Genomic DNA, 53,536 nt, shown 5'->3' with positions numbered 1-53,536 from the left:
GGCCAGGATGCGGGCGCTGGAGGTCTTGCCGCACCCACGAGGACCGCTGAACAGGTAGGCGTGGTTGATCCGGCCCGTACGCAGGGCCTGTCGCAGCGGATCTGTGACGTGTTCCTGACCCTTGACCTCGGCGAAGGTCCCGGGTCGGTACTTGCGGTAAAGCGCAAGGCTCATGCGACCATCCCGCCTGCGAGGGGCTCTCAACGAAGAGACCCCCCGCACACCCGCCAGAGCCCGCTTATCCTTGCTGCCTTCCGGCCCTGGGGAGGTTCACAGGATGACGCCGCGCGAGGGGTCCGTTGACAGTCTAGCCGCATGCCGCAGTGCTCGCTCCATCCCCGCAGGCTCGGAGAGAAACGTGGTCTCCGTACCCCTCGGAGTCAGGTAAGCTCGTCCGCGGAGGATTCGCCTAGTGGCCGAGGGCGCACGCTTGGAAAGCGTGTAAAGGGCAACCTTTCGGGGGTTCAAATCCCCCATCCTCCGCGCCTGGTTGAGGCAGTAAACGCGAAGGGGCCGACCCCATCCAAGTCGGCCCCTTCGTCGTGTCCTGTCTCAGTTGGCCTCTTCGGAGAGCTCGTCCCCCTCCTCCCAGAGGAGGTCACCAACCTGCTTGGCCACTGTGCTGCATCCCCTCCGGTGTGAACTCGCCGGCGCACTCGCCAGTGCCGTTCTTGCGCTCCAGCCCCGGCAACAGTCCCTCGATGCACGCGCGAGCCCGCCACCGTGCTTCGCGACGCTTGAACGACCAGCCACCAGCGCGAACGCACGATCCAGACATGCAGACGAGCGGCATCGAGATGTTCTACCCTGCGCCGGCCGGGACTGGCGACTTCACTGATTCGGCGACCACCTGGGCTTTCTAGCGTGAGTGACGAACATCGTCGACCCCCGCGGCCATCGCCGCCGTCGTGGCGCTCCGCCACCTGTGTCAGGTTCCTCCCACCGGCTGAGAAAGGAACTCACCATGGTGTCCATCCGTCGTGCGACCGCCGCTGACGCGGCGACCGTCCATGGCATGATCTGCGAGATCGCCGAGCATCAGAGCCAGCGCTCCGCGATCACTTTGACCGTCGAACGGCTGAGAGAGCTGCTCACCCGACCCGAGATCACCTATCTGATCGCGGAGACGGACGGGCGAGCGGTCGGCTACGTGTCCTGGCTCCAAAGGATCAGCCTGTGGGCGGGCACGGACTATCTCGCGCTGGACGACCTCTACGTACGTGCCGGCCAGCGTGGCGACGGGGTCGGGGAGCAGCTGATGCGCGCCGCCGCGGAGGCCGCGGACGGCATGGTCATCCGCTGGGAGGTCGCCACGGCCAACGTGGGGGCACAGCGGTTCTACCAGCGCATCGGAGCCGACCTGTTCACCAAGGTGATCTGCCGGTGGCAGGTGGCGGAGCCGGTGACTTCGAGGGCCGAGAGCCCGCACTCGGCCGGCGAGGAGTGAAGTTGTGGAGCTGCGTCGGGCGAGAGATGAAGACGCGCCGGCGGTCGCCCGCATCTGGCACGAAGGGTGGGGCGACGGGCACCGGGGAAACGTGCCCGACGAACTCGCCGCGGTCCGGACCCCGGAGTCGTTCGGGGAACGCGCCGCGCGACGCGTCGGGGACACGGTCGTCGCGACCGTCGAGGGTGCCGTGGCCGGGTTCGTGATGGTGGCCGAGGAAGAGGTGGAGCAGGTCTACGTGGCCAGGCGACACCGGGGCACCGACGTGGCGACCGCGCTGCTGGCCGAGGCGGAACGCCGTGTCGCGGCGAACGGTCACTGGCGGGCCTGGCTCGCGGTGGTCGCCGGCAATGTCCGGGCCCGGAGGTTCTACGAGCGCAAGGGGTGGGTCGACGAGGGTCCGTTCGACCACCTCGCACCGAGCGCGGACGGGCTCATCACCGTCCCGGCGCATCGCTACGTGAAAGTCCTCGGCGGTCCGGGGGACGACCGGGCCGAGGGCTGAGTTCCGCAGCAGGGGCGCCCGTACCGGGCGGTGAGCGACCATGGGTCGGCCCGTGCAGCATCCGGCTCTCGGTCCACGGCATGCCGGCCCTGCTGCGCCTGTCCGACATTCGCAGCACGACCCACCGGCCTGCGGCAGCAGCGCGACCTCGCCCACCGGCTCAAAACCCGCGTCCACCACGGCGGCGCGCGCCCTCCTGCCGGGGCCGGGGCTGGTGCAGAGACACCTCCGTCGCCGACGACCAGTGCCTACGCCCTGTCGACGCGGCAGGGCGAACGCCGTCTGATCGGCGCTATACGCCGGTGGTGCCGTCGATGCGCTCCCGGAGCAGGTCGGCGTGGCCATTGTGGCGGGCGTACTCCTCGATCATGTGAACGTAGATCCAGCGGAGGCTGACGTCCTGTTCCATGAAACGACCGGTGTCGGCCAGAGCGCGCTCGGCGCAGTGCTCGCGGGCATGGGCGATCTCCGCGCGCCAGGTGGCCAGAGCGTCGGACAAGGTGGCGCCCTTCGCCAGCTCAAAGCCGCCGTCGGGGCCACGGGGGTCAGCTTGCGGGTCGTAGATGGGCGGGGCTTGTTCTCCGGCGAACACGCGGCGGAACCAGCTCCGCTCCACCTCTGCCATGTGCTGGACCAGGCCGGTTACCGTCAAGCCGGACGGTGGCACGGATGCTACGGAGGCCTGCTCGTCGTCCAGGCCCTCGCACTTCATGGCGAGTGTTGTGCGGTGAAAGTCAAGCCAGCTTTCGAGCGTGGTGCGCTCGTCGGCGTTCAGGGGCGGCATGGGACGTTCGCTGGGACTCATCGGTAGATTATCGCCAGCGGCCACAACGTTCGGTACGCAGGGCTCGCGTAAGGGCGAACGTCGCCTGATGCGGCACTTCGGTGAACCGGTGGCGGGCGGACAACGTCATCAGTGGTGTGAGACCCATCCACTGGACTGGCGTGGTCGCAGCGGCGGTCCTGCTTCTCGCGGCGGTCGTCCTGAGTCGGGGCAGGGTCGGCGAGCCTGTGCCACCGGTGCCGGCTTCGTGTCCGCAGCGGTGGGAAAGCAGCGAGATCGGCCACTGGGTTCCAGCGGCCGCCGATCTCGACGGGGTTGAGGACTCGCTCGTGCCCGGTAGACCGACAAGCGCGTTGATCTGCTCCTACCCCGGTCAGAACTCGAGACCGGGCAGGGGGTCGCTCGCCGGATCACGGATCTTGACCGACCAGGCCAAGTCGATGGCCCACGACCTGGGATATCTTCCTGTCACCACCGATCGTGTCGGAAAGATGTGCACGCTGGTGGGCGGCCAGATGACCAACTACCTCATCCGGTTCGCCTACGCCGATGGCCAGGCGCTGTGGGTGGGCAGCGCCGAAGAGGTCAACTCCTGCGTCACGACCACCAACGGCACAGTCGTCAGCAATTCATACATCGGGCCCAGCATCACCGCCGCCTACCACACCGGGACCTGGACACTCCTCCCGCCCAAGGACCCCTGCGACCCGGCGACCGGGCGGCGGGGACAGGATGAGCAGATGGTGCCCGATGGGGCGATCAAGGTGCTGGTCTGCCGGGATAAGCAGAGCGGGAGCGCTACACCGCACCCATCTGACGGGCTGGAGCATGGGCAGCAGCAGGCGCGCGAGTTGGCGGCGGAGCTGAACTCGCTGAAGGCCGAGCCGGGCGGGAACACGTGCAGGGAAACCGGCGATGGACGACGGGAAATGTTCCTTCTGCACTTCGGCTACGCGGAGGGACCGCCGGCCTGGGTGCGGATCCTTTCCCGTTGCAGGCCCTCGGTGAACAACGGGGTGCTCGTGGGAGATCTGAACGATGCGCTTCTTGATCGAGTAAGCCGGCTGGCGCCGCCTGCCTGAGGCCCGGCCGAGACCTGCTCGGCTTGCACTGCCGGGCGGCGCCCCTTTCTGCGCCTTGTTGTCCCGATCGCTACGGTCCGGGCTCCGGAGTCGGTCTATGGTCCCATCCGTGGAGGACCTGTTCGGCGGCGCCGCTCCGTACTACGCCAGATACCGCCCGGGCTACGGCGAGGCGGTGATCGCGCACCTGGCGGAAACGCTCGGCTCGGACAGCCGAGTGCTGGATCTCGGCTGTGGCCCTGGGACGATCGCGATCCCGCTGGCCCCAGGAGTGAAGGCGGTATTCGCTGTGGACCCGGCGCAGGAGATGCTCGCCGAGGGCAGGCGCCTGGCGTGATGGAACTGGACGAACTGCTGCCGCCCGGCGGCGCAGTGGCGCTGGTCAGCCCGACGAGGCAGCAGGGAGAGCCGTGGCAGCCGGACGCGCAACCGTGGCAGGGGGTCGAGAGGCGGGTATGCGAGGAGTTCGGGCTCGACATCCACACCGCCGCCAACTCCTTCCACGCCACCGGCGAGCACCACCACGAGATGTTGGCCGCCTCGCCTTTCAGCAGCATGCAAGCCCGCGAATTCAGCCGCCTTCTGACCTGGGACGTAGACGGGTTGATCGGGCTCCAGCTTTCCTACTCCTACAGCTCACCCTCCCGGCTCGGCGACAACCTGCCTGCCTTCGTCAGGACCCTGCGACAAGCGCTGCTCGACGACAACCCAGCAGGCCGGTGGGAACAGATACTTGCCATCGAGGTGCTGGTCGCCAGACGGCCCCGGCGCTGACCCAGCCCGGTGCTACCCCGAGACCTGGAAGCCGTCATCCGCTGGGCCGCCATCAACGGCGTCCTCCGTCGGATCACTGGCGGACAACCTGCCCGCCGGCAGCTCCGCCGCACCTTCACCTGGACCTGATCAACATCGCACACTGACCAAGGTGTCGTTTCTGTCCAAGACGGCTACCGCGGCCGTGATCTAGCGTGGAGCCGGCAGTACGCCCGAGCATGAGGAGACAGCACAGTGCGTAACTTGGTCTACACCGGTTTCATGTCACTCGACGGCGTCGTGGACTCGCCTGGCGGCGGGCCAGGGGAAGAACACCGTAGCGGCGGGTGGGTGTTCAAGGACCTCGAGTTCGTCCCCGAAGCCTGGTCGCTGAAGGGTGAGGAGCTCACCGACACGACGGCGCTGATGTTCGGCCGTCGCAGCTATGAGGCGTTCGCGGCGGTCTGGCCCGGCTCGGAGGACCACGCCAGCTACAAGGAGCTGCCCAAGTATGTGGTGTCGACCACGCTGTCTGACGACGCCATCGTCAACGGGTGGGGGCTGACCACGATCCTGCGCTCGACCGAGGACGTCGCCGCGCTCAAGGAGGGTGAGGGCGGCGCGATCTTCATCCACGGGAGCGCGGAGCTGGCTCGGCGGCTGTCGGACGCGGGTCTGATCGACCAGTACAACCTGCTCGTCTTTCCCGTGCTGCTCGGCGCCGGGAAGAGCCTGTTCGGCCGGGCCGACCGAGACAAGCACATGCTGACGCTGCGAGAATCGGAGAGCTACTCGAACGGGATCCTGAAGCTGGTTTACGACGTCAGGCGTTGATCCAGGTCGAGGGCGATCGCGCCGCCGGAGCCCTCGCGCAGCTGCCTGACGGTGCGTCCGACGTGGGAGCGCAGTGCCCGGGCCAGGTGCGGCTCGTCGAAGTAGTCGAGCTCGGCAACGACGTCGGCGGCCGGGTCGCCGGCAGCCAGCAGCTGCGCCGCCGTGCGGGCGCGCTCGATCTGCCGGACGGTGCCCTGCGTCAGCCCAGTCGCGGCGCGGAACCGGCGTTCGACCGTGCGCCCCGAGACGGCCGGACGGTGACCCCGCAGCACCTCGACGAGGAGCAGGTCACGGACCACGATCCCGGCCCGGACGAGGCTTTCGACCAGAGCCTCGGCGTCGTCGAAACTGGGCGTCTCCCAGCGCGCGCCATCCAGCCGGAACGTCCGGCGCGTGGTGTCGGGGAGCCCGATGCCGCCGTCGACCAGCGCCAGCGTGGGCACGGCCCGCAACGAGGTGCCCACGGCGAACTCGATGCCCGTGAAGGTCGCGCCCTCCGGCACCGGCGCCGTGCCGGTCCGGGTCTCGGGACCGGTGGTGCCCGCGTACGCCCGGCCGGCGTGTTGCCAGAACACCAGGCCCCAACGCACCCCTGCGACGGACGTCATTGCAGTGACCTGCTCGCTCGTGCATGCCCACACGGTGTCGACCCACGCCGAGTCCGACTCGCGCGTCTTGAACCGCAGTTCCACGGGGGAAGAATACGTGGCTTCGCGTTCTCCGTGGCTTGCCCGGCTATGCGGCTTTGCGCTACGGCAAGCTGTGCACTTCACGTCTGCACCCGAGAATCGTCACGCCGGTAGGTGTAGAGGATGAGCCCCTTGTGGAACTTGCCCACCTTGTCGTAGAGCGCGCGAGCCGGGGCGTCTTCCAACGTGTTCCAGTAGAGGCCTGGGAAGCCGTGCTCCCTGGCGTCCCGTGCCACCCACTCGATCACTGCCGTCGCGATACCCCGCCGCCGGACTTCCTCGTCCACGAACAGGTCCGCCAGATAGCATCTCCCGGCGTACCAGACACTGGCGTGGAACAGGTAGTGCGCGATGCCGACCATCCTGCCGTCCAGCTTGGCGGCGATCCCGCGTGCCTGCTCGTCGTCGAGCAGGCGTCGCCAGGCCGTTCGTAGTCGTCGTCGCCACGTTGGACCTGGAAGTACGTGTCTTTGCCGCGGGCCAGCGACTCCCAGCAGGCGCGGTCGGATTCGGTCAGGAAGTCGATCTCCATCACCAACGCGTGAAACCCCTCACGCGAGGCCTGGGCAGCGCCACGACGATCGCCGCCGCGACCACGCCCATCCATCCGGCCGATTCCTGAAACCCTCGCTCGACGTAGGTACTCTCCCCATCACCCAGCCGCCGGTCGATCCGGTCCTGCTCGACCTCCGTCGTTCCGTCTGTTGCGGTCTAGCGTCAGGGCAGGTGAGACGAGAAATGAAAGGCAGCAGTCACTGTTTCGTAGCGTCCGGTGTACTGAACGTAGTTATGGAGCGCGAGCCGCGAGCCGGGGGTGGCAGCGCTGACAGTGGACAGGGTAAGCGGCGCAGGCGGCCGGAGCATGGTTCGGCGTCGTGGCGGGGTGAGCCAGCGGCGTAGTAATTGGCAAGCCACTTAGGGTAATATAGCCTGCTAATCTGTACCGAATGAAGATCATGAAGCGAATCGGGGTCATCGCGGCGGTCGGGGCGCTCGCCTGGGCTGCCACGGTATCCACGGCCAGCGCGGACACGTGGGCCTGGCATGGGTCAGACTATGCCGTTACGTCATACTATGACCACAATCTCACGGCGTGCGACAAGGAGACGGACGGTCACGGTGTGACCGCGTATGGCATCTTCTGGCACCCGCAGAACGGTAATATGACGCTGACGGTCACCGACGGCGGTGACGAGGGCTGCGGCGGCGCCAACACCGGCGGCTATAAGATTAACCAGATCAAAATATGCGAGAACACCGTCGGCTGCAGCAGTTGGAAAGACGTAACCTGATCAGTGCGCATGCCACCGGTGTGGCCGATGCATCTGCGGAAGCTGTGAACGGCGACATACGCCGAATGTGACATGTGACGGGTCATCGGACGGTCCGCGCAGCGAACCACATTCGCCCGGCCCATCCGGCCTGGTGACAGGTCGCGCGACACACTCTCACAACCAACGTTCCCGCAGCTCAAACCTGCAAGTAGCCCGTCACACATGATATGACGGGCTACTTGCCTTGTGACGGCCTGTCGGCATGCGCGTGTACAGCCTGCTTGTCGAGCAAGGGCTCAGCCAGGAGACGTGACGAAGTGGAAAGGGTACGCGGGCATGGGTCTCAGGCCGGATAAGATCCGCCACTCGTTTCAGAGCATGTTCTTGATCGGCTGAGGCGTTTCCGGCACCTCCTGGGCGAGGATCCCGGTCGCTTCCCTGGGCGTGAGCAGTCGGGCCTCGCACAGGAGGCGGACGGACTCCTCCCACTGTTCCCGGGCCTCGCCGTGGCGTTCGAGATCGTGCAGCGTGGTGCCGAACCACCATCGCGTGACTGCTTCTTTCAGGCGGTATCCCGACTCCCCGAGCAGCCGCACGGCCGTCGCATAACTTTCGGCCGCCTCGGTCGGCCGGCCGGCGTGACGGTAGACGTCGCCCAGCGAACCGTGCGCCACGCCCGCATCGGCGAGCGGGTTTCCTCCCTCCCGCGGCTCCACCAGCCGGCGTGCTTCCGCGATCGCCTCGTCGAAGCGCCCCTGTCGGTAGTAGACGTGCACCTGGTTGTTGCGGATCGTGGCCGCGGCCCCAGGGCGTCCGGCGTCGTCGTTGAGCTCCAACGCGGACTCCAGATAGCCGAGGGCCTCGTCAAGACGGCCCACGATCGTGTTGATGACCCCGAGGTTGTTGAGCGCCCCCGCCTTGCGCCGAGGCAGGCCGGCGCGGTCCCAGTCGAGGAGAGCCGTCTCCAGGTGTGCGATGGCGGCGTCGTAGCGGCCCTGGTCTCGGTAGACCCAGCCGAGAAAGCTGCGGAGCTGAGCCTTGTCCTCCCAAGCCCCGACACGATCGGCCACCTCGATGGCGTGCAGGTAGAGATCGGCCAGTTGGGTGTGCCACCCCTGGAAGCAGAACGGCCAGTGGAGTCCGACGGCCAGGCCGATGGCGGTGGCCGGGTCAGGGCCGGCCAGCGCCTGCTGCGCGGCGGCGACCAGGTTGTCCCGCTCGCTCTGGACCCATCGTCCCGCCTCGGCCAGGTCCTTGAAGATGTTGTCGGGCAACTCGACGGGGCATCGCAGTACGGGATCGCTGTTGATCACGGTGCTCGCCATCCACAGGGTGGTCAGGTAGTGGTGAAGCACACGCCGTACGGCGGTGGTGCGTTCCTCCTCGGACGGGTCCTGGTGCGCCCGCTCGCGGGCATAGAGACCGACCAGGTCGTGGAACCGGTAGCGGTCGGCGCCGGGCTCAAGGAGGCGGGCGTCCTGTAAGCGTTCCAGGGCGGCTTCGGCGCGGTGGTGGGGCCAGCCGGTCAGGGCGGCGGTGGCGGCGGAGGTGTAGGTGGGCAGGTCGAGCAGGCCGAGCAGGGGCAGCAGGTGGGCGGCGTCGCGGCCGGCGGGTTCTTCTCGCAGGTGGTGATGGCTGACCGCGATGCCGGCTCGGATGGCCAGGTCGTCGTACTCCAGCATGTCCAGGCGGCGGGTGGCGTCGGCCAGCCGCTTCTCCAGGTCGGCCAGGGTCCAGTCGGGGCGGGCGGCCAGGCGGGCGCCGACGATCCGCAGGGCGAGCGGGAAGCCGCCGCACAGGTGGACGATCCGTTCGGCGGCGTGTGGTTCGGCGTGTACCCGGTCGGGTCCGGCCAGACGGGACAGCAGGGCGACGGCGTCGGCGGCGTTCAGCGTGCCCAGGTGGAGGTGGCGAGCGTTGTCCAGGGTGGCCAGCCCGTCCCGGCACGTGATCAGGACCCGGCAATCGGGGCCGGCGGGGATGAGCGGGCGGATCTGGCGGACGTCGCGGGCGTTGTCCAGGATCACCAGCAGATTGCACGTCGAGGTCAGGGAGCGGTAGCGGGCGGCTGCCTCGTCGGGATCGGTGGAGGTCGCGGCGCCGTCCAGGCCCAGGGAGCTCAGCAGATGGCGCAGGGCTTGGGCCGTGGTCAGCGGATCGAGTCCGGGAGTGGATCCGTGCAGGTTGACGTAGATGACGCCGTCGGTGAACCGGGCAGCCGTGGCGTGGGCGACGTGGACGGCCAGGGCGGACTTGCCGATGCCGCCGGGGCCGTCGATCACGGTGACGGACGGTCCGTGGTCCAGGCTCCCGTCCGGGCCGAGTGCGGTGCGCAGCTGGTGGATCTCGGCGGCACGGGCGGTGAAGGTGTGGGTGTCGGCGGGCAGTTCGGCAGGGATGTACCGTCCGCTGACCGTGACCTGCTGGGCCGGGGTGGTCAGGTCGAGGACGGGGTCCTTGGCCAGGACGGCCTGGTGCAGGCGGCGGAGTTCGGTGCCGGGTTCGAGACCGAGTTCGGTGATCATGACCCGGCGGGTGTCCTGGTAGACGGCGAGCGCTTCGGATGAGCGCCCGGCGCGGTGCAGCGCGAGCATGAGCTGGGCCGCGGGGCGTTCGCGCAGGGGGTGAGCACGCACGTGCACGGCCAGCTCGGCGGCCACCGCGTGATGGTCCCCCGCGGCGAGGCGGAGATCGGCGTGGTCCTCCAGGACGGTGAGGTGCTCTTGCTCCAGGCGGGTGGCTTCGATGCGTGCCCAGGGAGCGGTCAGTTCGGCCAGGGGTTCGCCCCGCCACAACTGCAGAGCTTCGCGGAACAGGGCGTCCGCGGTGGCCGATGCGCCCTGCGACTGGCCGGTGCGGGCGCGTTTGGCCAGGCGCAGGAACAGGTGAGCGTCGATGTGGACGGGTTCGAGCGCGAGCCGGTAGCCGCCGGGCACGGTGTGGATGATCTCTTCGGCGGTGTGGGGTCCGAGCGTTTGGCGTAGTTTGGAGATCACGATGTGGAGCTGTTTGGCCGCGGTCGCCGCGGAGCTGTCTCCCCATATGTCGGAGAGGATGCGCTCGGCGTTCACGGCCTGCCCCGGGTTCAGGGCGAGTCTGGCCAGCACACCGATACGTCGATGCCCGGCGAGCTGCACCGGTCCGTCAGCGGCCAGGACCTGCCACGGGCCGAGGAATCGGATCTCCAGCGTCACGAGGAGCGGCACTCTCCTTCGAGCAAGTCGGCAATGGGACGGACGAGGCCGATCGCGCCGCTGGAACGGCGGTGTCGTGCTTCGCCTGTGCAGGTATAAACGTGCGCACTTACAGGTGTCTTTCACACCGCCAGGCCACCGATCACTCTGGCAGGATGTCCCGCGTTTGTCGGGTGTTCACCTGACGCAGTCGCCTTCCTCCCGTGCAATAGGGTCGGTACCCCAGCCTTACATGGAGGAGCGTGTCGTGATTTCTGCGTCCAAGACCATCACCCCTGGTGCGCATCGCGTGGGAGGCCTCGTGAAGCACGCCAGGCTGCTCAAGAAGCTCGCCGTCGTGGCCGCGGCGGGTCTTCTCGCGCTCGGCATCGGCGTTGCGACCGCGTCTTCCGCCTCCGCAGGCGGACCCTCCGGCGAGATCTCCGCCATGCCCGCCTTCAAGTAGTCCCACGGCAGCGCCGGCACTGAGCCCGGCGTGCATGTCATTGGGGACTGAACCGGCCACCCGGGAGTCAGCGGATCTGTTCAGGGGGCGGAGGTCCGGAACAGCGCGACCGCCCGGGTGCCGATCTTGAAGGACGTCCGGGACCGTGTCCCGTGGTCCACGGGAACCTTGCGGCCTCGTACGGTCACCGCGATCACGCTGCCAGGCGGGAGCACCGCCGTCAGGGCGGCGACCATGCCGGTGACTCCTGCCGTCGCCCCGGAGCCGTGCCAGCGGGTCTGTTCGCCGTAGGGGACGTCGGTGATCACGATGTCGGGCACAGGGTGCCCGAGTGCCCGCCGAAGCTGGTCGGGGTCGAACACGTCGGCCTGGCGCACCGCGTGCGGCACGTCCCCTCCGGCGGCGTCGAGCTCGGCGGCGAGCCGGTGGGCGGCATGCGCCGCCGCGCCGTAGGCCGGCTTGCCGAAGCGGACGGAGCGTGCCTCGAGGTCGGCGGCGCGGGCGGCCAGGCCGGCCCGGCTCAGCAGGGCGAGATTGCGACCGGCGAGGCTCAGCGCTTCGGGGTCGAGGTCGGAGGCCAGCACGGAGGCGATCCGGCTCCGGTGCGACAACGCCAGAACGGTCAGGAGGTAACCGCTGCCGCAGCATGGATCCCAGACCACGGCGGGCCGGTCGCCGCCACGCAGGGCCAGCGCGCGCTGGAGGATCTCGCTGGCCAGCCGGACGGGGAAAGCGGGAAACCCCGCGGCGGAGTGCAGCACCGAGCCGCTGGACAGGTCGCGGTAGTCGGTCCGTACGGTCGCGTGGCGGTAGCTCATCGGGGGCGGCTCGCCCCGCGCTGGCGGGCGGCCTCGTACAACGCCACGGTCGCCGCGCTGGCGGCGTTCAGCGAACTGGCCGAGCCGGACATCGGGATGCGCGCCATCGTGTCGCACGCCTGCCGCCATCCCGCGCTCAGCCCGGTGGTCTCGTTACCGAAGACCAGCAGGGTGGGGCCGGTCAGGTCCAGGTCGGCGAGGTCGGGAGTGCCGTTCTCGTCGGTGCCCACCACCGTCAGTGGCAGCCCCTGGTCGCGTAGCTCCGCGACCCACGCCAGCACCTCCCGGTGCGAATGGCAGCGCACCACCGGCAGCGCGAGCAGCGACCCGGTGGATGCACGCACGGATCGGGGGTCGTAGGGGTCGGCGGCGTGGCCGGTGATGATCAGCCCTTTTCCGCCGAACGCGTCCAGCGAGCGTGCCATCGTCCCGATGTTGCCGGGGTTGTTCGGCCGGTCGAACACCGCACCCAGGAAGGACGGCCCCGCCTGGACGCGGGACAGCTCGTCGTCCGGCAGCTCGGCCACCGCCACCAGCTCGGGTGTGTCCTCGTCCTTGCCGCCCAGCTCCCGCAGCAGCTCGGCGGACATGGCCACCCGCCCGCCGCCGGCCACCTTCAACATCTGCTTCGCCCAGGTGGACAGCGGCCGCTCGGCGTCATAGATGAGCGCACGCACCGGCCAGCCGAACTCGACCGCCAGGCTGATCGGGCGCACCCCCTGGATCAGGAACTCTCCGGCCCGCTGCCGCTTGGCCCGGTTGCCCAGCAGCGCCTGCCACTGCTGGAACCGTGCGTTGGCACGCGTGATGTGCAGCTCCCCCGACACCGATCGTCCCCGGTTCATCACGCTCTCCAGAATAGGACCCCAGGCGACGGCCAACCGTCGACGGCGTGGGCCATGCGCTACGACGTGCGCGGGGCGCCGCCGCTCCTAAAACAAACCGAAATCGCTCTTGTCTACGCTGCGCCCCATGTTCACGAAATCCCTATGGGCGGGAGCGGCCGTGGTGCTGGCCGTGCCGCTTCTGTCCCTGCCCGCCGCCGCGGCGCCGGAGCTCCGCGTCATCTCATGGAACATCTGCGGCGAGGCGGGCGGCGAACGCGGCGACGCCGGCTACTGCCCGTACCGCAATGAACCGGACAAGAAGGTGCAGCAGATCGCCGGTCTCGTGTCCGAGCACAAGGCGAACGTGGTGCTGCTCCAGGAGGTCTGCGGTGTCGCCGCCGACAGCCACATGGAGCTGTTGAAGGCGGCCCTCGGCCCCGGCTGGTCCTTCGCCCGAGCCGACGGCGCTCGCCCCGACGGCCGCGTCGACTGCCGTGGCTCCCTGTCGGGCAACCTCGGCCTCGGCATCGCGGTCAGGTCGCGGATCATCGATACCAAGGTCACGCAGACGCTGCCCCCCGACACCACGGGAAAGAGCAAGCAGACCCTGCCGACGCTGTGCGTGCGTACGGCGAACTGGACCGGCACCCGGATCTGCACCACCCACGTGCTCGCCGACCCCGCGGACCCACGCCGTCCGCAGCAGGTCAGGAACATCAAGACCGCGGTGTCCGCAGGCGGCCTCGACGTGGTGCTCGGCGGCGACTTCAACCTGTTCCCCGGCTCGGCGGAGCTGCGGCCGCTGTCCAGCGCGTACGAGGAGTGCGACGCCGGCGGCGCGAAGCGCAACGAGGTCACCCACCACGCCTGGACCAACGGCAAGCACGTCTACCGCAAGCGCGACCACGTCTTCGCCACTAAGGCCGGCACGAGCAGGCGCTTCACCTCCTGCGACGCCGACCAGTCGCTCATGGACCGCACCGCGAACGAGCCGGACAGCGGCCCGCCGAACGGATACTCCGACCACGCGCCCCTGATCGGCTACCTGCCGGGAGCGTGAGTGCGGCGCCGGCCGTGGCCGCCCCATTGGGTACGGCTAAGGTGTGCGGATGGGAGAAAGTCGCCCAAAACCGGCACGGTCCAGGATGTCCTGGATCTATCCGGCGATGCTCGTGCTGGTGCTCGCCGACCTGTTCCTGATCGGCGTCCTGCCCGGCGGCCTGAGCATCCACAGCGTGGTCGGGCTGGCGGTGGCCTCGGCGGTCGGCCTGCACCTGGTCGACCAGCGTGGCTGGATCAAGCGTACGGCCCGCCGGCTGCTGTCACGGCGAGGGCTGCGGGGGACGATGCGGCGCGTCGGGATACGGGACGGCCTGCTGCTGGCCGCAGGCATCGCGCTGACCGTCACCGGGCTCGTGCAGTGGAACGGCGTACCGGCCGCCAGGCCGTGGCACAGCACGGCGACCGTGGCCTTTCTGGTCACCGCGGGCGTGCACCTCTGGGGTAACCGGCACAGGCTGGCCCACCGCGTGAGAGAGGCCGGCCGCCTGCTCCGGCCGGGCCGCTGAACTCCCCCGAACGCTCAGCCCAGGCCCGCCTCCCCGGACGCGCTTCGCGGAGCCGGGGGCGCCGCCCGGACGAGATCCGCCCAGGGCGACGGCGGATCGGACGCGAAGAAGCGCAGAAGGCCCAGGAGCCGGCTGGCCGGCGGCGCGGTCCAGTGGCGCTCTCCTGGCTTCGGTACGGGATCCGCCAGGCGGCCGAGGGCCCAGGCGAGGTGGACCCACAACACCCGCCCCTCCCAGGAGCGCACCGAGGTGCCCTCGCCGGCCTCCTGGGAGTATCCGTCGAGCATGGCGGGCACGGCGCTCAGCGGTGTCTTGGCGAACTCGATCGCCGGGTCGGCCCACTGCGCGTCGCCCCAGTCCACGATGCCGGTCAGTACGGCCCTTCGTTCCGCGGCAAGCAGGTTCTGCGGGGCGATGTCGCCGTGCACCAGCACCATGGGCGGTTCGGCGGGAACGTACGGGCTGAGCGCGTCGAACCACCCGGTGAGCCAGCGGGCGGCGTCGGCGTCGATCCAGCCGTCGGCGCGGAGCCGGTCCACGAGCACCCGCGGATCCCCGGGGCTCCCGTCCCGGGGGACGGCGGACAGGCCGGCGTCTGAGGGCAGGCGGTGCAGCCTGGCGAGTTCCCGGCCCACCTGCCGGTAGACCTGCTCCGCCCGGTCCGCGGGCAGGTCGAGCCGCTCGAGGTCGGCTCCCCGCACCCGCTCAAGGACCATGTAGGGCACGTCCACCTCGGTGCAGGTGTCGTCGAAGGTCACCACGTCGGGAGTCCGTACGCCGAGGCGCCGGGCGGCGGGGATGACCGCCGCCTCCTTCGCGAGGTCGGCCAGGAACCGCTCGGTGCGCGGGATCCGCAACACCAGGTCGTCGCCGAGCAGGTAGGCCCGGTTGGCCACGCCGGAGTGCGTCGGGCGCACGGTCTCGACAGGGCTCCCGTGCCGGGCGGCGATGGCGGCCAGGGTCGCGCGGGTCGGCTCGAAGTCGTCCATGAGCGTGCATGCTGACAGACCGCCGCTCCGAGGTCTCATCCTTTTCCCGCGCTCCGCGACCGCGTGGCTCAGGCGGGGGCGAGCGCCTTGGAGCGGTCGGTCGCCATGAGTACGGCGAAGCCGCCGAGCAGGCTGCCCATGATGTAGCGCTGCACGCGCAGCCAGGCCGGGCGGCCGGCCAGGAACGCGGCCAGCGCCCCCGCCGAGATCGCGATCAGGCCGTTGACCGTGGTGGCGACCACGATCTGCGCGGAGCCCAGCGCGAGGCTCTGCAGCAGCACGTGGCCCATCGACGGGTCGATGAACTGCGGGAGCAGCGACAGGTACAGGATGGCGATCTTGGGGTTGAGCAGGCACGTCAGCAGGCCCATGCCGAACAGCCTGGCCGGCCGCTCCGCCGGGAGGTCGCGCGGCTGGAAGGCCGACGTGCCGCCGGGCTTGACGGCGTTCCAGGCCAGCCAGAGCAGGTAGGCGGCGCCGGCCAGCTTGAGCGCGGTGTACGCGGCCGGCACGTACGCGAAGACGGCCGTCAACCCGAGGCACGTCGCCGCCAGATAGACGGTGAAGCCGAGGACGACTCCGGCGAGGGAGATCAGGCCGGCCCTGCGGCCTTGGGCGATCGAGCGTGAGATCAAATAGACCATGTTGGGGCCGGGTGTGAGAACCATGCCCAGGGAGACCAGCGCAATCCCGATTATTCCTACCGTCATGTCGGTAGATTATCCGGTATATCCAGAAAAAACACCTTCGATGGCCACCCTGCGTATTCGCCAAACTACTGGGGATGACCCTTGCGGAGGTGACATGCAATTCGATGACGACGCGCCGCTCGACCCGTCGCAGGTCGAGGACGCACGCGCCACGCGCCCCCGACCACGCGGTGGCGGCATGCCAGGCGGCTGCATGGTGCCCCTCGGCCGGCGCGGCGGCTGCCTGACGCTGGCCCTGGCGGTGGCGGGGCTGCTCCTGTTCGGGATCGTCCCCTCGCCGTTCGAGGGCGACGAGAGCGGCCGGCAGGATGGCGAGCAGCGTGACGGGCAGACGCCGAGCGGCCCTCCGGCCCTCTCACCGAGCCGCAGCGGCAACCTGGCCGAACGCTGCCGGACCGGCGCCGACGCCGACCAGTCCGAGGACTGCCGCATCGTCGGCACGGTCAACAGCATCCAGTCGTACTGGCGGGACGAGTTCGGGCGGCAGGGCCAGATGGTGTACCGGCCGGCCAGGACCGTGCTGTTCTCCCGGACGGTCAGCACCGGTTGCGGCACGGCGAACTCCGCCGTCGGGCCCTTCTACTGCCCTCCCGACCGCAAGGTCTACCTGGATCTGACGTTCTTCGACGCCCTCCAGCGGGACTACGGCGCCGAAGGCGGACCTTTCGCGCAGGCGTACGTCGTCGCCCACGAGTACGGCCACCACGTACAGAACCTGCTCGGCACCATGGAACGGCTGGGCGGCGCCGGCCTGCCCGGCGCCGGCAGCGCGTCCGTACGCCTGGAACTCCAGGCCGACTGCTACGCGGGCGTCTGGGCGCGCAACGCGGTCAGGACCGGCTTCTACCAGGAGCCCTTCTCCAAGGCCGACATCCACCAGGCACTCAGCGCGGCCGCGGCGGTCGGCGACGACAGCATCCAGCGGCGCTCCCAGGGCCGGGTGAACCCCGACGCCTTCACGCACGGCACCTCGCGGCAGCGCGCGAAATGGTTCAGCAGAGGATATGAGAGCGGCCGGCCCCGTCAGTGCGACACCTTCTCCGGGGACATCTGAGCCGAAAAGCCGATCAAGAAGCGCGGGAAACCCCTTTTCCCACAGGGCCGGGAAAACTCGTATGCGCGTGCTCAGCTGGGCCGACGCACCGCGGATAACGCGAGGATTCGGATTCTCTCCTAAAATCAGGGGGGTGATCTTCAAGCTTGTCGGCGACGGACGCCCTTATCCCGAACACGGTTTGACGCCCCGAGAGTGGGCGCAGATCCCGCCACGGCAGGTCCGGCTCGACTCGTTGATCACCACGAAGGCCATGCTGGACCTGCATTCGCTGCTCGCCGCCGACTCCACGTTCTATGGTGATCTCTTCCCGCACGTGGTGCAGTGGCAAGGCGAGCTCTATCTGGAGGACGGCCTGCACCGCGCGTTGCGCGCCGCGCTCCACCAACGATCGATCCTGCACGCCAGGGTCCTGGAGTTGCCCGAATGAGCGCTGCCCGCGCCCCGGTGCGCGGGCACGCGAAAGGGCCCCCGAGATCTCGGAGGCCCTTGGGCGGATGGCGGTGGTGGTGGGATTTGAACCCACGGATGAGTTGCCCCATCACACGCTTTCGAGGCGTGCGCCCTCGGCCACTAGGCGACACCACCGCGAACGAGCTTACCGGATCCTGCGAGTAGCGAAGAACCGCTTTAGTACGGCGGAGCACTCGGCGGCCAGGACCCCCATGACGACCTCGGGCCGGTGGTTGAGCCGGCGATCGCGTACGACGTCCCAGAGCGAGCCCACGGCGCCGCCCTTCTCGTCGACGGCGCCGTACACGATCCTGTCGACCCGCGCCAGCACCGCGGCGCCCGCGCACATCGTGCAGGGCTCGAGGGTCACCACGAGCGTGCAGCCGGTCAGCCGCCACTGGCCGCGACGGGCGGCGGCCCGGCGGAGCGCGAGCACCTCGGCGTGGGCGGTCGGGTCGGCGGACGACTCGCGGTCGTTGCCCGCCGCGGCCAGGACCTCGCCGAACTGGTCGAGCACGACGGCTCCCACGGGGATCTCTCCCCTGTCGCCGGCCGTGGCGGCCTCCGCCAGGGCCAGGCGCATGGCCTCCTCGTGGGTCACCGCAACCGGTCGAGCTCGTCGGCGAACGACAGCCGCTCGGCGATCACCGACAGGATGTCGGCGGGCAGCATGCCCTCTTCCACGCTCAGCTCCAGCAGCTCTTCCGAGCTCAGCCCGAGGTCGCTGAGCAGCTCGAAGTCGCCGGCAGGGCGCACCCCGAGGCCGTTGCCCTCCTTTTCCGGGACCACTCCGGCGAACTCGGCGAAGAGCTCGCCCAGGCTGTGGGAGACGACCGCGTGCACGTCGGACAGGAAGACGCGCGGCTCGTCGTCGCCGCGGTAGCGGACGAGGGCGAACCACTCGTCCTCCACCTCGACGCAGAGCAGAGCCAGCTCGTCGCCCGCGAGCCCCAGCGTCTCCATGACGGCGTCACCGAAGTCGTCGACGATCTCGGCGTCATCCAGATCGACCTCGGCGCCGCTCCAACCATCAGAAGTCCTGACAAAAGCCGCAGAGAAGGTGTTGGCCGCCATGTCCGCGCTCCAGGGGGTCAGCCGAAGACCGATTCGATGGCCCGCTCGAACGGCTCGGAGAAGCCGAGCCGGGCAGCGATGCTGGACAACACGTCTTCGGGCAGCAGGTCAATGTCGCCGGAAAGGATGCCCAGCTCCATCTCGTCCAACCCGAGATCGGCGAAGATCGACAGATCTCCGGCGGGAAGCACGGTCTCCTCGTCCTGGAGGATCTCGTCGAGCTCCTCCTCGTCGGGGACGGGCACGTCGAGGTAGTCGAGCACCTGCTCCGCCAGCGGGAAGTCCCACGAGGCGGCGATGTCGGACAGGAACACCTCGACCCGCTCGCCCAGGACCCGCAGCGCCACGAAGAACTCGTCGCCCACGGCGACCAGGCCGATCGTGCTGCTCTCACTGGGCTGCTGCCTGAGGGCGTGGATCAGCCCCTTCAAGTCGGACGTGAGCGTGCTGGGCAACAGCCCGGCATCCCAGCGATCGTCCTCGCGATAAACCACGATGGCGAAGTCGAGAGCGTCTTCGTCTGTCATCGCCATCTCCACCCGACCTCTGACACGACAGATATCACCAACACCTCATGGTTCCAGAGTCGGCCACCGGCCGTGTGCCTCTCCGACCAAATTGTGATCAAAACCGATGAGGTGAGCGGCCCTACGCAGCACCATCTGCGTCCCCAGCCGTCACGAGATAGCGTGGTCCTCTATGGAAACCCTCGTCGTCGACCATCCGCTCGTGGCACACAAGCTGACCGCGCTGCGGGATGTCCGCACCGACTCGCCGACGTTCCGCAGGCTCGCCGACGAGCTGGTGACGCTGCTCGCGTACGAGGCAACCCGTGACGTGCGCGTCACCGACGTCACGGTCGACACGCCTGTCTCCCCCGCCCACGGCGTCCGGCTGGCCAAGCCGCACCCGCTGGTCGTGCCCATCCTGCGCGCGGGGCTCGGCATGCTCGACGGCATGACCCGGCTGCTGCCGACGGCCGAGGTCGGGTTCCTCGGCATGATCCGCAACGAGTCGACGCTGCAGGCGGAGACCTATGCCACGCGGTTGCCCGACGACCTGTCCGGGCGCCAGTGCTTCGTGGTCGACCCCATGCTCGCCACCGGCGGCACGCTGGCGGCGGCCGTGCAGTTCCTCTTCGACAGGGGAGCCGTCGACGTCACGGCCATCTGCCTGCTGGCCGCGCCCGAGGGCCTGGCCCACATGGACAAGGTGTTCGCCAGCTCCGGCAAGCCGATCCGCGTGGTGACCGCCGCGCTCGACGAACGGCTCAACGACAACGGCTACATCGTGCCGGGGCTCGGCGACGCCGGCGACCGGCTCTACGGCGTGGTCTGAGCGGTGTGAGCAGAAGCACTGTCGCGAAAAGTCCTTTTTCCGTCACGCGGAGTCGTCACTTCGTTACATACTGTGGTTGAGTGGGTACGAAGAGACAGGAAGGCAACTTCCGCATTGCGCGTGGGGGAGCACGATGAGCGACATGCCCGGTGCCGAGGTGTTCTCGTGAACGATCACACCAAGGCCGATCCGATGCCGTACGCGGAGGTAGAGGCGCTGCTGCGCGACGAGTTCGCCGGCATCCATTCCTCGACCACCGTAACGCGCTGTGTCGAAGCAGCGCACTACGGCGCGCTGGAGGTCACTGGCTACGCCCATCCCAGCCTCGTGGAGCGCATCGCGCGTAAGCACCTACACGTGCTGGCTCTGGTGGCCAGCGAACGTGGTTAGCAAGATCCGAACATACCCGCCAAGTTACCTTTACCCGGGCACCCGGGTGGGTAATGTAGACGGTGGGTGGAGTGGGTAAGTGGCACGGAGGCGACAGTGCAGGTCAAAAAAGTCCTCACATACGGTGGTATCGCATTTGTCGCGTACTACCTGTTCGCGCGACCAGCTGACGCCGCGGATGCGGTGAGGGGAGCGTTCGACACGGTGTTCAACGCGGCCGACTCGCTGGCCCAATTCGTGAACAGCCTCGCATGAGACTTGTGACCCACGGGGACTCCGCTCCGTCGTCGGTCAACCGCTACCTCCTCCCCCACGAACAACAGGTCCTCATGGTGCGGCGGCACCCTGCCATCCTGCTCCGTCCGGTCGCCGAGGTCTTCGGCGGCCTCGTCGTCGCCGGGTTGCTCAGCAGCTTCTTCGGCGGCGCCGAGGCGGGTGGCACGGCGCTCGTCGTCGTCTGGTGGCTGTGGCTCCTGCTACTGATCCGTTTCGTATGGAAAGTGGCGGAGTGGTCGGTCGATTACTTTGTGGTGACGTCCACACGAATGTTGCTGACCACCGGGCTCATCACCCGCAAGGTCGCGATGATGCCCTTGGGCAAGGTCACCGACATGAGCTTCCAAAGATCTCTGCTTGGGCGCATGCTCGGTTACGGTGAGTTCATCCTGGAGTCGGCAGGTCAGGACCAGGCACTGTCAACGGTCGAGTACATTCCGTATCCGGAGACCCTGTACCTCGAGGTCTGCCAGATGCTTTTCCCCGGCAAGGACGACGGCGACGATTAATCTCCCTGCGGGGAATTCTTCACGCGGGGATACCCGATTCGGCTACTTCATGCAATCATTGCGTGTTGTTGACCCTTCCCCGCCTTGAGAGATGAGATGCCGAGTCAGGGAACCATCGGTGACCGCGTCCGAGGACTGCGGCTGAACAGGCGGATGTCCCAGGCCCAACTGGCCGGACCCGACCTGTCTGACAGTTATGTCTCGCTCATAGAGTCGGGCAAGCGCACGCCGACTCCTGTCGTGGCCCGGCTGCTCGCCGAGCGACTCGGCTGCACGACCGAGTTCCTGCTGCACGGGATCGAGCCCCGCCAGCGGATCGACACCGAGCTGGGGCTGCGCCATGCCGAGCTGGAGTTGCAGCACGGCGACCCGTCCACAGCCGCCGACCGTTTCACGGAGATCGTGAAGGCGGCCGACGAGGAAAACGCCATGCTGACCGCGCACGCCCGCTTCGGCAGGGCGCGCGCTCTGGAGGCGCAGGGCCGGCTCGGCCAGGCCGTGGAGGCCTTCGAGCGCCTGCGCAGGGAGGCGTCGGCCCACCCCGAGCGGCTGGCCGACCTGCCGCTCGCCATCTCGCTGAGCCGCTGCTACCAGCGGGCGGGCGACCGGCTGCGCGCCCACGATCTCGCGGTCTCCGCGCTGCGGCAGGCCGAGCGGCTGTCCATCACCCAGGGTGAGGTCGCCATCGACCTGGCCACCGCGCTGGTGGAGTCGCGCAGCGGGCGCGAAGACGACTCCCCCGAGCTCGACTACGTCAAGAGCGTGCTCGACGCGACCGGTGTCCCACAGGTTGTGGACCGTTCCGGAGAGATCAGGGCGCTGTGGGAGGCGAGCTCGGCCGCCGCCGCGGGCGAGGACTCCGCGCTGGCCGTCAGCCTGGCCGACGACGCGATCATGGCCGGGCGCGAGACGCGGCTGGCGCTGCAGCTCGCGCGGGCCGCCATGCACTGGTCGCGGCTGCCCACGGCGGACATCGACGAGGCCGAGCGGCTCGTCACGGCCGCCTCCGAGGCATTCGCCGCCTTCCCCGGCACCGTCCGCGAGCACGGCGAGAGCCTCGTGGTGCACGCGCGGGTCCGGCTGCGGGCCGGCGACCCGGCGCGCGCCGGCGAGCTCGCCACGGTGGCCCTCGGGCTGTCGCACGACCGGTTGGGCACGACTGCCGCCGAGGCGCACCTCGTGCTGGCCACCGTCGCGCTCGACCTGGGCGGCGACGCCGCGGCCCACGTGCGCGACGCGCAGGGCCTGCTCGCCGGGCTCGACCGGCCGGTGTTCGGCTCCGATCGGCAGGCCGCACGCTGCTGGCGCGAGCTGGGCGACCTCTACGGCAGGATGGGATCCGTGACCCAGCAGACCGCGGCCTACCACAAGGCGCTCGAGTCGGCCGGAGTCCGCTCCGCCATGGCGGGGGTGACGGTCGACGCCACAGTTTCTCGCTGAACCTCCGGGAGCTCCAGATTTGGCTTTTCGAGTCTGGAATAATTAGGGTCTACCAGTCATTCACTCATAGGATGATTGGTTTCCCGGAGGAGGCGGACTGTGAGTCTGCGTACGGCGCAGCGAGCTTCGCTCGTCGACCAGGTGATCGATCAGCTCAAGGAGCAGATCACCTCAGGGACGTGGCCGATGAACGGCAAGATCCCTACCGAGACGGTGCTTGCTGAGCAGCTCGGTGTTGGCCGCAACACCGTTCGGGAGGCCGTACGCGCGCTCACGCACGCCGGACTGCTCGAATGCCGCCAGGGCGACGGCACCTACGTCCGGGCCACCAGCGAGCTGTCCGGCGCGATGTTGCGGCGGTTGCGCCAGGCCGAGCAGCTCGAGATCTTCGAGGTGCGCCGCGCGCTCGAGGTCGAATCGGCGCGCCTTGCCGCCACCCGGCGCACTGACGAGGACATCGAGCGCATCGAGGCGGCGCTGGCCGAGCGCGACCGGGCCTGGGAGCTGGACGACCCCGATCTCTTCGTGGAGGCCGACCTGGCCTTCCACATGGCGGTCGCGCACGCCACGCACAACCTGGTGCTGATCGACCTCTACGAGGACTTCTCCGCGGCGCTGCGGGCCAGCATCACGGCCGCGGGCACGTCGCTGAACAAGAGCTACATCCCCCACGACGCGATCGCCAGGGCCATCGCCGCCGGCGACGCCTCCGCCGCCGAGCGGGCCGGGCACGCCTGCATGGAGCACATCCTCATCGCCCTGACCGAAGCCGAAGCCTGAACGTCAGGCAGGAGTCATGACTGGCGCAGCGACATGACGAGGTAGCGGAAGGCGGGCTCGGCGTCGCCGGGCACGTCCTGGATGAGGGCGGGCCTGGTGGGCGACTCCATGTTGATGCGCGCCAGCTCGCTCTCGATGCCGGTCAGCCCGTCGAGCAGGAACTGTGACTGGAAGGCGATCTGGATGTCGTCGCCGCGCAGCTCGCACTCGACCACCTCGGTGCCGCGCCCGATGTCGCCGCCACCGGCCTGGATGAGCACCTGGCCCTGGCTGAACGACAGCCGGATCGCGGTGTTGCGCTCGGCCACCAGCGCCACCCGCTTGATCGCGTTGACGAACGGCGCCACGGCCACGTCGGCCCTGATCGACCAGTCGTCGGTCAGCCTCGCGCGATAGTCGATGAACTGCTCGTCGAGCAGGCGCACGGTCGTGCTGCGGCCGACGCTCTCGAACCCGGCGACCCCGTCGCCCATCGAGATCGACACCTCGCCGCCGCGCAGCGACCTGGCCACCTCGACCAGCACCCGCGCCGGCACCATCGCGGAGACGGCGACGTCGGAGGCGACCGGGCGCCAGGTGAAGTCGCGGGCGGCGATGCGATAGCGGTCGGTCGCCGCCATCGCCACCGACTCGCCCTCGATGTCGACCCTGATGCCGGTGAGCATGGGCAGCGTGTCGTCGCGGCTGGCCGCCGGCGCGACCTGCCCGACGGCGGAGGCGAACACGCCGCCGCCGATCGCTCCGACGCTCGGCGGCATGGCCGGCATGGTCGGGAAATCCTCGACCGGCATCGTGATCAGCCCGAACTCGGCGCTGCCGCAGGTCAACACCGCCTCGGCGCCCTCGGTGACGATCTCGACGTCGTCGGCGGGCAGACTCCGGCTGATCTCGGCCAGCAACCGGCCGGGGATCAGCACGCTGCCCGTCTCCGCCACGTCGGCGTCGACCGCGGCCCGCGCGGAGACGTCGTAGTCGAACGCGGACAGGGTGAGCTCGTCACCCGCCTCCAGCAGCAACCCGGACAGGACAGGCACCACAGGGCGGCTGGGCAGGACACGGGCGGCCCACGCCACCGCATCTGCCAAAACATCGCGGTTAACCCGGATCTTCACCTGTTACCACCTCTTCGTCGCCGTGCCCCTACGAAAATAGCCGCTACGACCGACAACTCGGGGCGGGCGGCGAGGCTAGCGGCTGTTGAGGTAGGCGAGCACGGCCAGCACCCGCCGGTTGTCGTCGTCGGACGGCGCCAGGCCGAGCTTGCCGAAGATGGAGGCCGTGTGCTTGGCCACGGCGCTCTCGCTGAGGTAGAGGCGCTGGGAGATGGCCGCGTTGGACCGGCCCTCGGCCATGGCCTCCAGCACCTCGCGCTCGCGGGGCGTCAGCGCGGCCAGCGGCTCGTCCCTGGCGTTGCTGGCCAGCAGCTTGGCGATCACCTCGGGGTCCATGGCCGTGCCGCCCTCGGCGACCCGGCGTACGGCGTCGACGAACTGCTCGGCGTTGAAGACGCGGTCCTTCAGCAGGTAGCCGATCCCGCCCGAGCCGTCGGCCAGCAGCTCGCGGGCGTAGAGCTGCTCGACGTGCTGGGACAGCACGAGGACCGGCAGGCCGGGCACCTTCTCCCTGGCCGCCAGCGCCGCCTTCAGCCCTTCGTCGGTGAACGTGGGCGGCAGGCGTACGTCGACGATCGAGACGTCGGGGCGCAGCTCCACCAGGCCCTTGAGCAGCTCGGGCCCGCTCTCCACGGCCGCGACGACCATGAAGCCGTGGGCCTGGAGCAGGTGGACCAGCCCATCTCTGAGCAGGTAGAGGTCTTCGGCGACGAGCACGCGGTTCTTCATCAGCAGAACACCTTGGCCGCTTGCTCGCCGGCGAGCAAGCGCTCGCGGTTGTGGGCGGCCGGGATCCTGATGGCCAGGACGTGCATGACGAGACCCACCGTGATCATGCCGATGATCGTAGGCCACTGCCAGAACTCCGGCATGTACAGCGCGAGGAACCAGGTCTTCTGCTCGACGCCCAAGGCCTTGAAGACGCCCGCCACGACCCCCTGCGGCATCGTCGGGCACCAGGCCGTCGCCCACAACATGACGACCGCCACCGTCTTCCAGCGCGGCATCTTGTGCAGGTCGCCCGCCCAGTGCTCGGGCAGCACCCGGGGCATCTCCATCGTCACGGTGGTGGGCCCGCCCGGCGGGCTGGAAAGGGCGAGCACGCCGTCGAAGGCGGCCAGCCGCCGTTCGATGCCGGAAAGACCGGTGCCCTTCGACGGGTCGGCGCCGCCCATGCCGTCGTCGGTGACTGAGATGCGCAGGTGAGGGCCGTTGGCGCTGACGTCGACCAGCACCTTGCGGGCGTTGCCGTGCCGCGCCGCGTTGGAGAGCAGCTCGCTGACCGCGAAGTAGACCGCCGCCTCCACCGGCGCGTCGGGCCGGTGGGGCAGGTCGACGTCCACGGTGACGTCCATCGGGCTGTCCATGGCGAGCGCGCGGATGGCGTCGGCCAGCCCGCGCTCGGCCAGCACCGGCGGGTGGATGCCCCGGATGACCTGGCGCAGCTCCGTCAGCGTCTCGGAGGAGGCGTCCCTGGCCTTGGCCAGCAGCGCCTTGGCCGCCGTGGGGTCCTTGTCGACGAGTTGCTCGACAGCGCCCAGCGTCATGCCGATGGCCACCAGCCTGGCCTGCGTGCCGTCGTGCAGGTCGCGCTCGATCCTGCGCATCTCGGCCGCCTGGGAGTCGTTGGCCAGGTTGCGGGTGCGCTTGAGATGGCTCACCTGGCCCGCCAGGCGGCTGGCGGTGGTCGCGCCGAGCAGCAGCTCGCTCCACTGCGCGTAGAGGCGCAGCCCGCGCGCGGGAAGCACGATGAACAGCGGCACCAGCAGCGGCTTCACCACCACGTCGAGCACCAGCCAGAGCAGGTCCCGCCACGAGCCCGGGTCGGACAGCAGCCACTTCCACCGGTTGTTCCACTCCGGGATCCGTGGCGTCTTGTAGAGGGTGCGGTCGGAGCGGTACATGCCGTCGGCCTGCGGCACCGGGGGCGGCGGTGCCGGCAGGTACGGGGGCTCGATCTCGATGTCCGTCCACCTGCGCATCAGCCGCCGGTTCAGCTCCGCCAGGCGCCGGACCATCATCACCTGCCACGGGAACAGGAAGACCATGCCCAGGCCGAACGTCAGCAACATCATGAGCCCGGCCAGCGGGATCGCGGGCACCTCGAGGACAAGAAGCGCGAGGAGCACCAGAATCCGGCCGAAGCTTCGAAGCATGCCTCCAGTCTGGGGCAACGCCGCGCCAGGGTCACTGCATCTAAGTACACCCTTGGCGGGCATCCACCCGGATTCCCCGGAAGAGCACGGCTTCCTAGCGTCGATGGCATGAAAATCATCGAGGTCAGGAACCTGCGCAAGCAGTATCCGAACCACGTGGCGGTCGAGGACGTGTCCTTCGAGGTGGCGGAGGGCGAGATCTTCGGCATTCTCGGCCCGAACGGCGCGGGAAAGACCACGACGGTGGAGTGCGTCGCGGGCCTGCGGGCGCCGGACGGCGGCACCGTACAGGTGGCGGGGCTCGACCCCCAGCGTGACCGGATCGAGCTGCGGCGGGTGCTGGGCATGCAGCTGCAGAGCGCCGAGCTGCCGGAGAAGATCAAGGTGCGGGAGGCCATGGACCTGTACGCCTCCTACTACCCCCACCCCGCGGACTGGTCCGAGCTGATCGAGCAGGTCGGGCTCGGCGGCAAGCGCGACACCCTGTTCAGGGAGCTCTCCGGCGGGCAGCGCCAGCGGTTGTCGGTCGCGCTCGCGCTGGTGGGCAGGCCGCGCGTGGCGGTGCTCGACGAGCTGACGACGGGGCTCGACCCGCAGGCCCGCAGGGACACCTGGGAGCTCGTCGAGCAGGTACGCGATTCCGGGGTGACGATCGTGCTCGTCACGCACTTCATGGAGGAGGCCGAACGACTCTGCGACCGGCTCGCGCTCATCGACGCCGGCAGGGTCGCCGCCACCGACACGCCGTCGGGGCTCATCGCGCAGGTGGGCGATGAGCAGCGGGTGAAGTTCCGGCCGTCCGCGCCCGTCGACGACGCCGTGCTGCTCGCCCTGCCCGAAGTGCGCGGGGTCGCCAGGAGCGGCGACCAGATCGTGGTGACCGGCTCCGGCAACCTCGCCCCCACCGTCACCCTGGCGCTCGCCCAGCAGCAGATCGTGCCCGGAGACCTGCGTATCGAGCAGGCCACACTCGACGACGCGTTCCTCGCGCTCACCGGAAGGAAGCTCACGTGAAGAAGATGCTGATCGTGGAGACCAGGCTCTACCTGCGTGACTGGCCGTCGTTGTTGTTCACCGTCGGGCTGCCGGTCGGCCTCCTGCTCGTACTCGGCCTCAGCATCCCGTTCATGACCGAGGCGAACGCGTCGGGCGAGCGGCCGATGGACACGCAGATGCCCAGCATGATGACGCTGCTCGCACTGCTCACGCTCGCCTGCAACATCCTGCCCGCGGTGCTCACCACCTACCGCGAGCGGGGCGTGCTCAGGCGGATGTCCACCACGCCCGTGCATCCGGTGCGGCTGCTCGGCGTGCAACTGCTGATCAACCTGGTCGTCGGCGTGGTGTCCGCGGCCATCCTCATCTCGGCCGCGGCCGCGGTGTTCGGCTCGCCGCTGCCGGGGCAGCCGGTGGTCTTCGTCCTCGTGCTCCTGCTCGGCAGCGCCGCGCTGCTGGCCATCGGGCTGGTGATCGCCGCCCTCGCGCCGAACGGCAAGACCGCTCCCGGCATCGGCGCCGTGGTGATGTTCCCGCTGATGTTCCTGGGCGGGATGTGGGTGCCGCGCGACATCATGCCGGACGCGCTGCGCACCGTCAGCGACTTCTCCGTGGCGGGGCCGTTCGCCCAGGCGCTCAAGGACGCCTGGGCCGGACAGTCTCCCGAGCTCGGGCACCTCGCGGTGGTGGCCGCCGGACTGGTGATCTTCGGTGGGCTGGCCGTACGGCTCTTCCGGTGGGAGTGAGGCTAGCGCGCGGCCCAGACAGGCGGCGCGCCGGTCACGTTGCTCATCAGCGAGTAGAGCGAGGTCGAGGCCGTGATGAACATGCGGTTGCGCTTGGGCCCGCCGAACACCAGGTTGGCGGTGAACTCGGGCAGCCTGAGGCGGCCGATCAGCGTGCCGTCGGGGTCGTAGCAGAGCACCGCCTTGCCCGCCGCGGTCCAGACGCGGCCGGTGTTGTCGAGCCGGATCCCGTCGAAGTTGTCGCTCTCGGTGCCCTCGGCGAACACCTCGCCGCCCGCGAGGGAGCCGTCGTCGCGCACGTCGAACACGCGTACGTGCCTGGCCCGCGTGTCGGCGACGTAGAGCCGGCTCTCGTCCAGCGAGAAGGCCAGGCCGTTGGGCCGGACGAAGTCGTCGGCCACGATGCGGACCTCGCCCGTGGCCGGATCCGCGCGATAGACGTGGCAGCCGTCGATCTCCTGCTCGGCCGCGTGGCCCTCGTAGTCGCTGAGGATGCCGTACGGCGGGTCGGTGAACCAGACGGAGCCGTCGGAGCGCACGACCGCGTCGTTGGGGCTGTTGAACCGCCTGCCCTGCCAGCGGTCGGCGATCACCGTGATCGAGCCGTCGTGCTCGGTGCGGGTGACCCGGCGGTTGCCGTGCTCGCAGGTGATCAACCGGCCCTCGCGGTCGAGGGTGTTGCCGTTGGAGTAGCCGGACGGTTGCCGGAAGACCCCGACCGCGCCGGTCGTCTCGTCCCAGCGGAGCATGCGTTCGTTGGGGATGTCGCTCCAGACGAGGAACCGGCCGGCCGGGAAGTAGACCGGGCCCTCCGCCCAGCGGGTGCCGGTGTGGAGGCGTTCGACCCTGTCGTCTCCTCCGATGGCGGCGAACCGCTCGTCGAGCACCTCGAACTCAGTGGGGATCGTGTCCGTCATGTCATCCACCATACGTAGTTCGGATCTTCCGACGAACTACGATATATCATCTTGCCGTGGACGATATCGACAGAATGCTGATCGGCCTGCTCCAGGACGACGCGACGCGGTCGTACGCGATGCTCGGCAAGGCGGTGGGGCTGTCCAGCGGCGCCGCGCACGAACGCGTACGCAAGCTGCGCGAGCGCGGCGTCATCAGGCGCACGACGATCGAGGTCGACCAGGAGGCGCTCGGGCGCACGGTGACCGCGTACGTGCTGGTCGACGGCAACACGTGGATGGGTGACAGCGGGGACAGGCTGGCCGCGATCCCGGAGATCGAGGAGGCGCACGTCATCGCCGGGCCCGCGTCGGTGCTGCTCAAGGTGCGTACGAGCGGGCCCAAGGAACTGCAGGACCTGCTGCGCCAGGTCTTCCAGGTGGACGGGGTGACGGGCACGCAGACGGTCGTCGTCCTGCAGACCCTCTTCGAACGGACCCTCAAGTAAACTCCAGGTATGACGAAGGTCGCCTGGAACACACGAGAGCTCACCGTAGGCCAGCTCGCCGAGCGCAGTGGCGTCGCCGTCTCCGCCCTGCACTTCTACGAGTCCAAGGGCCTCATCACGAGCCGCCGTACGTCCGGAAACCAGCGCCGCTACACCCGCGACAGCCTGCGCAGGGTCGCCTTCATCAGGCTGGCGCAGCGCATCGGCATCCCCCTGAAGACCATCAAGGACGCCCTCAGCCGGCTGCCCGACGAGCGCACCCCCACCCGCGACGACTGGGCCAGGCTGTCGGCCGCCTGGCGCGGCGAGCTCGACGACCGCATCGAGCAGCTGCAGCGGCTGCGCGACGACCTCACCGAGTGCATCGGGTGCGGCTGCCTGTCGCTGGACCGGTGCCCGGTGGCCAACCCGTACGATCGGCTGGGCGACGAGGGGCCGGGCGCGCGGCGCATCGACACCCGGTTGTGCCCGCCTCAGACGCGTTGCTGTGACACAGGTGCCGCTACGACGGCTCCTTCCGCGGGGGGACGATGAGCGTGGGCCGGCCCGCGTGGTGCAGCACATGGTTGGAGACGCTGCCGAGCAGCACCGATCTGACCCCCGCCAGGCCGCGCGAGCCGATGACGACGAGGGAGGCGTCGATCTCGTCCGCCACGTCCACGATCTTCTTCCAGATCGACTCGTTGTCGGCCACCGCCCGATAGGTGACGTCGGCCATCCCTCCCGCGATCGCCAGCTCGGCCCCCTCCTTGGCGTGCTGCTCGGCCTGCGCGTGGGCCGCGTCCTCGGCACCCGCGTCGAACGCCGCCGCGGCCAGCGGATATCTCTTGATCTGAACGAGCAGCGGCTCCCACACCGTGACCACGACGGTGGGCTGGGCGGTCAGGTGCTTGGCCGCGAACTCGATGGCGGCGCGCGAGTCGGCCGAGCCGTCGTAGGCGACAAGGATGGTCATGGCGTTCTTCCCTTCGCTTCGCTCTTTCAGCAGAGCACCGAAGCTCCACCGGTGAAGCACCGAAGCGATCGGGCGCCATTCCGGGGCCCGCTGTCTGCTTGGTCACACCGTCACGGGCGGACGGGATCGGCGTCCCCGCCATCGCGTGCCGCGATGTCGGCGGGGTAGCGAAGGCCGTCGAAGAGGAGCGCGGTGATCCGGGTGGCGTTCTCACGCCAGCCCTCCGTGGCGCGCAGGTTGCAGACGCCGCCCATGGCACGCAGGAGAGTCTTGCCGTTGATGTCGGTACGGATCGTGCCTGCCGCAGATCCGGCGGCGAGCAGGCGGTCGAGACTGGCGGCCATCTGTGAGCGCGCGTCGTCGAAGACCGGGGAGTCCGTCGCCATGATGCTCGCCAGCGCGGCGCCCATTCCCTTGCCGATCGCGGCGTGCTCCACCAGCAGGAGCAGGAATCGCCGCAGGGCCTCGCCAGGGGCGTGCTGCTCCAGGAGTCTCGGCGGCGCCGCGCAGAGTTCGGCGACCTCCTGCCGGTAGACCTCCTCGACAAGGGCTTCGCGCGTCTCGAAGTGGCGGTAGAGCGTGCCGACGGCGACGCCCGCCCGACGGGCGATGTCCTCGACGTGGGCACCTTCCTCGCCGGCGAGGAAGGCGGCACGTGCCGCGGCGAGCAGAGCGGCCCGGTTCCGCTGGGCGTCGGCACGCAGTGACCGTGACGATGACAACAGTCCCTCCATAAGGTGAATCGGGTTCAGTATAGTTTCCGGAGTCCGGTTCACTTTAGCGAAGGAGCAGGAGTCATGACAGTGCCAGAAGAAGGCCTCAGGGGCCTGCGTGTGCTGGTCACCGGCGCGAGCCGCGGCCTGGGGGCGGCCACCGCCCGCCGCTTCGCCGAAGCCGGAGCGAACGTGCTGACCGCCTCGCGAAGCGTGCCCCCGGAGGGGTCTCCCGGCATCTTCATCCGCGCGGACCTCGCGAGCGCGCAGGGCGTGGCGGAACTCGCCCAGAGGGTGATCGACGCCGTCGGCGGCGTCGACGTGCTGGTCAACAACGCGGGCGCGACGACCGGAGCCATACCGACGTTGGAGCGTTCCGACGAGGCATGGCGCTCCGACCTCGACATGAACCTGCTCAGCGCCGTCCGTCTCGACCGGGCCCTGGTGCCGGGGATGGCGGAGCGGGGCTCGGAGCACCTCCAGCGGATCGCCGACAGCCAGGGCACCGGCCTGGAGGAGCTCAAGCAGCGGATCGTCGACCACCTCGACGTGCCGATGGGGCGGCCGGGCGAGCCCGAGGACGTCGCGGAGATGATCGCCTTCCTCGCCTCCCCCGGGCGAAGTGGCTCACCGGCGCCCAGTTCCGGGTGGACGGAGGAATCATCCCGGCGGTGTGACCGCCCGCCTCCGGGTCGGCCGTTGCCTAAAGCTATTAGGCAAATGCCTTATAGTTGTCGGCAGACAGGAGGAAGCTTATGGTGAGAGCAGGGCTGACCCCCGAACGGCTGACCCGGGCGGGAGCGGAACTGGCCGACGAGGTCGGCTTCGACCAGGTGACCGTTTCTGAGCTCGCCCGGCGGTTCGACGTCAAGGTCGCGAGCCTCTACTCGCACGTCAAGAACTCCCAGGAGCTCAAGACCAGGATCGCCCTGTTCGCCCTGGAAGAACTCGCCGACCGGGTGGCCGCCGCCCTGGCCGGGCGTGCCGGCAAGGACGCCCTTTCCGCATTCGCGGACGCCTACCGCGACTACGCACGCGAACACCCCGGCCGCTACGCCGCCGCCCGGCTCCGGCTCGACCCCGAGACGGCGGCCGCCAGCGCCGGCATACGGCACTCGCAGATGACGCGGGCGATCCTGCGCGGCTACGACCTGACCGAGCCGGACCAGACGCACGCGGTCCGGATGCTGGGCAGCGTCTTCCACGGCTACGTCAGCCTGGAGACGGCCGGAGGCTTCAGCCACACTCCCGTCGGCACGCAGGAGTCCTGGGCCTGGATCCTGGACTCCCTCGACGCCCTGCTCCGCGACCGGGCCACGTCCTGACCCGCACCGCCGCGACGGCGGATGAACGCTTCGAAGAACGGCAGAGATAATGATCACCGATTGGATCACGACGCCCGTCACCGCGGACCTGCTGCGCGGTTTCCTCGACGTGGAGACGACCGCGCACGGCCTGCTGCCGCACCGGCTGCCCGCCCGGGCGCGCCGGCAGATCCCTGACGACCGGCTGGCCATGGCCGAGGCGCAGCCCTCCGGCGTACGGTTGGCCCTCCGCACCCGCGCCACCACGATCGAACTGGACACCCTGCCCACCAAGCGGGTCTACCAGGGGTTCCCGCCCCCGGCCGACGGCGTGTACGACCTGCTGGTCGAGGGAACCCTCGCCGCCCAGGCCACGGTGGCCGGCGGCCGAGTCCACACGATCAACGACATGGTCACCCAGTCCGCAGAGGTGCGTGAGGGACCCGCCGGCACCGCCCGGTTCACCGGCCTGCCGGCAGGTGACAAGGACGTCGAGATCTGGCTCCCGCACACGGAGATCACCGAGCTGATCGCCTTGCGCACCGACGCCCCGGTCGAGCCGGCACGAGACAGCGGGCGCAGGGTGTGGCTGCACCACGGCAGCTCCATCAGCCACGGCTCGAACGCCGCCCACCCGACCGCGACCTGGCCGGCCCTGGCAGCCGCCGGAGGCGAAGCGGAACTGGTCAACCTGGGATTCGGTGGCAGCGCGCTGCTGGACCCGTTCACCGCCCGCGCGATGCGCGACACCCCCGCCGACCTGATCAGCGTCAAGCTCGGCATCAATGTCGTCAACGGCGACGTGATGCGGCTGCGTGCCTTCACCCCCGCGGTCCACGGCTTCCTGGACACCATCCGCGAGGGGCATCCGACCACTCCGCTGCTGGTCGTCTCCCCCATCCTGTGCCCGGTCCAGGAGGACACCCCCGGCCCGCTCGCGCCCGACTACGACGGCGTGACCCTGCGGTTCAAGGCCACGGGCGACCCGGCAGAGCGCGCCGCCGGGCGCCTGACACTGAACGTCGTCCGCGACGAGCTCGCGCGGATCGTCGACCAGCGTAGGGCCGACGACCCGAACCTGCACTACCTCGACGGCCGTGCCCTGTACGGCGAGAGCGACTACGCCGAATTCCCGCTGCCCGACGCGATCCACCCCGATCCCGCAGGGCACCGCCGGATCGGCGCGAACTTCGCGCGGCTGGTCTTCGGCGACGGCGGCCCTTTCGCCGCGAAGACCGGCTGACGGCACCGGCCCGGCCGCGCGGCCCTTGGCGAGCCGCTAGTGCTGGGCCATGTCGACGAACCGGCTGTAGTGGCCCTGGAACGCCACCGTCACGGTGGCGGTGGGGCCGTTACGGTGCTTGGCCACGATCAGGTCGGCCTCGCCCGCCCTGGGCGACTCACGCTCGTACGCGTCCTCCCGGTGCAGAAGGATCACCATGTCGGCATCCTGCTCGATGCTGTTGTGGACAGATATGCCATTCGCGACGAAGTTGTGGGTGCCTGGCACCGTGGCATCGTAGACCGGCTGCTCACCCAGGTGTTCGATTGAGGCGATCTCGTCCCAGAACACATTGTTCGTCGCCAACATCTCGAGATCGGAATCGCCGAGAATCGCAGCCACCCTGCCAAGCCGTCCCCGGCTCGGTGCATGCTTCCACAGCGTGCTACCGCAGAACTGGGTGCCGAGCTCGGCCGCGAACTGGCGATGACTCACGCCTCGTTCTGCCAGAACGCCTCGAACGCGGTCCCAGACCTCCCGCGGAACCGTGTCGACATTGGCATTACCCTTGACCTCCTGGAGGAGAGTGATGCATCGTTCGGCCTGCTTCGAACGCTCGCCATGCGCCCCCACCTCCTTCAAGAACCGGAGTTGGTTCTCCGCACCGTAGACGAACAACTGATAGCACGGCCGGTGGTTGCCCTTTCTCGCCTCTTTGACGCGAGTCGTCACGTTGCACCGCAGAAGCAGTCGTGCGACGTCATCGACCAGCCGTCGGCTCGTCGAGGCATAGTAGATCCTTGCCTGCCCCACCTTGTCGTCCCACCAGATGCACCCATCAGTTGCCCAAAGGTGCCGGAGGAACAGGGCGAGCTGCCGTGTTGGAAGTGAGAAAACTCCGTCAGGGACAAATTTCTCGTGGCTGCGAAGACCGAACAACCCCATCCTGTCCAGCCAAGCGGCGATCGGATTGCGTTTGCCATGTGTGAGCCGGTATGGGGCAGGGAGCCGCAAGGTCGTAACCCGGGCGGCGGCATAGTCGTCCCGGACAGCGCTGATACCAAAGCTCTTGACGGCTTCTGTCACGGTCGCCAGGCACGCCTCATCCTGACTCGCATAGCGGATCGGCTGCCGCTTGACGAAGGATCCGTCGCCGATCATGTGGGCGAGCAGGACGACCTCGTCCTCCCGCCACTCCTGAAGCTTCTGAGGTGCTGAGACGTGTCGTGGAACAGCAAGCCGCACTCCAGGCCGAAGCTCGCCAAGGGGCCGCCACCCGTCGTAGGTCAGGAAAGGGTGGTTTGCCGTCGCTTTGATCTCCAAGCCGGACTTCAACCGCAGCCGGAAGACGTCCTTCACACCGCTGGAGAACACGTGGGTCATGGTCCGCGGGACAAGCCGGAGCCTCTCGTCAAGGGACCACACCGGAATGTCACGCGCCCCCGACTCCAGCAGGTCGCCCAGCGACACCTCCGAGCCGGTGTCGGCCCGAAGAATCCGAGTATCTGCGGTCAAACAGCCCGACTCCCTCAGGTCGGACACCTGCGGGCGTTTGTCGGTGCGTTGTTCGGGGCCTCGGTTGAGCTGGGAGATCGCGATGACGGGGACCTCAAGCTCCTTGGCCAGCAGCTTGATGGCACGGGAGATCTCGGAGACTTCGTTCTGGCGGCTCTCGACCCTCTTCGGCGAGCTCATCAGCTGGAGGTAGTCGATGACCACGAATCTCAGGTCGTTACGCTGCTTGAGCCGCCGGCACTTGGCCCGGATCTCCATCATCGACATGTTGGGCGAGTCGTCGATGAACAGCGGCGCCTCCGCCACCTCGCTCATCCGGCGGGCCAGGCGGGTCCAGTCGTCGTCGCCCATCATGCCGGAGCGCATGGCGTGCAGCGCGACCCGCGCCTCGGCGGACAGCAGGCGCATGGTGATCTCGTTACGGGACATCTCCAGCGAGAAGATGACCGTGGTCATCCCATGCTTAATAGCCGCAGACCGGGCGAAATCCAGCCCGAGCGTGCTGTTGTGCGTCGGTATACAAGATCTGCTCACAAGGTACATGTGGTCGGCGTTGTCCACTTCAACGCATCGGACGGGGCGCGATGGGACAGGGCGGACGTCGACGATGTAGCGGACCAGCGTGGTCGGGTGTGCGGCGCCGACCTGCCTGGACGCCTTGCGGGACAGCCGGAAGACCTTGTCAGGAGCGGTGAAGTTGATCATGTAGCAGGTGGAGGAGTCCTCGGTCCTGCCCTTGACCGGCTTCGTCCGCATGGTGGCCTTATAGCCGAGGCTCAGGATGAGCTCGAGGGCGTCATGGGCGAGTCTTCGGTTCGTCAGCGCGAGCTGGATCTGCCCGGCTGCGCTGACATAACCGTCAGTGTCGAGCAGGCCGGCCAGCAGTTCACGCCTCTGCTGCTCCGACCCACGCAGGTAGACCTGCGGGATGTGCTTGTCACGGAGGACTCCGAGCGTACGCAGAATGCCCTGAACGGTGCCATGACTCCTGTGGCACTCCTGACAACGTCGCAGGCCGCTCGTAGGCCTACCACAATCAGGACACGTCGGTGCCGCGACGAATCGCGCCTCGCCTCCACAGGTGCGGCCGCACGTGCGCACCTCGGCAGTCCGCGGGACGAACGTGGAACCGCACACCACGCAGGCACGGACGCCGGCGGGCTCCGGCTCGGGAAGACTCATGCGATAGGTGATGGCGGAGCCCGCTCGCGTGATGCGCAGCCCTTCGGCCCTCAGATTAGCGATGATCTCCGGGTCGGTCGTGGTGAAGCGTGCCGCCGCGCTCTCGCCGTCACCGAGCCAGACCCCGAGCGCGTACGGCGGCAGCGGCACCTCCTGTGGCGCGAGGTCGAAGGGCGCCGCGACCGCCACCGCGTGGTTGGGCCGGTTGTCAGACGCACAGCGCAACGAAGCCGCGATCTCCTCAGTGGTGACCACGCTCTTGTGCTCTGCCGTCAGGGCTGCGTTGTTCGGCGTCGTGACGCGTGCGTAGAGGGCTCCGAAAAGCTCCGCCGCCGGATAGGCCGGGAGGTGTCGTACGCAGTCGGTGCGGATCGGCCCGCCCACGTGGGCAGGGATCTTGCCGACGGACCGGATCTCCTTCTGCACCGTGTGCAGGACGTGGCGGAATTCCTCCCCCACGAGCGCAAGCGCTTCGCGGTGAGTGACCGGCTTGTCAGGCTCGGTACAAGCCGACCGGCAGGCTTCTTCCACCCGCCGTACCGCTGCGTCGGACCAGTAGAGAGCTCGGCCGGCGTGCGCGGCCCGCCGGGACGCGCGGGTGGTGGTGCGCCACTGATGCTGAGCGTCCGCCACGATCACGGTGCCGTCGCCGAACTCCACCTCATAGCACGGCCGGGCGTAGATGATGTCCGTTGCGGCGACCACCCGCGTCGGGCGTCCGTCGGCTCCGATCAACTGATCGCCGACCTTGACCTCACCCATCGTCGTCCAGCCCGTAGGCGTGGGCAGCGGGGTGTCGAGCGCGAGCGCCTTTCCGATGGCCGGGCGGGCGGCCACGACGATCATCTGGCCGGGGTGGAGGCCGTTGGTGAGCTGGTCGAGGTCCTGGAAGCCGGTGGGCACGCCGACCATCTGGCCGCCGCGGCTGCCGATGGCCTCCAGCTCGTCGAGGGCGCCGGGCATGATGTCGGCCAGCGGTGCGTAGTCCTCGGACGTGCGGCGCTCGGTGACCTTGTAGATCTCGGCCTGGGCGCGGTCGACGAGGTCGTCGACCTCTTCGTTCTGGCCGCCGTAGCCGTAGGAGACGATGCGGGTGCCGGCCTCGATGAGGCGGCGGAGGATGGCCTGCTCCCGGACGATCTTGGCGTAGTAGCCGGCGTTGGCGGCGGTGGGGACGACGGCCGTCAGCGTGTGGAGGTAGGCGGCGCCGCCGACCCTGGCCATCTCGCCGCGCTTCTGCAGCTCGTCGAAGACGGTGACCGCGTCGGCGGGCTCGCCCCGGCCGTAGAGGTCGGTGATGACGTCGTAGACCATCTGGTGGGCGGGGCGGTAGAAGTCGTCGGAACGCAGGATCTCCACGACGTCGGCGATGGCGTCCTTCGACAGGAGCATGCCGCCGAGCACCGACTGCTCCGCGTCGATGTTGTGCGGCGGGGTGCGCTCGAAGCCTGGACCTGCGCCACCGGTCTCTTCGTCAATGCTCACCGCGCCCCCTCGAACCTCGCAGGCGGTCGCACCACCCCCACTTGTAGTCGACCGGTCTGACAGTTTCGCGGAGTCGCGGTCAGTCGGCAACGTGGCCTGTGGACAACCTTGTGGTCAAGCTGTGCACTATCGCCCCCAGCCTGTGAAAGGCCTGTGGACGAGGCTGGGGATAACTCTTTCGGGTTTCCGCAGCGACCGTCCTGAGCTGGGAAAAGACCGTCCACCGGCTGTGGAGGGAAGAAAGTTTCCCCGACATGCCGTGTAAGGCTCATAATGGACTAGTGCCCATTACCTCCAGAGACCGGGAGATTCTGCGACTGGCTGTGCCCGCGTTCGGCGCGCTGGTCGCCGAGCCGCTGTTCCTGCTGGCCGACTACGCCATCGTGGGACACGGCCTGGGCACCACCGCGGTGGGCGCGCTGGGCGTGGCGGGCGCGGTCCTCACCACGCTGGTCAACCTGTGCGTCTTCCTCGCCTACGGCACCACGGCCTCCGTGGCCCGGCAGACGGGCGCCGGCAACCACGACCGGGCCATGCGCAACGGCGTGGACGGGATCTGGCTGGCGCTGGGCATCGGCGTCGCGCTGATCGCCGTGTGCTGGCCGCTCGCACCAGCCATCGTGGAGGTGTTCGGGGCGGCTCCGGAGCAGAGCACGGAGGCGGTGACGTACCTGCGGATCAGCCTGCTCGGCGCGCCCGGGATGCTGGTCGTGCTGGCGGGCACGGGCGTGCTGCGCGGCCTGCAGGACACGGTCACGCCGCTGGTGGTGGCCGTGGGCTCGTTCGCGCTGAACGCGGCACTCAACGCGTGGTTCGTGCTGGGGCTCGGGTGGGGCATCGCCGGGTCGGCCTGGGGCACCGTGCTCGCGCAGACGCTCGGCGCGGCCGTCTACCTCGTCGTGGTGGTCAGGGGCGCGCTGCGGCTCGGTACGGCGCTGACGCCCCGGCTCGAAGGGCTCAGGCAGGCGGGCACGGCCGGGTTCGCGCTGCTCATCCGTACGGCATGCCTGCGAGTCGTGCTGCTCGTGGCCACCATGGTCGCCACCAGGATGGGCCAGGCCGAGCTGGCCGCGTTCGCCATCGCCACCCAGGTGTGGACGCTGCTCGCCTTCGCCCTCGACGCCATCGCCATCGCCGGGCAGGCCATCACGGGGCGCTCGCTCGGCGCGGGCGACGTCGCCGCGACCAGGGCCGCGACCAGGCGCATGGTCCAGTGGGGCACCTGGTCGGGCATCGTGCTCGGCGTGCTCGTCATCGCGGCGCGGCCGCTGCTGCCGGGGCTGTTCGACGCCGACCCCGCGGTCACCGCGCTGCTGCTGGCCGTGTTGTGGCCGGTGGCGCTGTTCCAGCCGGTGTGCGGGGTGGTGTTCGTGCTGGACGGCGTGCTGATCGGCGCGGGCGACCAGCGTTACCTCGCGTGGGCCGGGGTGTGGACGACGCTGGCCTACCTGCCTGCCGCCCTCCTCGCCGCCGGTTTCGGCGTGGTCGCTCTCTGGTGCGCGCTCGGGGTGTGGATGTTCGCGCGCCTGATCACCCTGGTACGCCGGGCCGCCGGCACTGCCTGGCTGGTGACCGGGGCGTGATCTGCTCGTGCTTGCCGCCGCCCACAGGGTGAGACATGGTGGGCTCCCTGAGGGGTGTTCGGTGTCCACGATTCTGCGACGACTGCCGCCTTCCGAGGCGACCGGGCTGCGCACAGGCGCGCGGCACAGCCTGGCCGAGGTCTACCGCCCGGCCGACCTCGTGGTGCTCGGTTTCGGGGTGATGATCGGCGCGGGCATCTTCAGCATCGCCGGCCGGCAGGCCGCCACCACGGCGGGTCCCGGCGTGATCCTCTCGTTCATGATCGCGGGCATCGCGTGCCTGCTCGCCTGCCTGTGCTACGCCGAGCTGGCCTCCACGATGCCGGCCTCCGGCAGCGCCTACACCTTCACGTACGTCATCTTCGGCGAGGTCTGGGCGTGGATCATCGGCTGGGCGCTGATCCTGGAACTGCAGTTCGCCGCGGCCGTGGTGGCCAGGGCGTGGGCCTCGATCACGGTCGGGGCCATCGCCGCCTTCGGCGTGCGCGTGCCGGACGCGGAGCTCGTGAGCGACGTGCTGGTGCTCGCGATCCTGCTCGTGCTCACCGGCATCGTCGCGCTCGGCGCGCGGGTCGGGCTGCGGGCACTGTGGATCATGGTGTCGGCCAAGCTGCTGGCCGTCGGGGCGGTCATCGTCGTGGGCCTGACCCAGGTCGACTTGGCGAACATCGGCGAGTTCCACGTGCCGCCCAGGACGCTGCCGACCCCGCCCGCCACCGTGCTGGAGATCGTGGTCGGGCAGAGCCAGGCGTTCGGCTGGTTCGGCATCTTCGCGGCGGCCTCGGCCATCGCGTTCGCGTACATCGGGTTCGACGTGCTCGCCACCGCGGCCGAGGAGACCGTGAACGCCTCCAGGGCCGTGCCCAAAGGCATGATCCGCAGCCTGGTGCTCACCACGGTCATCTACCTCGCGGTCGCCCTGGTCATGGTGGGCATGGTGTCGTACACGCGGATCTCGGTGGAGGCGCCGCTGTCCAGCGCGTTCCGCGCGGCGGGCGTCGACTGGATGGTGCACGTCATCGACGTGGGCGCGGTGCTGGGCCTGACGACCGTGATCCTGGTGCTGATCGTGGGGCAGACCCGGGTGCTGTTCTCGATGGCCCGTGACGGGCTGATCCCCAGGAGCCTGGCCTCCGTCAGCCGCCGCTACCACACACCCACCAGGGTGACGCTGCTGATCGGGTTCGTGGCGATCATGCTGGCCGAGTTCGTGCCGGTGGTCACGATGCAGGAGCTCGTGGTGATCGGCGCGCTGTTCGCGTTCCTGTTCGTCTCTGCGGGGGTGATCGTGATGCGGCGGCGCATGCCCGGCCTGGAGCGCGGATTCCAGGTGCCGCTCTCGCCGCTGCTGCCCGCGCTCTCCCTGGTGGCCACCCTCTGGCTCATGGTCAACCTGCGGCTGCTGACCTGGGCGTGGTTCGTCCTGTGGATGGCCTTCGGCCTGCTGGTCTACCTCGTGTACGGCCGCCGCCACAGCCTGCTGGCCCGGCCCCGCGACCCGGTCGAGCCGCCCCGCGGGCGGCACCGGCGCTAGAACCGTCCCGATTCGAGCACGCTGCGCAGGAACTCCCTGGTACGCGCGTTCTCCGGCTCGGTGAAGATCTTCTCAGGCGGCCCCTTCTCCAGCAGCACGCCCCCGTCGAGGAAGCACACCGTGTCCGAGATGTCGCGGCAGAAGCCCATCTCGTGGGTGGTGAGGACCATCGTCATCCCCGACTCCTTGAGCTCCCTGATGATGCCCAGCACCTCGACCACCAGCTCGGGGTCGAGTGCCGAGGTGACCTCGTCGAGCAACATCAGCCGCGGCTGGGTGGCCAGCGCCCTGATGATGGCCACCCGCTGCTGCTGGCCGCCGGAGAGCTGGTCGGGGTAGGCGCGCGCCTTGTCCGCCAGCCCGAACCTGGCCAGCAGGTCATGAGCCTGCTCCTCCGCCTGCCCCTTCGCCACCCGGTGCACCTGCCGGGGCGCCAGCGTGACGTTGTCGAGCACGGTCATGTGCGGGAACAGGTTGAACGCCTGGAACACGATGCCCAGCCGCTTGCGCACGTCGTCGACGTTCGCGCGCGGGTCGGTGATCTCGTCGCCGTCGAGGTGGATCGTGCCGTCGTCCACGGTCTCCAGCAGGTTGACGCAGCGCAGCAACGTGGACTTGCCCGAGCCCGACGCGCCGATCAGGCTCACCACCTCGTGCGGCCGCACGTCCAGGTCGATGCCGCGCAGCACGCCGTGCCCGCCGAAGAACTTCCACACCCCGTCGATGGAAAGGACGCTCATGCGCCACGCCTCCTGCGCGTACGGGCGGCCAGATGGTCGGTGAACCTCGCCATGGGGATGGTGAGCAGGATGAACAGCAGCGCGGCGGCGAGGTAGGGCGTGAAGTTGAACGTGCTGGCCGCGTGGATCTGCGCCTGCCGCAGTGCCTCCAGCGGCCCGATGGTGGCCACCAGCGCCGTGTCCTTCTGCAGCGAGACGAAGTCGTTCAGCAGCGGCGGCACCACCCTGCGGGTGGCCTGCGGCAGCACCACGAACAGCATGGTCCTGACATGGCTCAGCCCGAGCGAGCGGGCCGCGGCCACCTGGCTGGGATGGATCGACTCGATGCCCGAGCGGAACACCTCCGCCACGTACGCGCCGTAGGAGAGGGTCAGCGCGATGATGCCCAGCGTGGCCAGGTCGGTGGGAATGCCCTGCAGGTTGAGGGCGGGCAGCCCGAACCCCACCAGATAGATCACCAGAATCGTCGGCACGCCGCGGAAGATGTCGGTGTAGAGCGTGGCCAGCGCCCGGATCGGGAAGAACGCGGGCGTCCTGATGCCTCTGGCCAGCGCCACCAGCAGCCCCACGATCAGGATCAGCGGCTCGGCGATCAGAAAGATCTTGATGTTGAGCAGGAACCCGCTCAGCACGTCGGGCAGCGCCTCGCGGAACTGGCCGAAGTCGAAGAACGTCTCCCGCACCCGCGGCCAGCCCGGCGAGCTCGTCACGATCCACACGACCATGACGACGAAGACGACCGTCGAAGCCGTCGCAATGGAGGCCGTGCGGCGACTGCGCGACCTGCGCATCCGCTCGCGCTCGGCCTGCCGCTCCGACTTGACCCACTCGCTCACCGAGGGATCACTTCAGCTCGGGCGCGCCCGCCGCCGAGCCGAGCCACTGCTGCTCGATCTTGGCCAGCTCGCCCTTCGACTTCAGCGCGTCCACCGCCTTGTCGACGCAGGACTTGAGCGCGCTGCCCTTCTCCATGACCAGCCCGAACTCCTCCGGCGTGCCGCCCGTCGAGCTGAACTGGCCCACGATCTTGGCGTTGTCCACCTGCGCGGCCGTCACGTAGAACGCCGTCGGCAGATCGACGACGATCGCGTCGACCTGCTCGTTCTTCAGCGCGTTCACGGCGTCCACCTGCTCGTTGTAGACGTTGGGGTCCTTGCCGGGCTGGATGACGCTCCTCACCGCGTCGAGCGAGGTCGTCCCCACCTGTACGCCGATCTTCGCGTCCTTCAGCTCGGCCAGGCTCTTCGCCCCGGCCACCTTGCCCCCGTCGACCGCCACGACGGCCTGCTTGACCGTGTAGTAGCCCTTGCTGAAGTCGACCGCCTCGGCCCGGTCAGGCGTGATGGACACCTGGTTGATGTCGAAGTCGAACTGCTTCTTGCCCGGCGCGTACGCCGAGTCGAACTTGACCGTGCTCCACTGCACCTCGGTGCGGTCGAAACCGAGCTCACCCGCCACGGCGAACGCCACCGCGCTCTCGAAACCCTGCCCGTTGCTCGGGTCGTCGTCCTTGAACCACGGCTCGTAGGCCGGCTTGTCGGTGCCGACGGTCAGCTTGCCGGGGGTGACGAGCTGGAGTTGCTCCTTGGCACACGCGGTGGACGCGGTCGGGGCGGCCGCCGTGTCGTCAACGGGTGCGCAACCAACGACCGCCACCGCGAGTGCGAGCAGCATGAGGGGACGGGCCATGGCCGAGCCTCCAGGGGGATGTGCGAGAGAACGACGGCATTCTACGCTGCCCGAGTAGGGTATTTCGTTCACGGGTGCCCTTTCACCACGGCAATCGGGCAACGTGGGCTCGCGTCACGGCGCTCAGCCGGTGACGGGTCAGAGGCCGTTTCCTGGAGGGCCCCCAGCCTAAGTGCGGCGGGTGGCGGGCCACGGCAGCGCGTAAGGGGAAGAAGGCAGCACTCCGTGCGGCGGGCGTAACGGATGGATACAGCACACCCGCACGGGCGCGCCGTGAAACGAAAAGGCCCCCGCATGGAGCGGGGGCCTTCGCGCAGGTCAGCCTGCGACGACCTCGACGTCGATCGAGGCGGACACCTCGGGGTGCAGCTTGACGGTGACCTTGTGCGAGCCGACGCTCTTGATCGCGTTGACAATCTCGATGCGGCGGCGGTCGACGATCGGGCCGCCGGCGGCCTTGACGGCCTCGGCGATGTCGCCCGTCGTGATCGAGCCGAACAGGCGGCCGGACTCGCCGGCGCGGGTGGCCAGGCGCACGCGCAGGGCGCCGAGCTGGCCGGCGACCTCCTTGGCGGTGCCGAGGTCGCGGATCTCGCGAGCGTCGCGGGCCTTCCTGATGGTCTCGATCTGCTTCTCGGCGCCGCGCGTCCAGCGCATGGCGTAGCCGCGCGGGATGAGGTAGTTACGGCCGTAGCCGTCCTTCACCTCGACGACGTCGCCAGGGGTGCCGAGGCCGGAGACCTCGTTGGTGAGGATGAGCTTCATGTCGACATGCCTCCTTAGCGCGCCGTGCTCGTGTAAGGCAGCAGGGCCACCTCACGGGCGTTCTTGATCGCGGTCGCCACGTCGCGCTGGTGCTGGGTGCAGTTGCCCGTCACCCGGCGAGCACGGATCTTGCCGCGGTCGGAGATGAACTTCCGCAGCAGCGCCGTGTCCTTGTAGTCGACGTAGGAGATCTTGTCATGGCAGAACAGGCAAACCTTCTTCTTGGGCTTGCGCAGTGCCGGCTTGGCCATCGTGGTGCTCCTCTCAGAGCCCCGCACCAGGGCGGGAATGGACAGTCATCCGCTCGCGCGGATCTTGGGTGTTAGAAAGGCGGTTCGTCGCTGAAGTCGTTGCCGCCGCCGCCGAAACCGCCGCCCTGCTGGCCGCCGCCTCCACCGCCGAAGCCGCCACCGCCGCCGCCCTGGGGCGGGGCGGGCGTCGCGGAGGCCCAGGGGTCGTCGGCCGGGCCGCCGAAGCCGCCGCCGCCACCCTGGCGGGAGGTGCGGTTGACCTTGGCGGTGGCGTTGCGCAGAGACGGGCCGACCTCGTCGACCTCGACCTCGTAGACCGTGCGCTTCTCGCCTTCCTTGGTCTCGTAGGACCGCTGCTTGAGCCGCCCCTGCACGATGACCCGCATGCCGCGCTGGAGGCTCTCGGCGGCGTTCTCCGCCGCCTGCCGCCACACGTTGCAGGTCAGGAAGAGGCTCTCGCCGTCTTTCCACTCGTTGGTCTGGCGATCCATGAACCGCGGAGTGGATGCGATGCGGAATCGAGCCACCGCTTGCCCCGTCGGGGTGAAGCGCAGCTCCGGGTCGTCGACAAGGTTGCCGACAAGGGTGATTACGGTGTCGCCTGCTGCCATGGCTAGCGCTCGCCTTCCTGCACGCCTTCGCTTGGGTTTCGGCTCAGACTACGGTCCCGGCCCGACAGAATGCCGGGCAACGAGCTTGCTCAGTGCACGTCGGGACGCAGGACCTTGGTGCGGAGGATGCCCTCGTTGAGGTTCATCTGCCGGTCGAGCTCCTTGACCGTCGCGGGCTCCGCGGACAGGTCGATGACGGCGTAGATGCCTTCGGACTTCTTGTCGATGTCGTAGGCGAGACGGCGACGGCCCCAGACGTCGACCTTCTCCACGGTGCCGCCGTCGTTGCGGACCACGGTGAGGAACTGGTCGAGGGACGGCGCGACGGTGCGCTCATCGAGCGAAGGGTCCAGAATGACCATTACTTCGTAACGACGCATGCGGGACTCCAACCTCCTCTGGACTCTTGCGGTCACGACACTCTGCCGTGACAGGAGGACGCTGACGTCTGAGCCCTGGCGCCCCTTTCGGCGCCGGGGGGTGATGGGTCATCCATCACAACGCAGCGTGCCCAAGGTTACCAGCCTCGACAAGGTGGGAAAGCCTTTAGGAAACCGAGGGGGTGGTGGTTGTGCCACACGTGCTTCAGCCCTCCGAACAGGAGCGGTTCCGTCTCACGCTCAACAGCGACGGACGTGCGCACCCGCTGGAGAACACGCTGGCCGTCGTCACACTGGTCTGCGGCGTGGTGGCGTTCGTGGCGACGTTCTGGGCTTCCGCGCACATGATCGCGTCCTGGTTCGGCACGCTGGGGTTCGGCGTCGGTCTCTACTCTCAGTACATCTCGGCGACCACGCCGCAACGCGCGCTGAACGTCGTCGGGCTCGTGGGGGCGTTCGTGGGCGCCGCGCTCGGCATCGCCCACGGCGGCTTCCTTCCCTATCCGTGAGCCCTTCGCCAGGTCAACGGTCCCGGCGTCCCCGATCGGGGCCGTCATTGATGCGGACTTATCCGCTGATGTGCAGGTCTATTCCGAGCAGCACCAGGAACCAGAGGAAGACGGAGAGCAGCGCCTCGGCGAGATCCTTGAGGAGTCCTGGGGTGATGTAGTCGTAGACCCATGCGACGTAGATGCCGATGACCACGTAGATCAAGATGATCAGCGCTCGTAAGCGCCAGCGGCTCATGGTTTCTCCTCGGATCGGGGGTGCCAGGCGACTTCCCCGGCGCGCCATGGTCAAACGGATAAGCTCGGTGACATGGTGCGCATCGGAGCTCACGTCGACCAGGACGACCCCGCCGCTCACGCCGAGGAGGTGGGGGCCGAGGTGGTGCAGTTCTTCCTCGGCGACCCCCAGGGCTACAAGAAGCCCGTGCTGCCCGCCAAACCGGTCGAGGGCGTCGACATCTACATCCATGCCCCCTACCTCGTCAACGTCGCCACCACCAACAACCGCATCAGGATTCCGAGCCGCAAGCTGCTGCAGCAGCACCTCACGGCGGCCGCGGAGATCGGCGCCAAGGGCCTCATCGTGCACGGCGGCCACGTCGGCAAGGACGACGATCCCCAGACCGGGTTCGACAACTGGCGCAAGGTGTTCGAGCGCATGGAGTGCCCCATCCCCGTGCTGATCGAGAACACCGCGGGCGGCGGCAACGCGATGGCGCGCAAGCTGGAGCGCATCGCCCGCCTGTGGGACGCGCTCGACGGGTTCGACGTGGGTTTCTGCCTCGACACCTGCCACGCCCACGCGGGCGGCGAAGAGCTGGTCGACCTGGTCGACCGGGTCAAGGCCATCACCGGCCGGATCGACCTGGTCCACTGCAACGACTCCCGCGACGCCTTCGACTCCGGCGCCGACCGCCACGCCAACCTGGGCAAGGGGAAGATCGACCCCGAGCTGATTCTGGCGGTCTGCCGGGCGGCCGCGGCGCCCGTCGTGGTGGAGACGCCGGCCGAGGGCCAGGCCGACGACATCGCCTTCCTGAGGAAGAACCTCTAGGGAAGACACACAGCCTGTGGATAACTTCCCTGGATTGCCGAGGAAGGAAAGGGGGTAGAAAGATCAGCCCGCCCACGCGCCATCGAGGAACCGGGCGGCGTTGACCAGCATGAGCGGCCCCGAGATCAGGGCATAGAGGGCCAGCACCCACGCCTTCCTGGTCATCACCTTGGCGACCAGCACCCACACGGGAAACCACAGCAGCAGCGAGCGCGGGATCGACAGGTAGTACGCCGACGTCATCAGCGCCGCCGCCTGCGCCCCCGTGTAGACCAGCTCGCTCCACCGGCGCAACACGAGCAGCCAGACCAGCGCCGCGACCGCCACCACGGCCCCCACGATCTCCATCCTGAAGGCCACCGCGAAGTCGTCGGCGCCCATGGCGGAGTGCCAGGTCGTCCGCCACGCCTCCCACGGCCACACGAAGTCACGCCCCCACCCGGCCTCCTGCGCGTGCTTCCAGGCCAGCCAGTCACCCGTCCTGCTGTAGTGGTAGGACGAGTACGCCACCAGCGGGACGAAGGGCACCGCCAGCCATCCGGCCCGGCGCGGCGCCTCCTTCTTCGTGACGAACTCCACGATGAGAGCGACCGCCAGGAACAACCCGGTGATCCGCACGCATGAGGCGCCCGCGGCCAGCAGCGCCGCCGCGGGCCAGCGTCCCTGCCTGGCGGCCAGCCACGCGGGGACGGCAAAGGCCAGGAAGAGCGACTCGCTGTAGCCCGCGGCCAGGAACACCGCCATCGGGAAGAGCAGCAGCGCCAGCACCGCCATCCAGCCGGAGGCGCCCTCGAACTCGGTCAGCCGGGCCAGCGCCATCATGGCGACCGCCCCGGCGGCCAGCGAGACCAGCAGCCCGGCCGCCGCCCAGTCGGGGACGAGCAGGTAGACCATGCGCAGCGCCGCGGGCAGCCCGGGGAAGAACGCGGGCAGCCCTTCGTCCACCGGCCTGCCCGGCTCGCCGTCGTAGCCGTACTGGGCGATCGTGATGAACAGCGTGGCATCCCACTTGCGCCACCTGTCCAGATATTCGCCCAACGTCACGCCGAGCACGGTCGCCAGCAGCAGCCCCGCCCGCGAGCCGCACCACAGCAGCAGCGCGTCCCGGCCGGACGAGCGTGTGATCATCGGGTGATGGACGCCAGGGTGAAGCGGTCACGCGCGTCGGCGAACACGCCGCCCGCCTGGTCGTCGAGCCCGGCCTGCCGCACCACGTCCTTGTCGGGGCGCAGGATGTCGCGCACCACGAACGCCATCATGATGCCGATCGTGATGACCCGCCCCCAGACGGCGGTGAAGTAGGTGTCGTCGCCGATGCCCAGGTCGTCCCTGCTGAGCGGCGGCTGCGCGAGCAGGTAGAGCCAGATGGCGACGAAATACCACACCTCGGCGAGCTGCCACAACGCCAGCGGCTTCCAGTTGGGCCTGGCCAGCACGGCGAACGGCACCAGCCAGAGCACGAACTGCGGCGACCACACCTTGTTCGTCATCATGAACGCGGCCAGCGCCAGGAAGCAGATCTGCGCCAGCCTCGGCCGGCGCGGCGCGGCCAGCGTGAGCACGGCGATGCCGAGGCACAGGACGGCCAGCGACGCCATGCCGAGCGTGCTGACGTCGGCCTCGCCCAGGACCGGCCAGCCCTTGTTCTGGAAGAACAACCACGGCGAGCCCCAGTCGACGCCGCGTTCCTGGGAGAAGACGTAGAACCGGCGCCAGCCGTCCCACGCGAGGACCATGAAGGGCAGGTTGACCACCAGCCACGCGGCGGCGGTCGAGCCCATGGTGACCAGGAACGGCCGCCATCGCCCCGTCCGCCAGGTGAGCAGGAACAACGCGCCCACGAACATCAGCGGATAGAACTTCGTGGCGATCGCCAGCCCGAGCAGCACCCCGGCCAGCACCTGACGTTTGCGTGCCCAGGCCAGCAGCATGCCCATGGACAACGCGCCCGCGATGAGGTCCCAGTTGATATACGCGGCCAGCACCACGGCGGGCGCGACGGCGTACCAGAGTGGGTCCCACCGCCGTGTGGGTCCGGCCACCGCGGCCATCAGCAGCACGCCGGCCACGAGGGAGACACCGAGCAGGATGACCGTCAGGTCGTAGAACCTGACCGCCTGGGCCACCTGGTCAGGCTCCAGCCACCGGACGATCCAGCTGAACGCCTGCATGACCTCACCCAGCACCACCGGGTATTCGACCTGCTTGTCGAACGGCACCTCGGCGAAGTAGGGGTTCTGGGTGGCCAGCTGCCTGTCGAAGTAGAGCGGGTAGATGTCGGTGTAGCAGAAGTTGGTGTACGTCGAGATCTGGTCGTTCCAGCCACCGGTGCGGCACGGCAGCCGGACGATGTACGCGAGAGACGCCCCCAGGGCCGCGAACAGCCCCAGGGGAAGGTACGGGATGGCTCGCGCCACCAGCGGCGCGCGCACCTCCGTGCTCGTCACTGGCCCTCGAACCTGCCGTTGGCCGGCCCCGGGCCCGTGGCTCTCCTGTCGGGCCCGTTGTCACCGCCCGCGACGTTCGGGTCGTCGATCTCGGGGAACCCGTCGTCGGCCGGCGGCGGATCGTCGATGGTGGGCTCGTCGCCGGTGTCGCCGTCGCAGCCGATGAGGCAGTCGGGATCGTCGCCGGTCTCGTCGTCGAAGGGGTTCTCGCCGTCGTCGAACGGGTTCTCCGGCGTCTTCGTCGGCGTGGGCGTCGGGCTCGGCACGATGTTCTCCGGCGTGCCGATCTCGGCCTTCTCGGGGAACTCCTCGACCGGCTTGCCCTCGTGCGCGGCCAGCATGAACCGCTGCCAGGCGATCGTGGGCGGGCCCGCGCCCTCGAAGCCAAGGGACACCTCGTACGGTCTGGTGTACGGGTTGTTGACGTTGTACTTCTTGCTCGCCTTGCCCTTGGGCGTGATGGGGCAGTTGGAGTGCAGCGGCGGGACGACCTTGCCGCTCTTCGTCCTGCACTCCTCGCGGTAGAACCCGACGGCGGTGGAGATCTGCGGCGTGTAGCCGACGAACCAGGCGCCGTTCTCGTCGTTGTTGGTGCCGGTCTTGCCGGCGGCCGGCCTGTTGCCCAGGCCCTTGCCCGCCGCAGTGCCGTTACGCAGCACCGCCGCCATGGCGACGGTGGAGTCGGCGGCCACTCCGGGGTCGATGACCGACTTGGTGAGCTGCTGCTCGGGGTAGGCCACCTGACCGTTCTGCTCGACCTTCTGCACGACGTGGTAGCGGGTGTATTTCCCGCCGTTGGCGAAGATGGAGTAGCCGGCGGCCTGCTCGACCGGCGTCACCGGGGCGCTGCCGATGGCGAACTGGTAGTGGTGCTCCTCGATGTCGGCTGTCATGGCCTTCTCGTTGAACCCGGCCGCCACGACGAGGTTCTTCACGTCGTCGAGCTGGTTGGGCAGCGCGTACGCCATGGAGACGAAGGCGGTGTTGACCGACTGGGCGGTCGCCTTGACCACGTCGACGGCCCTGCCGACGTTGTGGCTGTTGGTGATGCCGCCCTTCTGCTGCCCCGGCAGCTCCTTCGGCACGGTCTCGTTGCCCGGCACGTAGCTGCTGAGCGAGTAGCCGGCCTGCAGCCAGGCGGCCAGCACGTACGGCTTGAACGCCGACGCGGCCTGCTTCTTCGACTCGAAGGCTTCGTTCCACGGGTCGTTGACGTAGTTGTCGCCGCCGTAGAAGGCGATGACGCGGCCGTTCTTCGGGTTGACCGCGGCCAGGCCGCCGTGGAACTCCTTCGACATGCCCTGCATCGTGGTCTTCATGGCCTGCCGGGCGGCCTTCATCAGTTTCCTGTCGAAGGTCGAGGTGATCTTGAAGCCGCCGCTCTCGACCTCGTCGCGGGTCAGGCCGCGCGCCTCCAGCTCGTTCAGCACCTGCCGCACCATGTAGCCCCTGTCACCGCCCAGGGAGTTGCTGCTGGTGCTCTTCCTCGTCTTGGGGAACTTCGCGGTCTGCGGGAGCTGGCCGTATTTCTCGGGCCAGAGCTCGGCCATCCTCTTGATGGTCTGGTTGAAGCGATATTTCAGCGCCGGGGAGTCGGGTTCCCAGGCCGGCTGCTGGATCCGCGCGGCGAGGTAGGCGCCCTGCTCGGGGGACAGCTTCGCGGCGGTCATCCTCTTGCCGAAGTAGGCCCGTGCGGCGGCCTGGACGCCGTACGCGCGGCCGAAGTTGACGGTGTTGAGGTAGTTGCGCAGGATCTCGTCCTTGGTCAGCGTGTCGTCGAGCTTGACCGCGACGAAGATCTCCTTGATCTTTCGTTCGATGGACACTTCCTGGCTGAGGCCGTCGTAGTAGCCGCGGGCCATCTGCTGGGTGATGGTCGAGGCGCCCTGCAACTGCTGACCGGTCGCGGTCATCCACACGGAGCGCGCCATGCCGGAGAAGGAGATGCCGGAGTCCTCGTAGAACGTGTCGTTCTCGATGGCGATCGCGGCGTCCTTGACGCTGTCGGCCATCTCGTTGATCTCGACGCTCTCGCGCGGCATGCCCAGCCTGGCGATCTCGGTCTTGCCGTCGTTGTAGTAGATGGTGCTCTGCTGCGCGGTCGCCTCCGCCTGCACGGTCGTCGGCACCGGGGTGTTGGCGTACGCCACCATGACCATGCCGAACATGCCGGCCGCGAGCACCACGACGCCGGCCACGACGATTTTCCAGCTCGGCACGAACCTGCGCCAGCCGCCCCGGCCGCCGCCGCCCTTCTTGACGGGCGGTCCCGGAGGCTCGGGCGGTCCGCCCTGCCCCCTTCTGCGGCGCCGCGGCGCGTCGCTGACCATCGTCTCCTGGTTACCGAGCGTGCGCGACTCCTCGCGCGAGCGGGAGCGCGGCGGCGGCTGGTCGCCGCCGCGCTCGCCCGCCGGGTCGCCGCGTCGGGGAGGCTCGTCGTACGGCTGTGCGGCCATGGCGCCGGTCTGCTCGTACGCCGCCTCAGGACGTCGGGCCTCCGGCGCCTCGCCCCAGCCGGGTCCGCCGGTTTGGCGAGAGGAACCTTGGGGCACAGAACGGGATGAGTTGGAGCGACGGCGCCTTCCTTGGCGTGCCGTCCCCTCATTCATGCTGTTACTCACACGTCCTCGCAACGTCGTCGGAACTGAAACGGCGGTAGGGCGTGAGGCTCCTCGCCGCCCTCGGTCTTCACGCTTGGCCGACGAGGTCAGGCGGTCCGTTCCCGAGTACGTACGAAACCGTCAAGTGGTTCCAGGAACAACCTTGGCAGACCTCGACAACGTACACCCGGAACTCATCGTAATCATGAGCCATGGCGATGAGCTCTGATGTGACTTTTGCCTGGCCGGCATGGCGCCCGAGGCACTCACCGTAGACATAAGTCACATTAGTGACGTTCTCCCTTTCGCAGACCGGGCAGAGTCGTTCGGTCGGCTCGCCGAAGTGGCGTGCCGCGCGAAGGAGGTAGGGCTGTGCGTCACAGACGTCACCGCGCGAGGCTCGCCCGGAACGCAGGGAGCGGACTGCCGCTCTCTTCGCGAGACCGTAATCCACCACCCTTCGCTGTGACCACATGAGCGCCAGACTACGGCGTTTTGCGGGTCCATCCCAACGACTCCGCGGATTCATAGATTGCGGCGATATAGCGCCACGACGTATCCTCAAGATGTATCGGCTCGATACATCGACGCGAGAGGGGGGCGGTTCCCATGGCCAGCGGACAGGGCAGAGTCTTGGAACTGGCCGTGCTCGGGTCGCTGCACGAAACGCCGCTACACGGCTACGAGCTGCGCAAACGGCTCAATGCCCTGCTGGGGATGTTCCGTGCGTTCTCCTACGGGTCGCTGTACCCCTGTTTGCGATCACTTCTGGCTCAGGGCCTCATCGCGGAGGAGCAGCCCGCTCCCGCCACGATCGTCGGCGGCCGGTCGAAAATCGTCTACAAACTGACCGCCGAGGGCAAGGAACGCCTGCAGGACATGCTCACCCAGGCAGGTCCTTCCGCATGGGAGGACGAGAGCTTCGGTGTGCACTTCGCTTTCTTCCGGCACACCGAGGCCGAAGTCCGTCTGCGCATTCTCGAAGGCCGCCGCAGCCGGCTGGAGGAGCGGCTCGACGCGGTGCGCACGGCGCTGGCGCGCACCAGGGAACGCCTCGACAGCTACACGCTCGAGCTGCAACGTCACGGGCTCGAGTCGGTCGAGCGCGAGGTGCGCTGGCTCAACGAGCTGATCGCAACGGAGCGCCGGGCCTCGGAAGAGCCCGGAAGAGACACCACGTCAACTGATGAGTAAGGGAGCGAGTGCGATGGGTTCGGTTCGCGTGGCCATTGTCGGTGTCGGCAACTGCGCGTCGTCGCTGGTCCAGGGCGTTCACTATTACAAGGACGCCGACCCGGACGTACGGGTCCCGGGCCTGATGCACGTGAAGTTCGGCGATTACCACGTCG

Annotated in this window: 61 protein-coding genes, 2 tRNA genes, 1 other RNA gene and 2 pseudogenes (1 of these 66 cut by a window edge); 32 read left to right on the top strand and 34 right to left on the bottom strand. The window is 68.8% G+C overall.

Going from position 1 to position 53,536, the window contains the following annotated elements; genetic code table 11:
- Together ACTWPV_RS41505 and ffs are read right to left on the bottom strand one after the other, a co-directional pair.
- A protein-coding gene (locus tag ACTWPV_RS41505; protein ID WP_443155983.1) for a DNA polymerase III subunit gamma and tau crosses the window boundary here: on the bottom strand, positions 1 to 174 show its 5' portion. 2,226 nt of this gene lie to the left of the window's left edge; the window shows 174 of its 2,400 coding nt (coding positions 1-174); its start codon is at positions 172 to 174; the stop codon falls past the left edge of the window.
- A 30-nt stretch (positions 175 to 204) separates the two neighbouring features.
- Positions 205 to 300: signal recognition particle sRNA small type (gene ffs / locus ACTWPV_RS41500), an RNA gene on the bottom strand.
- A gap of 98 nt (positions 301 to 398) precedes the next feature.
- On the opposite strand from ffs, the gene ACTWPV_RS41495 reads away from it, so the two are divergent.
- A tRNA-Ser gene (locus ACTWPV_RS41495) sits at positions 399 to 483 on the top strand.
- 139 nt (positions 484 to 622) lie between these two features.
- Here the strand turns inward: ACTWPV_RS41495 and ACTWPV_RS41490 are convergent.
- Positions 623 to 774, bottom strand: a pseudogene (locus ACTWPV_RS41490) (IS701 family transposase); the annotation flags it as partial.
- 190 nt (positions 775 to 964) lie between these two features.
- Here ACTWPV_RS41490 and ACTWPV_RS41485 point away from each other — a divergent pair.
- Complete coding sequence (locus ACTWPV_RS41485; protein ID WP_443155982.1) at positions 965 to 1,447, top strand: GNAT family N-acetyltransferase; 483 nt, start codon at positions 965 to 967, stop codon at positions 1,445 to 1,447.
- 4 nt (positions 1,448 to 1,451) lie between these two features.
- A complete protein-coding gene (locus ACTWPV_RS41480; protein ID WP_443155981.1) occupies positions 1,452 to 1,952 on the top strand; it encodes a GNAT family N-acetyltransferase in 501 nt (166 codons plus the stop codon).
- 292 nt (positions 1,953 to 2,244) lie between these two features.
- Here the strand turns inward: ACTWPV_RS41480 and ACTWPV_RS41475 are convergent, their stop codons facing one another.
- The gene (locus ACTWPV_RS41475; RefSeq protein WP_443155980.1) at positions 2,245 to 2,757 is read right to left on the bottom strand and encodes a DinB family protein; all 513 of its coding nucleotides are present in this window, start codon (positions 2,755 to 2,757) and stop codon (positions 2,245 to 2,247) included.
- A gap of 398 nt (positions 2,758 to 3,155) precedes the next feature.
- Here ACTWPV_RS41475 and ACTWPV_RS41470 point away from each other — a divergent pair, with 398 nt between their 5' ends.
- The 4 genes from ACTWPV_RS41470 (at position 3,156) to ACTWPV_RS41455 (ending at position 5,405) form a co-directional block, all read left to right on the top strand.
- Positions 3,156 to 3,818 carry a hypothetical protein gene (locus ACTWPV_RS41470; RefSeq protein WP_443155979.1) on the top strand — a complete coding sequence of 221 codons (663 nt, stop codon included), beginning with the start codon at positions 3,156 to 3,158 and terminating at the stop codon, positions 3,816 to 3,818.
- A gap of 109 nt (positions 3,819 to 3,927) precedes the next feature.
- Entirely contained in the window at positions 3,928 to 4,155 is a 228-nt protein-coding gene (locus ACTWPV_RS41465) for a class I SAM-dependent methyltransferase (protein ID WP_443155978.1), read from the top strand.
- Positions 4,152 to 4,592 (top strand): hypothetical protein, encoded by a 441-nt coding sequence (locus ACTWPV_RS41460; protein ID WP_443155977.1) that lies wholly within the window; start codon positions 4,152 to 4,154, stop codon positions 4,590 to 4,592. Before ACTWPV_RS41465 ends, ACTWPV_RS41460 begins: the two co-directional genes overlap by 4 nt.
- Positions 4,593 to 4,826: 234 nt before the next feature.
- Positions 4,827 to 5,405 carry a dihydrofolate reductase family protein gene (locus tag ACTWPV_RS41455; RefSeq protein WP_347647562.1) on the top strand — a complete coding sequence of 193 codons (579 nt, stop codon included), beginning with the start codon at positions 4,827 to 4,829 and terminating at the stop codon, positions 5,403 to 5,405.
- Here the strand turns inward: ACTWPV_RS41455 and ACTWPV_RS41450 are convergent.
- Entirely contained in the window at positions 5,387 to 6,097 is a 711-nt protein-coding gene (locus tag ACTWPV_RS41450; RefSeq protein ID WP_443155976.1) for a helix-turn-helix domain-containing protein, read from the bottom strand. The two genes, ACTWPV_RS41455 and ACTWPV_RS41450, sit on opposite strands and share 19 nt — an antisense overlap.
- Positions 6,098 to 6,174: 77 nt before the next feature.
- Positions 6,175 to 6,480 (bottom strand): GNAT family N-acetyltransferase, encoded by a 306-nt coding sequence (locus tag ACTWPV_RS41445; RefSeq protein WP_443156052.1) that lies wholly within the window; start codon positions 6,478 to 6,480, stop codon positions 6,175 to 6,177.
- A 561-nt stretch (positions 6,481 to 7,041) separates the two neighbouring features.
- Here ACTWPV_RS41445 and ACTWPV_RS41440 point away from each other — a divergent pair.
- Positions 7,042 to 7,386, top strand: a complete 345-nt coding sequence (locus ACTWPV_RS41440; RefSeq protein ID WP_443155975.1) for a hypothetical protein — start codon at positions 7,042 to 7,044, stop codon at positions 7,384 to 7,386.
- A gap of 353 nt (positions 7,387 to 7,739) precedes the next feature.
- On the opposite strand, the gene ACTWPV_RS41435 is transcribed toward ACTWPV_RS41440, so the two are convergent.
- A complete protein-coding gene (locus tag ACTWPV_RS41435; protein ID WP_443155974.1) occupies positions 7,740 to 10,562 on the bottom strand; it encodes a BTAD domain-containing putative transcriptional regulator in 2,823 nt (940 codons plus the stop codon).
- Between the two features lie 247 nt (positions 10,563 to 10,809).
- Between ACTWPV_RS41435 and ACTWPV_RS41430 the strand changes: the two genes are divergently transcribed.
- Positions 10,810 to 11,007 carry a hypothetical protein gene (locus ACTWPV_RS41430; RefSeq protein WP_443155973.1) on the top strand — a complete coding sequence of 66 codons (198 nt, stop codon included), beginning with the start codon at positions 10,810 to 10,812 and terminating at the stop codon, positions 11,005 to 11,007.
- Between the two features lie 80 nt (positions 11,008 to 11,087).
- Here ACTWPV_RS41430 and ACTWPV_RS41425 read toward each other — a convergent pair whose 3' ends face one another.
- Entirely contained in the window at positions 11,088 to 11,825 is a 738-nt protein-coding gene (locus ACTWPV_RS41425; protein ID WP_443155972.1) for an rRNA methyltransferase, read from the bottom strand.
- On the bottom strand, positions 11,822 to 12,670 hold the full coding sequence (locus tag ACTWPV_RS41420) for a TrmH family RNA methyltransferase (RefSeq protein ID WP_443155971.1): 849 nt from the start codon (positions 12,668 to 12,670) through the stop codon (positions 11,822 to 11,824). Before ACTWPV_RS41420 ends, ACTWPV_RS41425 begins: the two co-directional genes overlap by 4 nt.
- A 127-nt stretch (positions 12,671 to 12,797) precedes the next feature.
- Between ACTWPV_RS41420 and ACTWPV_RS41415 the strand changes: the two genes are divergently transcribed.
- Together ACTWPV_RS41415 and ACTWPV_RS41410 are read left to right on the top strand one after the other, a co-directional pair.
- Positions 12,798 to 13,712, top strand: a complete 915-nt coding sequence (locus ACTWPV_RS41415) for an endonuclease/exonuclease/phosphatase family protein (protein WP_443155970.1) — start codon at positions 12,798 to 12,800, stop codon at positions 13,710 to 13,712.
- An 85-nt stretch (positions 13,713 to 13,797) separates the two neighbouring features.
- Positions 13,798 to 14,220, top strand: coding sequence for a hypothetical protein (locus ACTWPV_RS41410; protein ID WP_443155969.1), 423 nt, complete (start codon positions 13,798 to 13,800; stop codon positions 14,218 to 14,220).
- A gap of 14 nt (positions 14,221 to 14,234) precedes the next feature.
- On the opposite strand, the gene ACTWPV_RS41405 is transcribed toward ACTWPV_RS41410, so the two are convergent.
- Together ACTWPV_RS41405 and ACTWPV_RS41400 are read right to left on the bottom strand one after the other, a co-directional pair.
- Positions 14,235 to 15,209, bottom strand: a complete 975-nt coding sequence (locus ACTWPV_RS41405; protein WP_443155968.1) for a phosphotransferase family protein — start codon at positions 15,207 to 15,209, stop codon at positions 14,235 to 14,237.
- 68 nt (positions 15,210 to 15,277) lie between these two features.
- Entirely contained in the window at positions 15,278 to 15,919 is a 642-nt protein-coding gene (locus ACTWPV_RS41400; RefSeq protein WP_443155967.1) for a LysE family translocator, read from the bottom strand.
- 94 nt (positions 15,920 to 16,013) lie between these two features.
- Here ACTWPV_RS41400 and ypfJ point away from each other — a divergent pair, with 94 nt between their 5' ends.
- Together ypfJ and ACTWPV_RS41390 are read left to right on the top strand one after the other, a co-directional pair.
- The gene (gene ypfJ, locus ACTWPV_RS41395) at positions 16,014 to 16,973 is read left to right on the top strand and encodes a KPN_02809 family neutral zinc metallopeptidase (protein WP_443155966.1); all 960 of its coding nucleotides are present in this window, start codon (positions 16,014 to 16,016) and stop codon (positions 16,971 to 16,973) included.
- Positions 16,974 to 17,106: 133 nt separating this feature from the next.
- Entirely contained in the window at positions 17,107 to 17,403 is a 297-nt protein-coding gene (locus tag ACTWPV_RS41390) for a type II toxin-antitoxin system VapB family antitoxin (RefSeq protein WP_347647549.1), read from the top strand.
- Positions 17,404 to 17,471: 68 nt separating this feature from the next.
- On the opposite strand, the gene ACTWPV_RS41385 is transcribed toward ACTWPV_RS41390, so the two are convergent.
- From ACTWPV_RS41385 to ACTWPV_RS41370, 4 genes are all read right to left on the bottom strand, one after another.
- Positions 17,472 to 17,561 (bottom strand) — tRNA-Ser (locus ACTWPV_RS41385).
- 10 nt (positions 17,562 to 17,571) lie between these two features.
- Positions 17,572 to 18,027 (bottom strand): tRNA adenosine(34) deaminase TadA, encoded by a 456-nt coding sequence (tadA, locus tag ACTWPV_RS41380; RefSeq protein WP_347622981.1) that lies wholly within the window; start codon positions 18,025 to 18,027, stop codon positions 17,572 to 17,574.
- Complete coding sequence (locus ACTWPV_RS41375) at positions 18,024 to 18,500, bottom strand: tRNA adenosine deaminase-associated protein (protein WP_347647548.1); 477 nt, start codon at positions 18,498 to 18,500, stop codon at positions 18,024 to 18,026. The genes tadA and ACTWPV_RS41375 overlap by 4 nt, the downstream gene beginning before the upstream one ends.
- 17 nt (positions 18,501 to 18,517) lie before the next feature.
- Positions 18,518 to 19,033 (bottom strand): tRNA adenosine deaminase-associated protein, encoded by a 516-nt coding sequence (locus ACTWPV_RS41370; RefSeq protein ID WP_443155965.1) that lies wholly within the window; start codon positions 19,031 to 19,033, stop codon positions 18,518 to 18,520.
- Positions 19,034 to 19,199: 166 nt separating this feature from the next.
- On the opposite strand from ACTWPV_RS41370, the gene upp reads away from it, so the two are divergent.
- The 6 genes from upp (at position 19,200) to ACTWPV_RS41340 (ending at position 23,233) form a co-directional block, all read left to right on the top strand.
- Complete coding sequence (gene upp, locus ACTWPV_RS41365; RefSeq protein ID WP_347622978.1) at positions 19,200 to 19,838, top strand: uracil phosphoribosyltransferase; 639 nt, start codon at positions 19,200 to 19,202, stop codon at positions 19,836 to 19,838.
- A 165-nt stretch (positions 19,839 to 20,003) separates the two neighbouring features.
- On the top strand, positions 20,004 to 20,228 hold the full coding sequence (locus ACTWPV_RS41360; RefSeq protein WP_443155964.1) for a hypothetical protein: 225 nt from the start codon (positions 20,004 to 20,006) through the stop codon (positions 20,226 to 20,228).
- A 96-nt stretch (positions 20,229 to 20,324) separates the two neighbouring features.
- Positions 20,325 to 20,483, top strand: coding sequence for a hypothetical protein (locus tag ACTWPV_RS41355; protein WP_165977494.1), 159 nt, complete (start codon positions 20,325 to 20,327; stop codon positions 20,481 to 20,483).
- Entirely contained in the window at positions 20,480 to 21,013 is a 534-nt protein-coding gene (locus ACTWPV_RS41350; RefSeq protein WP_347647547.1) for a PH domain-containing protein, read from the top strand. Before ACTWPV_RS41355 ends, ACTWPV_RS41350 begins: the two co-directional genes overlap by 4 nt.
- 96 nt (positions 21,014 to 21,109) lie before the next feature.
- Positions 21,110 to 22,453, top strand: coding sequence for a helix-turn-helix domain-containing protein (locus tag ACTWPV_RS41345; RefSeq protein WP_443155963.1), 1,344 nt, complete (start codon positions 21,110 to 21,112; stop codon positions 22,451 to 22,453).
- A gap of 99 nt (positions 22,454 to 22,552) precedes the next feature.
- Entirely contained in the window at positions 22,553 to 23,233 is a 681-nt protein-coding gene (locus ACTWPV_RS41340) for a FadR/GntR family transcriptional regulator (protein WP_347647545.1), read from the top strand.
- A 14-nt stretch (positions 23,234 to 23,247) separates the two neighbouring features.
- Here the strand turns inward: ACTWPV_RS41340 and dnaN are convergent, their stop codons facing one another.
- From dnaN to ACTWPV_RS41325, 3 genes are all read right to left on the bottom strand, one after another.
- Positions 23,248 to 24,345 (bottom strand): DNA polymerase III subunit beta, encoded by a 1,098-nt coding sequence (dnaN, locus tag ACTWPV_RS41335; RefSeq protein ID WP_443155962.1) that lies wholly within the window; start codon positions 24,343 to 24,345, stop codon positions 23,248 to 23,250.
- 75 nt (positions 24,346 to 24,420) lie between these two features.
- On the bottom strand, positions 24,421 to 25,074 hold the full coding sequence (locus ACTWPV_RS41330) for a response regulator transcription factor (protein WP_347647543.1): 654 nt from the start codon (positions 25,072 to 25,074) through the stop codon (positions 24,421 to 24,423).
- Positions 25,074 to 26,501 (bottom strand): sensor histidine kinase, encoded by a 1,428-nt coding sequence (locus tag ACTWPV_RS41325; RefSeq protein ID WP_347647542.1) that lies wholly within the window; start codon positions 26,499 to 26,501, stop codon positions 25,074 to 25,076. The genes ACTWPV_RS41330 and ACTWPV_RS41325 overlap by 1 nt, the downstream gene beginning before the upstream one ends.
- Positions 26,502 to 26,609: 108 nt before the next feature.
- Between ACTWPV_RS41325 and ACTWPV_RS41320 the strand changes: the two genes are divergently transcribed.
- Both ACTWPV_RS41320 and ACTWPV_RS41315 read left to right on the top strand, forming a co-directional pair.
- Entirely contained in the window at positions 26,610 to 27,515 is a 906-nt protein-coding gene (locus ACTWPV_RS41320) for an ABC transporter ATP-binding protein (protein WP_443155961.1), read from the top strand.
- A gap of 5 nt (positions 27,516 to 27,520) precedes the next feature.
- Positions 27,521 to 28,243, top strand: a complete 723-nt coding sequence (locus ACTWPV_RS41315) for an ABC transporter permease (protein WP_443156051.1) — start codon at positions 27,521 to 27,523, stop codon at positions 28,241 to 28,243.
- Positions 28,244 to 28,245: 2 nt separating this feature from the next.
- Here the strand turns inward: ACTWPV_RS41315 and ACTWPV_RS41310 are convergent, their stop codons facing one another.
- A complete protein-coding gene (locus ACTWPV_RS41310) occupies positions 28,246 to 29,160 on the bottom strand; it encodes an SMP-30/gluconolactonase/LRE family protein (RefSeq protein WP_347647540.1) in 915 nt (304 codons plus the stop codon).
- A 56-nt stretch (positions 29,161 to 29,216) separates the two neighbouring features.
- Here ACTWPV_RS41310 and ACTWPV_RS41305 point away from each other — a divergent pair, with 56 nt between their 5' ends.
- Complete coding sequence (locus ACTWPV_RS41305) at positions 29,217 to 29,648, top strand: Lrp/AsnC family transcriptional regulator (protein WP_347647539.1); 432 nt, start codon at positions 29,217 to 29,219, stop codon at positions 29,646 to 29,648.
- Positions 29,649 to 29,657: 9 nt separating this feature from the next.
- A complete protein-coding gene (gene soxR / locus ACTWPV_RS41300) occupies positions 29,658 to 30,182 on the top strand; it encodes a redox-sensitive transcriptional activator SoxR (protein WP_443155960.1) in 525 nt (174 codons plus the stop codon).
- Here the strand turns inward: soxR and ACTWPV_RS41295 are convergent.
- On the bottom strand, positions 30,151 to 30,603 hold the full coding sequence (locus ACTWPV_RS41295) for a universal stress protein (RefSeq protein WP_443155959.1): 453 nt from the start codon (positions 30,601 to 30,603) through the stop codon (positions 30,151 to 30,153). The two genes, soxR and ACTWPV_RS41295, sit on opposite strands and share 32 nt — an antisense overlap.
- 110 nt (positions 30,604 to 30,713) lie before the next feature.
- Complete coding sequence (locus tag ACTWPV_RS41290) at positions 30,714 to 31,325, bottom strand: TetR/AcrR family transcriptional regulator (protein ID WP_443155958.1); 612 nt, start codon at positions 31,323 to 31,325, stop codon at positions 30,714 to 30,716.
- A gap of 75 nt (positions 31,326 to 31,400) precedes the next feature.
- Between ACTWPV_RS41290 and ACTWPV_RS41285 the strand changes: the two genes are divergently transcribed.
- From ACTWPV_RS41285 to ACTWPV_RS41275, 3 genes are read left to right on the top strand one after another with little or no spacing between them, the layout of a single operon-like run.
- On the top strand, positions 31,401 to 32,078 hold the full coding sequence (locus ACTWPV_RS41285) for an SDR family NAD(P)-dependent oxidoreductase (RefSeq protein WP_443155957.1): 678 nt from the start codon (positions 31,401 to 31,403) through the stop codon (positions 32,076 to 32,078).
- A complete protein-coding gene (locus tag ACTWPV_RS41280) occupies positions 32,072 to 32,641 on the top strand; it encodes a TetR/AcrR family transcriptional regulator (protein WP_443155956.1) in 570 nt (189 codons plus the stop codon). Before ACTWPV_RS41285 ends, ACTWPV_RS41280 begins: the two co-directional genes overlap by 7 nt.
- A gap of 49 nt (positions 32,642 to 32,690) precedes the next feature.
- Positions 32,691 to 33,863, top strand: coding sequence for a GDSL-type esterase/lipase family protein (locus tag ACTWPV_RS41275; RefSeq protein ID WP_443155955.1), 1,173 nt, complete (start codon positions 32,691 to 32,693; stop codon positions 33,861 to 33,863).
- 36 nt (positions 33,864 to 33,899) lie between these two features.
- Here the strand turns inward: ACTWPV_RS41275 and ACTWPV_RS41270 are convergent, their stop codons facing one another.
- Complete coding sequence (locus tag ACTWPV_RS41270; protein WP_443156050.1) at positions 33,900 to 37,931, bottom strand: replicative DNA helicase; 4,032 nt, start codon at positions 37,929 to 37,931, stop codon at positions 33,900 to 33,902.
- A 374-nt stretch (positions 37,932 to 38,305) separates the two neighbouring features.
- Here ACTWPV_RS41270 and ACTWPV_RS41265 point away from each other — a divergent pair, with 374 nt between their 5' ends.
- Positions 38,306 to 39,607 (top strand): MATE family efflux transporter, encoded by a 1,302-nt coding sequence (locus ACTWPV_RS41265; RefSeq protein WP_443155954.1) that lies wholly within the window; start codon positions 38,306 to 38,308, stop codon positions 39,605 to 39,607.
- Positions 39,608 to 39,668: 61 nt separating this feature from the next.
- Entirely contained in the window at positions 39,669 to 41,141 is a 1,473-nt protein-coding gene (locus tag ACTWPV_RS41260) for an APC family permease (RefSeq protein WP_443155953.1), read from the top strand.
- Here ACTWPV_RS41260 and ACTWPV_RS41255 read toward each other — a convergent pair.
- The 7 genes from ACTWPV_RS41255 to rpsF all read right to left on the bottom strand — a co-directional run bounded on the left by ACTWPV_RS41255 (position 41,138) and on the right by rpsF (position 45,577).
- Positions 41,138 to 41,881: an amino acid ABC transporter ATP-binding protein gene (locus tag ACTWPV_RS41255; protein ID WP_443155952.1), complete on the bottom strand. Its 744-nt coding sequence runs from the start codon at positions 41,879 to 41,881 to the stop codon at positions 41,138 to 41,140. The two genes, ACTWPV_RS41260 and ACTWPV_RS41255, sit on opposite strands and share 4 nt — an antisense overlap.
- Positions 41,878 to 42,717: an amino acid ABC transporter permease gene (locus tag ACTWPV_RS41250; protein WP_443155951.1), complete on the bottom strand. Its 840-nt coding sequence runs from the start codon at positions 42,715 to 42,717 to the stop codon at positions 41,878 to 41,880. The genes ACTWPV_RS41255 and ACTWPV_RS41250 overlap by 4 nt, the downstream gene beginning before the upstream one ends.
- Positions 42,718 to 42,724: 7 nt before the next feature.
- Positions 42,725 to 43,570, bottom strand: coding sequence for an ABC transporter substrate-binding protein (locus ACTWPV_RS41245; RefSeq protein WP_443155950.1), 846 nt, complete (start codon positions 43,568 to 43,570; stop codon positions 42,725 to 42,727).
- A gap of 318 nt (positions 43,571 to 43,888) precedes the next feature.
- Positions 43,889 to 44,335, bottom strand: coding sequence for a 50S ribosomal protein L9 (gene rplI / locus ACTWPV_RS41240; protein ID WP_347622957.1), 447 nt, complete (start codon positions 44,333 to 44,335; stop codon positions 43,889 to 43,891).
- A 14-nt stretch (positions 44,336 to 44,349) separates the two neighbouring features.
- Positions 44,350 to 44,586, bottom strand: a complete 237-nt coding sequence (gene rpsR / locus ACTWPV_RS41235; protein ID WP_020543048.1) for a 30S ribosomal protein S18 — start codon at positions 44,584 to 44,586, stop codon at positions 44,350 to 44,352.
- 71 nt (positions 44,587 to 44,657) lie between these two features.
- Entirely contained in the window at positions 44,658 to 45,197 is a 540-nt protein-coding gene (locus tag ACTWPV_RS41230) for a single-stranded DNA-binding protein (RefSeq protein ID WP_443155949.1), read from the bottom strand.
- 89 nt (positions 45,198 to 45,286) lie between these two features.
- Complete coding sequence (rpsF, locus tag ACTWPV_RS41225) at positions 45,287 to 45,577, bottom strand: 30S ribosomal protein S6 (RefSeq protein WP_026214314.1); 291 nt, start codon at positions 45,575 to 45,577, stop codon at positions 45,287 to 45,289.
- Between the two features lie 191 nt (positions 45,578 to 45,768).
- Here rpsF and ACTWPV_RS41220 point away from each other — a divergent pair, with 191 nt between their 5' ends.
- The gene (locus ACTWPV_RS41220) at positions 45,769 to 46,086 is read left to right on the top strand and encodes a hypothetical protein (RefSeq protein ID WP_443155948.1); all 318 of its coding nucleotides are present in this window, start codon (positions 45,769 to 45,771) and stop codon (positions 46,084 to 46,086) included.
- 58 nt (positions 46,087 to 46,144) lie between these two features.
- On the opposite strand, the gene ACTWPV_RS41215 is transcribed toward ACTWPV_RS41220, so the two are convergent.
- A complete protein-coding gene (locus ACTWPV_RS41215) occupies positions 46,145 to 46,324 on the bottom strand; it encodes a hypothetical protein (protein WP_132597084.1) in 180 nt (59 codons plus the stop codon).
- Between the two features lie 72 nt (positions 46,325 to 46,396).
- Here ACTWPV_RS41215 and ACTWPV_RS41210 point away from each other — a divergent pair, with 72 nt between their 5' ends.
- Complete coding sequence (locus ACTWPV_RS41210) at positions 46,397 to 47,140, top strand: deoxyribonuclease IV (protein ID WP_347647524.1); 744 nt, start codon at positions 46,397 to 46,399, stop codon at positions 47,138 to 47,140.
- A 63-nt stretch (positions 47,141 to 47,203) separates the two neighbouring features.
- Here the strand turns inward: ACTWPV_RS41210 and ACTWPV_RS41205 are convergent, their stop codons facing one another.
- The 4 genes from ACTWPV_RS41205 to ACTWPV_RS41190 all read right to left on the bottom strand — a co-directional run bounded on the left by ACTWPV_RS41205 (position 47,204) and on the right by ACTWPV_RS41190 (position 52,662).
- Entirely contained in the window at positions 47,204 to 48,268 is a 1,065-nt protein-coding gene (locus tag ACTWPV_RS41205) for a mannosyltransferase family protein (protein ID WP_443155947.1), read from the bottom strand.
- Positions 48,265 to 49,587 (bottom strand): glycosyltransferase family 87 protein, encoded by a 1,323-nt coding sequence (locus ACTWPV_RS41200; protein ID WP_443155946.1) that lies wholly within the window; start codon positions 49,585 to 49,587, stop codon positions 48,265 to 48,267. Before ACTWPV_RS41200 ends, ACTWPV_RS41205 begins: the two co-directional genes overlap by 4 nt.
- Positions 49,584 to 52,043: a transglycosylase domain-containing protein gene (locus tag ACTWPV_RS41195; protein ID WP_443155945.1), complete on the bottom strand. Its 2,460-nt coding sequence runs from the start codon at positions 52,041 to 52,043 to the stop codon at positions 49,584 to 49,586. Before ACTWPV_RS41195 ends, ACTWPV_RS41200 begins: the two co-directional genes overlap by 4 nt.
- 232 nt (positions 52,044 to 52,275) lie before the next feature.
- A complete protein-coding gene (locus ACTWPV_RS41190) occupies positions 52,276 to 52,662 on the bottom strand; it encodes a DUF5318 family protein (RefSeq protein ID WP_132597080.1) in 387 nt (128 codons plus the stop codon).
- Between the two features lie 134 nt (positions 52,663 to 52,796).
- Here ACTWPV_RS41190 and ACTWPV_RS41185 point away from each other — a divergent pair, with 134 nt between their 5' ends.
- Together ACTWPV_RS41185 and ACTWPV_RS41180 are read left to right on the top strand one after the other, a co-directional pair.
- Entirely contained in the window at positions 52,797 to 53,381 is a 585-nt protein-coding gene (locus ACTWPV_RS41185; protein WP_132512827.1) for a PadR family transcriptional regulator, read from the top strand.
- 13 nt (positions 53,382 to 53,394) lie between these two features.
- A pseudogene (locus ACTWPV_RS41180) lies at positions 53,395 to 53,536 on the top strand (inositol-3-phosphate synthase); the annotation flags it as partial.

Source organism: Nonomuraea sp. KM88 (genome assembly GCF_052245635.1).
Taxonomy (GTDB): Bacteria; Actinomycetota; Actinomycetes; order Streptosporangiales; family Streptosporangiaceae; genus Nonomuraea.
The sequence above is the reverse complement of the archived record's forward strand: the minus strand, read 5'-3'. Positions and strand labels throughout refer to the sequence as shown.

Excerpts from the sequence above, each read along its gene's own strand:
- ACTWPV_RS41485 (WP_443155982.1), top strand. The coding sequence starts at position 965 with ATGGTGTCCATCCGTCGTGCGACCGCCGCTGACGCGGCGACCGTCCAT.
- ACTWPV_RS41475 (WP_443155980.1), bottom strand. The coding sequence starts at position 2,757 with ATGAGTCCCAGCGAACGTCCCATGCCGCCCCTGAACGCCGACGAGCGC.
- ACTWPV_RS41440 (WP_443155975.1), top strand. The coding sequence starts at position 7,042 with ATGAAGATCATGAAGCGAATCGGGGTCATCGCGGCGGTCGGGGCGCTC.
- ACTWPV_RS41425 (WP_443155972.1), bottom strand. The coding sequence starts at position 11,825 with ATGAGCTACCGCCACGCGACCGTACGGACCGACTACCGCGACCTGTCC.
- ACTWPV_RS41420 (WP_443155971.1), bottom strand. The coding sequence starts at position 12,670 with ATGAACCGGGGACGATCGGTGTCGGGGGAGCTGCACATCACGCGTGCC.
- ACTWPV_RS41415 (WP_443155970.1), top strand. The coding sequence starts at position 12,798 with ATGTTCACGAAATCCCTATGGGCGGGAGCGGCCGTGGTGCTGGCCGTG.
- ACTWPV_RS41410 (WP_443155969.1), top strand. The coding sequence starts at position 13,798 with ATGTCCTGGATCTATCCGGCGATGCTCGTGCTGGTGCTCGCCGACCTG.
- ACTWPV_RS41405 (WP_443155968.1), bottom strand. The coding sequence starts at position 15,209 with ATGGACGACTTCGAGCCGACCCGCGCGACCCTGGCCGCCATCGCCGCC.
- ACTWPV_RS41400 (WP_443155967.1), bottom strand. The coding sequence starts at position 15,919 with ATGACGGTAGGAATAATCGGGATTGCGCTGGTCTCCCTGGGCATGGTT.
- ypfJ (WP_443155966.1), top strand. The coding sequence starts at position 16,014 with ATGCAATTCGATGACGACGCGCCGCTCGACCCGTCGCAGGTCGAGGAC.
- ACTWPV_RS41375 (WP_347647548.1), bottom strand. The coding sequence starts at position 18,500 with ATGGCGGCCAACACCTTCTCTGCGGCTTTTGTCAGGACTTCTGATGGT.
- ACTWPV_RS41370 (WP_443155965.1), bottom strand. The coding sequence starts at position 19,033 with ATGGCGATGACAGACGAAGACGCTCTCGACTTCGCCATCGTGGTTTAT.
- upp (WP_347622978.1), top strand. The coding sequence starts at position 19,200 with ATGGAAACCCTCGTCGTCGACCATCCGCTCGTGGCACACAAGCTGACC.
- ACTWPV_RS41350 (WP_347647547.1), top strand. The coding sequence starts at position 20,480 with ATGAGACTTGTGACCCACGGGGACTCCGCTCCGTCGTCGGTCAACCGC.
- ACTWPV_RS41345 (WP_443155963.1), top strand. The coding sequence starts at position 21,110 with ATGCCGAGTCAGGGAACCATCGGTGACCGCGTCCGAGGACTGCGGCTG.
- ACTWPV_RS41330 (WP_347647543.1), bottom strand. The coding sequence starts at position 25,074 with ATGAAGAACCGCGTGCTCGTCGCCGAAGACCTCTACCTGCTCAGAGAT.
- ACTWPV_RS41325 (WP_347647542.1), bottom strand. The coding sequence starts at position 26,501 with ATGCTTCGAAGCTTCGGCCGGATTCTGGTGCTCCTCGCGCTTCTTGTC.
- ACTWPV_RS41320 (WP_443155961.1), top strand. The coding sequence starts at position 26,610 with ATGAAAATCATCGAGGTCAGGAACCTGCGCAAGCAGTATCCGAACCAC.
- ACTWPV_RS41315 (WP_443156051.1), top strand. The coding sequence starts at position 27,521 with ATGCTGATCGTGGAGACCAGGCTCTACCTGCGTGACTGGCCGTCGTTG.
- ACTWPV_RS41310 (WP_347647540.1), bottom strand. The coding sequence starts at position 29,160 with ATGACGGACACGATCCCCACTGAGTTCGAGGTGCTCGACGAGCGGTTC.
- soxR (WP_443155960.1), top strand. The coding sequence starts at position 29,658 with ATGACGAAGGTCGCCTGGAACACACGAGAGCTCACCGTAGGCCAGCTC.
- ACTWPV_RS41295 (WP_443155959.1), bottom strand. The coding sequence starts at position 30,603 with ATGACCATCCTTGTCGCCTACGACGGCTCGGCCGACTCGCGCGCCGCC.
- ACTWPV_RS41285 (WP_443155957.1), top strand. The coding sequence starts at position 31,401 with ATGACAGTGCCAGAAGAAGGCCTCAGGGGCCTGCGTGTGCTGGTCACC.
- ACTWPV_RS41280 (WP_443155956.1), top strand. The coding sequence starts at position 32,072 with ATGGTGAGAGCAGGGCTGACCCCCGAACGGCTGACCCGGGCGGGAGCG.
- ACTWPV_RS41275 (WP_443155955.1), top strand. The coding sequence starts at position 32,691 with ATGATCACCGATTGGATCACGACGCCCGTCACCGCGGACCTGCTGCGC.
- ACTWPV_RS41270 (WP_443156050.1), bottom strand. The coding sequence starts at position 37,931 with ATGCTCCTGTCGAAGGACGCCATCGCCGACGTCGTGGAGATCCTGCGT.
- ACTWPV_RS41255 (WP_443155952.1), bottom strand. The coding sequence starts at position 41,881 with ATGAGCGTCCTTTCCATCGACGGGGTGTGGAAGTTCTTCGGCGGGCAC.
- ACTWPV_RS41245 (WP_443155950.1), bottom strand. The coding sequence starts at position 43,570 with ATGGCCCGTCCCCTCATGCTGCTCGCACTCGCGGTGGCGGTCGTTGGT.
- rplI (WP_347622957.1), bottom strand. The coding sequence starts at position 44,335 with ATGAAGCTCATCCTCACCAACGAGGTCTCCGGCCTCGGCACCCCTGGC.
- rpsR (WP_020543048.1), bottom strand. The coding sequence starts at position 44,586 with ATGGCCAAGCCGGCACTGCGCAAGCCCAAGAAGAAGGTTTGCCTGTTC.
- ACTWPV_RS41230 (WP_443155949.1), bottom strand. The coding sequence starts at position 45,197 with ATGGCAGCAGGCGACACCGTAATCACCCTTGTCGGCAACCTTGTCGAC.
- rpsF (WP_026214314.1), bottom strand. The coding sequence starts at position 45,577 with ATGCGTCGTTACGAAGTAATGGTCATTCTGGACCCTTCGCTCGATGAG.
- ACTWPV_RS41215 (WP_132597084.1), bottom strand. The coding sequence starts at position 46,324 with ATGAGCCGCTGGCGCTTACGAGCGCTGATCATCTTGATCTACGTGGTC.
- ACTWPV_RS41210 (WP_347647524.1), top strand. The coding sequence starts at position 46,397 with ATGGTGCGCATCGGAGCTCACGTCGACCAGGACGACCCCGCCGCTCAC.
- ACTWPV_RS41205 (WP_443155947.1), bottom strand. The coding sequence starts at position 48,268 with ATGATCACACGCTCGTCCGGCCGGGACGCGCTGCTGCTGTGGTGCGGC.
- ACTWPV_RS41195 (WP_443155945.1), bottom strand. The coding sequence starts at position 52,043 with ATGGCCGCACAGCCGTACGACGAGCCTCCCCGACGCGGCGACCCGGCG.
- ACTWPV_RS41190 (WP_132597080.1), bottom strand. The coding sequence starts at position 52,662 with ATGTGGTCACAGCGAAGGGTGGTGGATTACGGTCTCGCGAAGAGAGCG.
- ACTWPV_RS41185 (WP_132512827.1), top strand. The coding sequence starts at position 52,797 with ATGGCCAGCGGACAGGGCAGAGTCTTGGAACTGGCCGTGCTCGGGTCG.